Below are 53,694 nucleotides of genomic sequence, written 5' to 3'. Positions count from 1 at the left end.
CACGCAGGACGCCGCCGAGCGCCAGCAGCTGCTGGCGGAACGCCAGAACAAGATCGAGGCAGAAGGGCTGGCGGGCAAAGTCGCTTCCAACGAAGCGGTTTCCACCTGGAACGGCGACTATCGCCCGTACTCGGTGTCCAGCACGCAGAGCGGCGGCACCGCGGTCAGCCAGCTGTACGACGCGGCGGAACAGGCGCGGCTCCAGCGCTTTGACGCCGCACGCGAACGCATCCAGCAGCAGCTGGAAAGCAATCTGTCCTCCATCGAGCGCGACTACACCGCCGGTATGACACAGACCGATATCAACGCGCGCCAGTCCGTGCTGGCGGGTGAAGAGAAGCTCGCCGCGCTCGGTCTGAACATGGGCGCGCGCGGTGCGGCCGCCACTTCCGGCGCGGCCGAAACCAGCCGCATTGCGATCGACAACCAGTACCGCAGTGATCTGAACGCGCTCGGCCAGGCACGGTTGACAGCCCGCGCCGCAGCGCAAGACAGCGCATCCGCCCAGCAAGCTGCCCTGGAAAGCGACTATCTGTCCGCATCGGAGTCCGCATCCCTTCAGCAGGCGCAGGCGGCGCTGACGCAGTTCAACGCCGACCGGGATTATAGTCTGTCCGTCGCAGGACTGACCGGTTTCCTGAACGGTCTGCCGACGCTTGCCTATCGGGACTACGCCTCCGGCCTGACCAGTCAGGCGCAGGCACAAGCCTATGAGCAGGCCTTCAACCGCTGGAAGACCGCCGGTTATGTGCAGGCGGGCGACGCGGCCATCCTCGGTGTGCCTGCCGGTACGCCGACCGCGGACGTCAGCTACAAAAACGCCAGCCTCGCCTTGCAGCAATGGAAGGCCGGATACTGGTATTAACATACATCTCTTTGCATAAAAAGCCGGTCTCTGCATTGATTGCAGAGACCGGCTTTTGAAAGAAATGAAGGTATGGGCTAAGTTATTCAATACCAGAGGTTTATTTTGTCTATTTTTTCCTCTCTTGGTTATATTGACTAATTGAATAAAATAATATTATCACAGTGTAATTCCAAGGTCAATACCCTTTCCTGTCAGATACTTGAATTTTTTCTTATATGTTCCATATCCTTTACATTTTTGCACACTTTTCCGCCCACATAGCAGCCGACATCGTTCTTTTCTCCCCCTTTTTCGACAAGAAAAAGCCGTCCACCTGTGGTGGACGGCTTTTTGTCGCTTGACGCGTAATTCTTACTTGTTCTTCAGGTTGAAGAAAGCGTTCTTGCCGAGGTACTGTGCAACATCCTCGCCCAGCTCTTCCTCGATGCGGAGCAGCTGATTGTACTTCGCAACGCGGTCGGTACGGCTCGGAGCACCGGTCTTGATCTGGCCAGCGTTGAGCGCAACAGCGATGTCCGCGATGGTAGCATCCTCGGTCTCGCCGGAACGGTGAGAAACAACAGCGGTATAGCCCGCGCGGTTTGCCATCTGGATGGCATCCAGGGTCTCGGTCAGAGAACCGATCTGGTTTACCTTGATCAGGATGGAGTTTGCAACACCCAGATCAATGCCCTTCTTCAGACGGGTGGTGTTGGTAACAAACAGGTCGTCGCCAACCAGCTGGATCTTGTCGCCCAGAGCCTTGGTCAGCATCTCCCAGCCTTCCCAATCCTCTTCAGCCATGCCGTCCTCGAGGGAGATAATCGGATACTTCTCAGCGAAGTTCTTCCACATCTTAACCAGCTGCTGCTGAGTCAGCTTCTTGCCGGACTTCGGCTGGATATAGCACTTCTCTTCGTCGTTCCACCACTCGGAGGAAGCAGCGTCGATCGCGATCATGAAGTCCTCGCCCGGCTTGTAGCCAGCTTCTTCGATCGCCTTAACGATCACCTTGAGCGCGTCCTCATCCTTCTTCAGGTTCGGAGCGTAGCCGCCCTCGTCGCCAACGCCCGCAGCCGGGGTGCCGTTTTCCTTAAGGGTGGTCTTGAGCTGATGGAATACTTCTGCACAGCGGCGCAGCGCCTCACGGAAGGACGGAGCGGAAACCGGCATGATCATGAATTCCTGAATCTCAACGTTGTTGGTCGCATGTGCGCCGCCGTTGAGGATGTTCATCATGGGCATCGGCAGGGTCTTGGCATTGCAGCCGCCGATATAGTTGTACAGCGGCAGGCTCAGTGCTTCCGCAGCAGCCTTGGCAACCGCCAGGGATACGCCCAGGATCGCGTTTGCGCCGAACTTGGTCTTGTTCGGGGTGCCGTCCGCCTCGATCATCGCCTTGTCGATGGCCTGCTGGTCGAGCGCGTTCATGCCGATGATGGTCTCAGCGATCTCGCCGTTGACAGCGTCAACCGCCTTCAGAACGCCCTTGCCGTTGTAACGGGACTTGTCGCCGTCGCGCAGCTCGCAAGCCTCGAAGATACCGGTGGAAGCGCCGGACGGAACAGCCGCGCGGCCCATATAAGCGCCGGTGTCGCCCTCAACATAAACCTCAACCTCAACGGTCGGGTTGCCACGGGAGTCCATGACTTCGCGGCCGAGTACATCAACAATTTCAATGTAGCCCTTCATAATTCTTACTCCTTTTTATTTGAAAATTTGGGGATACGCAATCAGTTACTTGACGAGCAGGCTATGGCCGGTCATTTCCTCCGGCTGCGGCAGGCCCATCATTTCCAGCAGCGTCGGCGCCAGATCCGCCAGCACGCCGCCTTCCGCCAGCTTGCCCGCGTGGCCGACCATACAGAGCGGCACGGGGTTGGTGGAATGTGCGGTGAACGGCGTTACGCCGTCCGCGTCAAGCATCTGGTCCACGTTGCCGTGGTCGGCGGTGATCAGGCACTGGCCGCCCATCTTGAGGATGGCGTCCACAACCTTGCCCACGCCGTCATCGGTCGCTTCGATCGCCTTGACGGCAGCCTCGAACACACCGGTGTGGCCAACCATGTCGCAGTTGGCAAAGTTCAGCACGATCATGTCGTACTTGCCGGACAGGATGCGCTTGACGCACTCCTCGGTCACGGCAGGCTCGCTCATCTCCGGCTGGAGGTCATAGGTGGCCACCTTGGGAGACGGGATCAGCGCGCGGTCCTCGCCCGGGTATTCCTTCTCAACGCCGCCGTTGAAGAAGAAGGTGACGTGCGCGTACTTCTCGGTCTCTGCGATGCGCAGCTGGGTCAGACCCTTGTTCGAGATATACTCGCCGAAGGTGTTCTTCAGGCTCTGCGGCTTGAAGGCAACTTCAACGCCGGTGATCGTCGCATCGTACTGCGTCATGCAGACGTAGTGGATGTTACGGCGCTGACGCTTGAAGCCGTCAAACTCGTGGTCAACGAACGCACGGGTAATCTCACGCGCGCGGTCGGGACGGAAGTTTGCGAAGATGATCGCGTCGTCGTCCTTGACGGTCGCGCCCTCGGTCACGATGACCGGAACGACGAACTCATCGGTGACGCCTGCGTCATAGGACTTCTGCATCGCCTCATGCGCAGTGGCGGCATGCTCGCCGATGCCCTCGGCGATCGCCTGATATGCCTTCTCTACGCGGTCCCAGCGCTTGTCGCGGTCCATCGCGTAGTAACGGCCGGAGATCGTGGCAATGCAGCCAAGCTCCAGCGTATCGATCTTGTTCTGCAGGCGGTCGATATACTCGATACCGGACTGCGGCGGGGTGTCACGGCCGTCCATGAAGCAGTGGAAGCATACCTTGCGCAGACCGTTGCGGCGCGCCAGCTCGAGCAGCGCGAACATGTGGTCGATATGCGAGTGTACGCCGCCGTCGGACAGCAGACCGAAGATGTGCAGGGTGGAGTCAAACCACTTGCACTGGTTGATCGCGCTCATGAGCGCTTCGTTCGAGAAGAAATCACCGTCCTGAATGGACTTGGTGATGCGGGTCAGTTCCTGATACACGATGCGGCCCGCGCCGATGTTGGTGTGACCAACCTCGGAGTTGCCCATCTGGCCGTCCGGCAGGCCGACATCCAGACCGGAAGCGCCGATATAAACCAGCGGGTTTTCCTTGAAGATGCGGTCGAGGTTCGGAGTCTTGGCCGCCTTGATGGCGTTGCCCTTGACCTCGTCACGATGGCCGAAACCGTCCATGATGATCAGTGCGGTCGGCTTCTTGGGCTCGTCCGCCTTCTTGGCAGCGGTCTTGCGGGTCGTGGTCTTCTTGGCCGCCGTGGTCTTTTTGGCCGCAGTCTTGCGGGTCGTGGTCTTCTTCGCCGCGGGCTTGGCCGCAGCCTTCTCCGCCGGCTTGGTTTCCGCCTTCACCTCGGTCTTGACTGCTTCCGCCTTGGTCTCTGCCTTGGTTTCCGCCGCCTTGACCTCAGCCTTGACGGCTTCCGCCTTGACTTCCGGCTTGGCTTCCGTCTTGGAGGCCGGCTTTACCGCCGTCTTAACCTCTTCGGGTTCCGCCTTGCTCGGCACATTTTGCTTTTTCATACTATAAATTACTCCTTTTCACAAGCGGACGAAAGGGGACAACGTTCTTTCCGATGTCCCCTCCCGCACGCACGGCGCGGGGAGTAAACCCTCACCGTATTCCTTATCTTATTGATTGGCTGCTTCGACGATGGTCGCGAAGTCAGCGCTCTTCAGGGAGGCGCCGCCGATCAGGCCGCCGTCAACATCCGGCTGAGCCAGCAGCTCGGCTGCGTTCTTGGCGTTCATCGAACCACCGTACTGGATGGTGATGCCGCGGGCCGCACGCGCGCCGTACTTCTCGCGCAGGCAGTCGCGGATCGCGCCGCAGACCTCGCCCGCCTGCTCGGCGGTAGCGGTCTTGCCGGTGCCGATCGCCCAGATCGGCTCATAAGCGATAACGACCTTCTTGATATCCTCCACAGCAACACCCTGCAGGGCGATCTTGATCTGCTTGCGGATAACCTCCATGGTAACGTCCTGCTCGCGCTCGGTCAGGCTCTCGCCGACGCACAGGATCGGACGCAGGCCGTTCTCCAGCGCAACCAGAACCTTCTTGTTGCAGGCCTCATCGGTCTCGTTGAAGTACTGACGGCGCTCGGAATGGCCGATGATAACGTACTTGACGCCCAGTTCCTTGAGCATATCGGCAGAGATCTCGCCCGTGAACGCGCCGGACTTCTCAAAATGCATATTTTCCGCACCGATGGCGATCTTGGAGCCCTTGGCAGCCTTAACAGCAGCCTGAATATCGGTAAACGGCACGCAAAGAACCATCTCGCACCACTTGGTCTTGGAAAGCAGCGGCTTCATCTCTTCGATGAGGGCCTTCGCCTCGCTCGGCGTCTTGTTCATCTTCCAGTTGCCGGCGATGATGGTCTTACGGTATCTGCGATTCATTTTGGTTTTACCCCTTTCAAACATTTGAACGGCCTATCCGTCCTGATCGGTATGTATTATAGCGGGGCAGCGCGTGCCCCGGTATAAAGCACATGATTGCGCGTGACGCGCGGAATTACTTGTCCTGCAGGCAAGCGATGCCCGGCAGTTCCAGACCCTCGAGGAACTCGAGAGAAGCGCCGCCGCCGGTGGAGATGTGGGTCATCTTGTCCGCAAAGCCCAGCTTCTCAACCGCAGCTGCGGAGTCGCCGCCGCCGATGATGGAGACCGCGCCGGAAGCCGCGATCGCCTTGGCAACTTCCTTGGTGCCGACTGCGAAGGTGTCGAACTCGAACACGCCCATCGGGCCGTTCCAAACAACCGTGCCAGCGTTCTTGACCGCGTCAGAGAACAGTGCAACGGTCTTCGGGCCGATGTCCATGCCCATCATGTTGTCCGGCAGCTGACCGGCTTCGTAAACAACCGGCTCTGCGTCCGCGCCGAAGTGGTCGCCGCAAACGGTGTCAACCGGCAGCAGGAGCTTGACGCCCTTGTCCTCTGCCTTCTTGATCAGGCCGAGCGCGAGGTCGAGCTTGTCATCTTCGCACAGCGAGGTGCCGATCTTGCCGCCCTGCGCCTTGGAGAAGGTGTAAGCCATGCCTCCGCCGATAATGACGGTGTCGCACTTGTCGATCAGGTTGTTGATGACGTTGATCTTATCGGAAACCTTCGCGCCGCCCAGGATGGCAACGAACGGACGGGCCGGATCGGAAAGCGCCTTGCCCATGATGGAGATTTCCTTCTTGATCAGGAAGCCGCAGACAGCCGGCAGATAGTCGGCAATGCCGGCGGTGGAAGCATGCGCGCGGTGCGCAGTGCCGAATGCATCGTTGACATAGATCTCGGCCATATCGGCAAATGCCTTCGCCAGCGCCGGATCGTTCTTGGTCTCGCCCTTTTCAAAGCGGACGTTCTCCAGCAGGACAGCCTGACCCGGCTTGACTTCGGCAGCGAGCTTCTTGGCATCCTCGCCGACAACGTCCTTGGCCAGCTTGACTTCCTGGCCGAGCAGCTCGCTCAGGCGCTTTGCAACCGGCGCGAGCGAATACTTCATGTTCACTTCGCCCTTCGGACGGCCGAGGTGCGAGCACAGGATCACAGCCGCATTGTGATCCAGCAGATACTTGATGGTCTCGAGCGACGCGCGGATGCGCTTGTCGTCGGTGATGTTGCCGTTCTCGTCCTGCGGAACGTTGAAGTCGCAGCGGACGATGACCTTCTTGCCATTTACGTCGATGTCCTCGACGCTCTTCTTGTTATACTGCATAAAATATCCCTCTCCTTTAAGATATAAAAGTTAGCGATACGGAGCAAATTTGCGGTCTTCTGATATGAAGAATTCCGCTTCCATTACAAAATTATACTCGTTCCCACGGTGATTCGCAAGCAAAAATGTGAAAAACCTTCGCTTTCCGTTCTCTTTTAGAGGATTTTTGCGTTTTTCGAGAAATAATTGTGAAATATTAAACAATATGCCCAATTGACCTCAGGTGCGGGGCTGTCCATAGAACGCAACGGCCAGCGCCTGCGGGCCGGTATTGGTGAGCACCGACGGCCCGATCGGACTGCGCAGCACCTCCTTAAACCCGATTTCCGTGCGCAGACGCTTTTCCATCTCGTCGATGCGCTCGGCCGGCACATCGCCGTAAAGCAGGAGTGCGGTCTGCTTCTCCGGCTGCACCACGCGGCTGGATACCTTGCGGATCATGCCGCTGACCAGCGCCTTTTCGCCGCGCACTTTATCACACACCTTGACCGCACCGTCGTAAACGTGGCTGATCGGTTTGAGGCCGAGCGCCTCGCCCACGAACGCCGCGCCGCCCGAAATGCGGCCGGACTTTTTCAGATGCTTCAGGCTGTACACCCCGAGGAAGGCTTCCACGCGGTTCAGGCGGCTTTTTACCACCCCGCAGATCGCCTCAAAGCTGTCGCCCTGGTCGCGCAGCTCGGCGGCCATCACCACGATATGCCCATAAACGTAGGTATACGTTGCGGAGTCAAACAGCTCGATCTGCATCGCGTCGCCCGCCTCTTCGCAGAACATATCGCGCGCCATGCACGCCGCCTGATAAGTGCCCGAGCCGTTGGCGTTGATGAGCACGCCCAGATAATGCGTGCAGCCGCGCTCGGCCGCGCGCCGATAGGAATCCAGAAAGGTCGTCGGCGTGATCATCGCGGTCGTCGGAATCTCGCGGCTGGTTTCGAGCAGCTTGCAGTACTCCTCGGGCGTGATGTCGTAGTATTCGCGAATGGTGCGTCCCTCATGCGTCAGCGTGATGGGGATGATTTCAATGCCGTGTTTTTCGACCAGCGCCTGCGGGATATCCGCGGACGAGTCGGTCATAATATGTATTTTTTCCATTTCTCTCTCCTTATCCCTGCGGAAACGGCCCGGCCAGCTTGAGGTTTTCAAAACCGGTCTGCCGCAGCGCCTCAAACACGATCACCGCCACCGAATTGGACAGGTTCAGGCTTCTTGCGCCTTCGCGCATCGGAATGCGCACGCAGCGCTCCGGATGCTCGATCAGCAGGCTTTCGGGCAGGCCGCGGGTTTCCTTGCCGAACATCAGATAGTCGCCATCGCGGTATTCCGCCTCGTGATAGGCGTGCGGCGCCTTAGTGGTCGCGTAAAAATAGCGTCCGTTCGGATTTTTCTCGAAAAATTCGTTTAGGTTTTTGTACATGCGGACATCGAGCAGATGCCAGTAATCCAGCCCCGCGCGTTTCATCCGTTTATCGTCGATCGCAAAGCCGAGCGGCTCGACCAGATGCAGCACGCAGCCCGTCGCCGCACAGGTGCGGGCGATGTTGCCGGTATTCTGCGGGATCTCCGGCTCAACCAGAACAATATGCAGCATATGTCTCTCCTCAAAATCAAAGCTCCCTTTATTTTATGCGATAACAGCACATTTTTCAAGGTATTTACCGCTTTTTCGCAAAAATAAATCCCCCGATCAGAAAAGATCGGGGGAAAATAACGCCCTGTTATGCAATTTCCGCGTAAACGCCGTAAATATAGCCCTGCTCGTCCGCCTGCTCATCGGTGAGCACTTCGCCGGTCAGCTGCGGGCCGCTGCTGTCGTCTGGGTAAGTGACGGCCAGCTTACCCGTGTGCAGCGTGAGCGTCTGCGTCTGCTGCGTGCCGTCCGTGAAGGTGACGGTGACGGTCAGGACCGCGCCGTCAAATTCGTCGATGCGCGCCTGCCACGCATCCTGCAAATCAATGTCCTGTGCCATTTCATCCGGCTTAGGCTCGCCCCAGAAACCATAGCAAGTGTTGGACGCATACGGCTCTACAAAGCCATTTTCCACGTGCCAGCTTGCTTCCACCCACCAATCGCCATCGTCGTATCCATGCACCCGAAGATCATCGGCCCCATGCGTCGGCGGATATGTGCCCTGCAAGACAGCGTCCGCATCGGATTCCTGAATATCCATGCGCAACACGCGATACAATCCGCCCTTGTCAATCGACGCACTGACCGTCTCAATATCTTCACCCGTCACCTTGAACAGGCAACCGCTGAAAAAGCCTTCCATTGAACTTTCCATGCCGCCCGACGCGATGTCGAACACGATCTTGCTGTCCTTGGGTTCCATCGTCTCACCCGTGTCTGCGGCATAGGCCACAATGCCAAACGAGTGCGCGACGGTTTCCGCGACCGCGTCCGCCGCGGGCTGGCCGCTCGTCTGCGACTTCCACACCGCCGTGCCGCCGACCACAACGGCAAACGCACACGCCGCGGCCACGACCCGCTTGGTCATACCGAACCGGCGGCGCGGCGCAACAGGCTGCGGCATATCCTGCTGCGCCTCACGGCGCGCCTGCCGCGCTGCCGCAAGCGTTTTTTGCTTCAGTTCATCGGGCGCTTTGATATCCTTCCATCGAGCCCAGTGGTTCCGGTTGTTCATCATCATTTCCCTCCAGTTCGAGCTTCAGTTTTTTGCGTGCGCGGTGCAGCCGGGTGCGCACGGTCACCGGCCGGCAGCCTACCATCTGCGCGATCTCGTCCGTGCCGTAACCCTCCACATAGTGCAGCCAAACCGCCGTGCGCAGGTCGTCCGGCAGCGCGCGCACCGCCTGCCAGAGTTCATCATGGCCGTCGTCCATGGGCGCGGCGGCATCCGGCGCCGCTTCGAGCGGCGCGGTGCGCTTGAACCACGCCGACCGGCGCAGATCGTTGCAGCAGTTGACCGTCACGCGCAGCAGCCACGCCTTGAGGTGTTCGGCATCGCGAAACCCGGTCGTGTCGCGCAGCAGCCGGAGAAAGACCTCCTGATACACGTCCTCCGCATCCGCGCGGCTGTCCAGCCGGCACAGCGCCAGCCGGTACACGGCGTCGCCGCAGCGCTCCATCGCGTCGCAAAGGAACGCGTCCGATCGCAGGTTGCTTTCCATATGGCTCTCTCCTCCTTTCTGCAAATAACACGTTGGACCGAGGGAAATTGTTCTGGCGGAACAAAAAAGAGACCGAAGTTTTTTTCTTCGGTCTCCTTGTCCTTTATTGCTGGAAAAACTCCCGCGTCTGCCGGATGTTCTCCTCGATCGCGGCGCGCAGCGCCTCGGCCGACTCAAACCGCTTTTCCGGCCGCAGGAACTTGTGCAGCTCAACGTGGATCATCTTGCCGTACAGATCGCCCGCGAAGTCCAGCAGGTGCGGCTCGATGGTCGGTGCGCCGCCGTCCACAAAGGTCGGCTTGATGCCGATGTTGGTCGCGGCGATGTAGCTCTTGTCGCCCACCAGTACGCGCGTCGCGTACACACCGTAAGGCGGCAGCGCCATTTCGGGCGGCAGCGCGAGGTTGACGGTCGGCACCTTGAGCACGCTTGTGCCCACGCGGCGGCCATGCTCGACCACGCCGGTCACGGTGTACGGGTGACCGAGGAAGCGCGCCGCGCCCTCCATGTCGCCCTGGGAGATCAGCTGCCGGATGTAGGTCGAGGAAACCACGATGCCGTCCACCTTGACGTCCTCGATGCAGTCATAGCCGATGCCGGCCTTCTTGCATTCCTCGGCCATGCCGGCGGCATTGCCCTGTCCCTTATAGCCGAAGCGGTTGTTGCGCCCCGAAATGATCCAGCGCGCGCCGAACTGCCCGATCAGCATCTTGTGAATGAAGTCGCGCCAGTCCATGTGCTGCATGTGCTCGTCAAAATGGCCGAAGATGACCTCGTCCACCCCGCCGAGCTGCTTGATCTCATCCCGGCGATAGGCGTTGGCCGTCAGCAGCGGCACCTGCCGCCCCAAAACGACCGAATCCGGGTGCACGTCAAACGTGAACACCGCGCTCGTGCCGCCGATCTGGCGGGCGCGCTCGACTGCGCGCTCCATGAGCGCTTGATGGCCCAGATGCACGCCGTCAAAATAGCCCAGCGCAATGGCACGCGGCTTTTGATATTCCTGCATAGGGTTGCCCCCTTTCCGAAAACCTGCCCACGGGCAGGTCCTGCTCTTTTATCTGAAATTCTTGTAGACGAACAGGCCCAGCCCGCCCTTATCGAGCGTGCGCACCTGTCCGAGCATGAGAAAACGATCCTTGTGATAGACGCGGCATAACGCGCCCTCGGTCTCGGGCAGTCCCGCCGCCTGCCGCGGAAACACCACCGCGCCGCGCGCGATGCGCTCGGCACCCTCGTCGGTGAGTGCCACCGCAGGATGCTCGGCAAACAGGCCGTCCACCGGCAGCAGCAGGTTCTGCACCGTACCGTCCTGCGCCGCCCGCTCGACTTCGTCGAACGTATGGCACTGCGCGAGCGGATACGCGCCCGCGCGCGTGCGCACAAGGCTGTGCATAACCGCGAGCGTGCCGAGCGTCTCGCCCAGATCGTTCACCAGCGTGCGCACATAGGTGCCCTTGCTGACAACGAGCCGCAGCGTGCCCTTCTGCGCGTCCTCGTCGTAATCCATGAGTTCGATCTCGTGCACCACGATATCGCGCGCCGGGCGCTCAACTTCCTTGCCCTTGCGGGCGAGGTCATAGAGCTTTTGCCCGTTGACCTTGACCGCCGAATACATCGGCGGCACCTGCTGCTGCGGACCGAGAAAGCGTTTGACCGCCCGCTCAACCGCATATCGCGCGGCGTAGCGCTCGCTGATTTGCAGCGTCGTTCCGGTCACGTCCTGCGTGTCCGTACTGTAGCCCAGCGTAAAGCCCGCGACGTATTCCTTGTCCTGCGCGGCGGCAAAATCCGCCGCCTTGGTCGCCCCGCCGACGAACACCGGCAGCACGCCGGTCGCGAGCGGGTCAAGCGTGCCGCCGTGGCCGATACGCCGCGTGTGCAGGATGCCGCGCAGCTTGGCCACCACGTCGTGCGAGGTAAACCCCTGCGGCTTGTCCATCAGCAGGATGCCGCAAAGCTCACTTTGCTGCATGGTACTGCTCCTGCGCAGCCGCGAGGATGGCCGCTTTTGCCTCGTCCATGCCGCAGTCAAAGCTGGCGCCGGCCGCGCGGATGTGTCCGCCGCCGCCGCACTTCTTGCAGATGGCCGATGCGTCCATTTCCTTGGTCGTGCGCACCGAAACCTTGACGGTCTTGTCCTTATTTTCGGTCAGCGTGATGCCGATCTGCACGCCCTCGATCTGACGCGTCAGCGACGCAATCGAGTCGAGGTCGTCCATATCCGCGCCCGTGCGGTCGATGTCCGCGCGCCACAGCAGCGCGACCGCGATCGCGCCGTCCTCGTAGAACTCCATCGTCTCGAAGATGATGCGCTCCATCTGGAAGCGCGGCATGGACTTGGTCTCGAACAGCGCGCGGTTGATCTCGCCGCCGTCGATGCCCGCGGTCAGGCAGGCCGCTGCGACCGCATGGGTGTGCGCGGTCGTGTTGGAGAACTTAAAGCAGCCCGTGTCGGTCGATACGCCGATATAGATGCACTCTGCAATGTCGGTCGTAAACCGTGCACCCAGCGCCATGATGACATCATACAGCACTTCGGCGCAGCCGCCCGCGTCCGGACGGATCAGGTTCTTCTTGCCGAAGCCGGGGTTCGAGCGGTGGTGGTCGATCACCAGATCGACCTTGCCTTTGTAACCCTCAGCCGTATCCGGGAACAGCTTTTCCTCCGCGATGTCGGTGGACACCACAAACTCTGGTGTGAAACCCTCCGGCGGATAGCACGGCACGATCAGCGGCATATATCGCTTGGTGATCTCCGGGTTTTCCAAAATATAGGCCGTCTTGCCGATCTGCCGCAGCGCGCGGCACAGCGCGCCCGCGCAGCCCGCGGTGTCGCCGTCCGGGCGGCGGTGGCTCAGGATGAGAATATTGTCCGCGCCTTGCAGCGCAGCAGCGGCGCCCGCAACGTCCACGGTCATTCCTCGTCCTCCCCTCCGAGCTTGCCTTCGTTTTTCAGTTCATGCAGCATTTCCGAAATGTGCGCGCCGTGGGTGATCGAGTTGTCCAGCTCAAACACCAGCTCGGGCGCATAGCGCAGCTGCACCTTATGGCCGACCTCGCGCCGCAGCCAGCCCGCGGCGGATTTCAGCCCCTTCATGACCTCTTTCGCCTGCGTCTCGCTGCCCAGCACCGAGATATAGCACTTGGCGTAGCGCAGATCGTTCGTGACCTCGCAGTGCACAACGGAAACCAGCCCGTTCTGCACGCGCGGGTCCTTGACCGAACGCATGGCCTCAGCCAGCGCCTTCATCACTTCTTCCGAAATGCGGTCGATTCGTGTAGACATTATAATTCCTCCCTTCGGTCCGGGTCCAAGGGGGACCGATCCCCCTTAGATACGAAACAAGTTCCGGGAGAAACTTGTTTCGATAACCCCCTCGCCCTTGTAAAACAAGGGCGGTTCGGGACACGCGTCCCGAAGCAGGGGTACAAAACCGAGGCAGAGCCCCGGTTTTGTGGGGAATTGAAATTGCGGCGCTGCGGCGCCGCAATCCCAAGCCGCTATTATTGTTTTACCTCTTCCATCACGAAGCACTCGATGATATCCTGCTCCTTGATGTCGTTATAGTTCTCGATGCTCATGCCGCACTCGTAGCCGGACGCCACTTCCTTGACGTCGTCCTTGAAGCGCTTAAGGGTGTTGAGGTGGCCTTCGTGGAACACGATGCCGTCACGCACCACGCGCACCTCGGCGTTGCGCTGGATCTTGCCGTCCTGCACATAGCAGCCGGCAACCGCGCCCGCACCCGTGATCTTGAACACCTGACGCACTTCGGCGTGGCCGAGCACGACTTCCTTGAACTTGGGCGCGAGAAGGCCCTTCATAGCCTGCTCCATTTCCTCGATGCAGTCGTAAATGACGCGATACATGCGCATATCGACGCCCTGCTGCTGCGCGGAATCGGTCGCGGTGCGGTCCGGACGGACGTTGAAGCCGACGATGATCGCGCCGGAGGCCGCCGCCAGCATGACGTCGGACTCGTTGATCGCACCAACGGCGCCGTGGATGACCTTGACGCGCACCTCGTCGTTCGAGAGCTTCTCGAGCGAGGAGCGGATCGCCTCGACCGAACCCTGTACGTCGGCCTTGACGATGATGTTCAGTTCCTTCATCTCGCCTTCCTGAATGGAAGCGAACAGGTTATCCAGCGTAACCTTGTGGAACTGCTTGTTGCGTTCTTCCTTTTCCTTGTCCTTGCGCTGCTCAACCAGCTCGCGCGCCATCTTCTCGTCGTCAACCGCATCAAAGATGTCGCCCGCGCCCGGCACTTCGGCAAGGCCGATGATCTCAACCGGCACAGACGGACCGGCCTGCTGAATCTTCTTGCCGTCGTCGTTGGTCATCGCACGCACACGGCCAACCGCCGTGCCCGCAATAACGGTATCGCCGGTATGCAGCGTACCGTTCTGCACGAGCAGGGTTGCCACCGGGCCGCGGCCCTTGTCGAGCTTGGCTTCGATGACCGTACCATGCGCCTTGCGGTTCGGGTTGGCCTTGAGGTCGGCCATTTCCGCGGTCAGCAGCACCATTTCGAGCAGGTTCTCAATGCCCTGACCGAACTTCGCCGAGATCTGGCACACGATCGTGTCGCCGCCCCACTCTTCGGGGACGATCTCGTACTCGGTCAGCTGCTGAAGCACGCGATCCGGGTTTGCGCCCGGCTTGTCGATCTTGTTGACCGCCACAATGATCGGCACCTTGGCCGCCTTGGCGTGGTTGATTGCCTCAATGGTCTGCGGCATAACGCCGTCGTCCGCCGCGACAACCAGAATGGCGATATCGGTGACCTGTGCGCCGCGGGCACGCATGGACGTGAACGCCGCATGGCCCGGGGTGTCGAGGAAGGTGATCTGCTTGTCGCTCACCTTAACGCGGTATGCGCCGATGTGCTGGGTGATGCCGCCGGCCTCGCCCTCGGTCACCTTGGTCTTGCGGATGGCGTCGAGCAGGCTGGTCTTGCCGTGGTCAACGTGACCCATGACAACGACGACCGGATCGCGCGGCTGCAGTTCGTCCTCGCTGTCCTCATGCTCGTCGAACAGGCGCTCTTCGATCGTGACGTGTACTTCCTTCTCGACCTTGCAGCCCATTTCCTCGGCCACGATCGCCGCGGTATCAAAGTCGATGACCTCGGAGATCGACGCCATCACGCCCAGCTTGATCAGGCCCTTGATGACGTCCGCCGCGGTGCGCTTCATGCGGGAAGCGAGTTCGCCGACCGAAATCTCATCCGGGATCATAACCTTGACCGGGATCTTCTTGAGCGCCGCCATCTGCTGCTGGCGCTGCAGGCGCTTCATCTTCTCCTGCTCCTCCTGACGGCGCTTGTTGCCGAAGGGCTTGGAGCGCTGGTCGGACTTCTTGGTCAGTTTCTGCTTTTTCGGGCCGCGGGATTCCATGCGCTCCGCCTTGGCATCGACCAGTTTATCCACATGGTCGTCGTACTTGGCGAGGTTGACGTCGCCGGTGCCGCGGGTATCGATGCGGTGCACCTGCTTGACCTTGGTGTTGGCGGGCTGCGCGGGCTTCTCGCCTTCCGGCTTTGCATCCTTCTGCGCGTTGGGCGCTGCCTGCTCCTTGGCCGGCTTCTCCGCCTTCTCCGCCTTGGCGGACGCGTTATTCGACGCCTGACGGTTCAGCATCTGCTCCAGATCCGCGACCTGATGATGCTGCGTCATATATTCAAAAATGACGCTCAGCTCCTGATCGCCGAGCACCTGCATATGGTTTTTCGGGGTCGTGCAGTACTCGGTCAGGATCTCGGTAATCTCCTTGGTGGATGCGCCGAAATCCTTGGCGACCTCGTGCACCCGATATTTATTCTCTATTGCCATGGGCAACTCCTCCTTATCGAAATTTCGATTGAAACCTCGCTTTCAATCGAGTGAGATGCGCCGCGCATCGCGCGGATGCGTCTTGCACACAGTTTTGCGCGTCGCTGCGCGGCACACAAAGCTGCTTTCTTGTATCAAAACCGTGATACATGCTCCCGGTTTTGATGGCAAACACCGCTCTGCGGGATTTGCCTATTTTGATACGCGCCTTGCGCGTGGGTTTTCGCTCGGTTTGCGCTGCGATACAGCACGGCTGCCCGTTCTGTGCGGGCGTTTGCCGCTTACGCTGCGCGGCGATGTGGGACGGCTGTTTGCACCTGCATGCGGCGGGCGCTTGCCGTTCGGCTTGCGCGAGGGCTTTTCAGCCGATTGCGCTGCTGCGGGCTGCGTCTCGCGGTCGCGGGGTTTCTTCTTGCCCCGGCGCGACTGGATGCGTGCGTTCTTTTCGCCCAGCTGCGCGGCAACCTCAGCATATTCCGGGTGCTGCGCGGAGAGCTTGCCGATCGCGGCCGCCGCCAGCCCGATGTCGCTGACCGCGCAGACGGCGCAGCCGGCTTTGCCGATCGCGGCGCCCAGTTCGTCCTTGCCGTGCGGCAGCGAAACGAAGGGGACATTCGCGCGCGCGGCATACAGCGCGGCTTTCTTTGCGGTGCTCTCGCCCGCGTCACTTGCCACCAGCACACAGCGCGCTTTGTGGTCGGCGCACAGCTGGCGCACCAGCTCGTCGCCGTAAGCCAGCTTGCCGGCGCGCCGCGCCAGCCCCAGCATACCCAGGCAGGGATCATTCGCCATGCGCACCCTCCTGTTCCATCTGCTGCTCGAGCTGGTCATAAACCTCCTCGGGCACGGTGACCGAAAGCGCGCGATCGATCGCGCGGCTCTTGCGCGCCTTTTTCAGGCACTCCGCCTTGCCGCACAGGTACGCACCGCGTCCGGGCGCCTTGCCTTTGAAATCCAGCGTGATCGCGCCCTCGGGCGAGCGCACCACGCGGATCAGTTCCCGTTTGGGAAAATGTTCGCGGCAGCCAAGGCATTGCCGCATGGGGATTTTCTTCTGCACCATATTCTGCCGCACCCCCGGAATGTTATTCGCCCTGCGATGCCGGCGCGATATCGATCTTGCAGCCGGTCAGCTTGGCGGCAAGGCGTGCGTTCTGGCCTTCCTTGCCGATCGCAAGCGACAGCTGGTCGTCCGGCACGATCACGCGGCAGGACTTGTTGTCCGCCTGCATGGTCGCGGAAATGACGTCTGCCGGCGCGAGCGCCGCGGAAACGAACTGCGCGGTGTCCTCGTTCCACTTGATGATGTCGATTTTCTCGCCGTTCAGCTCGCCCGTGATGTTGGCCACACGCGCGCCGCGCGTGCCGACGCATGCGCCGATCGGATCGACGTTTTCGTCGTGCGAAACAACCGCGATCTTGGTGCGGTTGCCCGCCTCACGCGCAATGCTCTTGACCTCGACCACACCGGAATGGATCTCCGGCACCTCAAGCTCAAACAGGCGCTTGACCAGACCCGGATGCGTGCGGGATACAACCACCTGCGGGCCGCGCGTGCCGCGGCGCACTTCGATCAGATAGACCTTAATGCGCTGGCCCTCGGTCAGTTCTTCGCCGCGCACCTGCTCGGATGCGGACAGCACCGCTTCGCTCTTCTCACCGCCGGACACCACGTCCAGATACGCATTGCCCGAACGCGGGTCGATGCGGGCGATCACGCCGGTCAGGATCTCGTGTTCCTTGCTCTCAAACTCGGAGATCACCATGCCGCGCTCCGCCTCGCGGATGCCCTGGATGATGACCTGCTTGGCGGTCTGCGCCGCGATGCGGCCGAACGACTTGGTCGGGATATCGATGTCGATGATATCGCCCACCATGGGGTTCTTCTTGTACTCCGCGGCCTCTTCCAGCGTGATTTCCTCGTACGGCTCGTAGAGGTCCTCCGCCTTGACCACGGTCTTGCGCACATACATGCGGATGGTCTTGGCCTCACGGTCCGGCTCGACAAACACATTATCGGTCATACCGTCGTTATCGCGCTTATAGGCGGTAATGAGTGCCTGGCCGACGCGGTCGAGCATGTAATCGACCGGAATGCCCTTTTCCTTTTCCAGTTGCTCCAGCGCGTCAAAAAATTCTGCGTTCACCATTTTTTCCAATCAAACTCCTTACTCATATCTCGACCGCGAGCCGAACCGCGGCAATGTCTGTGGGTTCATACACCGTGCGCTGTCCGCCGATCTCGAGCGTGACACAGCCGTTGTCGTAAGCGACCAGCGTGCCCTCGACCTGCTTTGCGCCACCGACCGGCTTATAGAAGCCGACCTCGACCGTGTGGCCGAGGAATGCCGCGAAGTGCTCGGGCTTTTTCAGCCGCCGCGACAGACCGGCCGAGGAAACGCACAGCGTATAGGACGGCATGCTGTCAAATTCCTTTTCGTCCAGCATCGGGTCGAGCGCGCGCGAAACCTGCTCGCACTGGTCGATGTTCACGCCGTCCGGATGATCGACAGTGACGGTCAGCATATACTGGCCGCCTTCCTTTTCAAATTCCACGTCCCACAGGGAAACGCCGGCCTGCTCACACAGGGGGCGAACCAGTTCTTCCACGCGGGCGACGATCTGCTTTGCCTGCAAAGCCGTCCCTCCTTCAAAAAAATACTCCAAGCAAAGCGTAAGGAGTGGCTTTCGCCACTCCTTACGGTTACTTTCTTACTGAACGTGCATAGTATATCACGTTTTCCAGCCAAATGCAAGGCATTTTCGCATTTGATCCGGATTTTTTCTAAAATTTGTTTGCTGCAAGCGCCCTTTTCCCGTCCTGCAACAAGAAAAAAGGTTATCCAGTAAGCACGCTACTGGATAACCTTTTTGGAAAAGCAGTCTTTACTTGACCAGCTCGATGATCGCCATTTCGGCAGCGTCGCCGCGGCGGGGACCGGTCTTGATGATGCGGGTGTAGCCACCGTTGCGGTTAGCATACTCCGGCGCGATCTCAGAGAACAGCTTTGCAACAACAGCTTCCTTGGTGATGAAAGCCATCGCCTGACGGCGGGAAGCCAGCGTGTTCTTCTTGCCAAGGGTAATCATCTTTTCAGCCAGCGGGCCGACTTCCTTGGCGCGGGCAACGGTGGTCTCAACCTTGCCGTTCTCCAGCAGGTAGGTCACCATCGCACGCAGCATGGCCATACGGTGATCCGTCGGACGGCCGAGCTTGCGATTGTTAGCCATTCGTGTTTACCTCCAAAATAAAGTAAAAAGGCGGCGGCGCGGCATTTCGTGCCGCCGCGTTCTGGTTCTTGTTATGACCGGTGCGGTTTGATACAAACCGTCCGGATCATTCCTCGGACTTGGCCAGATGCAGGCCCATGGCCTCCAGCTTGCCGATAACCTCTTCGAGCGACTTGCGGCCCAGGTTACGGACCTTCATCATGTCCTCTTCGGAAGTGTTGATCAGATCCTCAACGGTGTTGATGCCTGCGCGCTTGAGGCAGTTAAACGAACGCACGGAGAAGTCCAGCTCCTCGATGGTCATTTCAAGCACCTTATCGTGCTGCGCTTCAGCCTTCTCTACAACCGTGGACTTGGAGCCGATCTCCTCGGACAGGTCGACGAACAGGTCGAGGTGGTCGCGCAGGACCTTCGCGCCGAGCGAAACCGCATCGCGCGCGGTGATCGTGCCGTCGGTCCATACCTCGAGCGTGAGTTTATCATAGTCGGTCAGGTCGCGCACACGGGTGTTTTCCACCGTGTAGTTGACCTTGTAGACCGGCGTGTAGATCGAATCCACCGGAATGACCCCGATGGAGGTCTGATGCTGCTTGTTCTTCTCAGCCGGCACATAGCCGCGGCCGGAAGTCAGCGTGATCTCCATGGACAGACGCGCATCGCTCATCAGGGTCGCGATGTGCATGTCGGGATTGAGAATCTCGACCTCGCCGTCGGCATGGATATCACCGGCCTTGACTTCGCCCTCACCGGCGGCCTCAATATAGACCGTCTTGGGGCCGTCGCAGTGCAGCTTGGCGATGATGCCCTTGATGTTCAGCACGATCTCGGTGACGTCTTCCTTCACGCCCGGGATGGTGGAGAACTCATGCTGCACGCCGGCGATCTTGATGCTCGACGCTGCCGTACCGGGCAGCGAGGAGAGCAGGATGCGGCGCAGGGAGTTACCCAGCGTGGTGCCGTATCCACGTTCCAGCGGCTCTACGACGAACTTACCGTAAGAACCGTCTTCAGCGAGCTGTTCACAGTCAATGCGCGGCTTTTCGATTTCGATCATGTGGTACCCTCCTTCACGTTGGTTGGAAACTTTAGGCGGAGCAGGCATAGCAGACGCCACGCCAGCTCCAAAAGCGAGGGTCTATTATTTCGAGTACAACTCGACGATGAGGTGCTCTGCAACATCATAATCGATGTCATCGCGGGCCGGCATCGCTACGATCTTGCCCTCGAAGGAGTCCTTGGCCTTGTCGATCCACTTCGGGCAGGCCTTCTTGCCGTTCTCCTCCAGCAGGGTCTTGAACTTGGTGGAGGTGCGGGACTTCTCACGAACAGCAACAACGTCGCCCGGCTTTACCTGGAAGGACGGGATGTTGACGCGCTTGCCGTTTACGGTGAAGTGTGCATGGTTTACCAGCTGACGCGCCTCGCGGCGGGTGTTGGCAAAGCCCATGCGGAAAACAACGTTGTCCAGACGGCGCTCGAGCTCCTGCAGCAGGATCTCACCGGTGATGCCCTGCTTGCGCTCAGCCTTCTCGTAGTAAGCATGGAACTGCTTCTCGAGCACGCCGTAGATGAATTTTACCTTCTGCTTTTCAGCCAGCTGCATGCCATACTCGGACTGCTTGCGGCGGGTCTGCTTGGGCTGACGCTTGGTGGACTTGGAGTAGCCCAGAACCGCGGGGGAGAGACCAAGCGTCTTGCAGCGCTTGAGAACGGGCTGTGTATTCTTAGCCATTTATCGGTTTCCTCCTCTATTAGACTCTTCTTCTCTTGGGCGGGCGGCAGCCATTGTGCGGGATCGGGGTTACGTCCTTGATCATGGTAACCTCGAGGCCGGCAGCCTGCAGCGCACGGATCGCAGCCTCACGGCCGGAACCGGGGCCCTTAACGTAAACTTCGACAGTCTTGAGGCCGTGCTCCATCGCAGCGGCAGCAGCGGTCTCAGCCGCGGTCTGCGCAGCGAACGGAGTGGACTTACGCGAGCCGCGGAAGCCCATTTCGCCGGAGGAAGCCCAGGAAATCGCGTTGCCGTTCAGGTCGGTGATGGTAACGATAGTGTTGTTGAAAGAGGAACGGATATGAGCCGCGCCCTTTTCAATGTTCTTGCGCTCACGGCGGCGCGTACGAGTCGCGGCGCCCTTCTTCTGTACCTTAGCCATTTATACGTTCCCCTCCTTACTTCTTCTTGTTCGCAATGGTCTTCTTCGGGCCCTTGCGGGTACGCGCGTTGGTCTTGGTGCGCTGGCCGCGGACCGGCAGGCCGCGACGGTGACGCAGGCCGCGGTAGCAGCCGATTTCAACCAGGCGCTTGATATTCAGGCCAATTTCGCGGCGCAGGTCGCCCTCGACGTTGTAGTCGCGGTCGATCACTTCACGCAGCTTGGCAGCTTCTTCTTCGGTCAGGTCCTTCACGCGGGTGTCCGGATTGATACCGGTCTTCTTCAGGATCTCGTTGGACGTCTTGCGGCCAATGCCGAAGACGTAGGTCAGGCCGATCTCCACGCGCTTCTCGCGGGGAAGGTCAACACCGGCAATACGTGCCATATTTTCTATAACCTCCGATTTGTTACACTGAGGCGTGTTGGCAAACACAGTATAGGGACCGCCTCCGCCCCTGCAGCGCCGCACTCGCCGTGCGTGCTTGTCGTGTTCACGTAAACCATCATCCCGCGCCTTGACGCGCGGCAATTTATCCGAAAACGGGCAAAACCCGGTTTTCGCATTTGTTCGGAAACGGCACAGCCGTCTCCGTAAAAAGTCCCGCTTTGCCGGACTTTTTACACCTCGACTCAGGCGCCTTGGGCGCCGTCATTCGGGTATCGAAACCAAGTTTCACAGGAAGTTGGTTTCGTATATAGGGGACTTTTGAAGTCCCCTATAGGGCCGTTAGGCTCTTAGCCCTGCTTCTGCTTGTGCTTCGGGTTCTGGCAGATAACCATAACCTTGCCCTTGCGGCGGATGATCTTGCACTTCTCGCAGATCGGCTTAACAGACGGTCTTACCTTCATGACATTTTACCTCCATCAAAATTTTTGGTGGGATGGGACACCGGAAAACCGGCGACCACTGGCGCTCGGGTCACATACGCGCCTCCGCCCGCTTTGCTCTTACTTGGAACGCCAAGTAATACGACCGCGGGTCAGGTCGTAGGGCGACATCTGAACGGTGACCTTGTCGCCGGGGAGAATGCGGATAAAGTTCATGCGGAGCTTGCCCGAGATATGCGCCAGAATCTTATGGCCATTGGGCAGTTCCACCTGGAACATCGCGTTAGGCAGCGCCTCTATGACGGTACCTTCGAGTTCGATTACATCATCTTTTGACATTTACGGGAACCCTCCTAGGTCAGTTTGCGTCTTCCGCCCCCGTCCAGAGGGCGAGCGCTTTACGGATATCGCTGTTGGTCAGTCGGCCGTTTTCCAGCAGCTTGCGTTGGGTGCGTTCATCGCACCGGCCTTGGCGGCTGACATGCCGGCGGCGCTTGCGCTTCGGGTTCTCCGCCCGACGGCCGCGCCCATTGGCCAGCAGAAGAAAATCCCCCTCTTCTGCGACAACCAGCATCAGCATGCCTTGATCCCTGCCCGTCAGCGACAGGACAATGTCGGCTGTATGAGACTCTGCCATTACAGCACCTCGCCGTCGATATTGGTCATAATCTCCGGCGCTCCATCCGTGATGGCAATGGTGTTTTCGTAGTGGGCGGACAATTTGCCGTCCCTGGTCTTGACGGTCCAGCCGTCCGGCAGGACCTTGATGTCATACACACCCACGTTGACCATGGGTTCCACCGCAATGGTCATTCCGCGCTGCAAACGGAGCCCGTGGCCCGGGCGGCCGAAGTTCGGCACCTCAGGCGATTCGTGCAGGTTTTCGCCTACGCCGTGACCGACGTATGCACGCACGACCGAAAATCCGTTTTTCTCCACATACCGCTGTACGGCGGCGGAGATATCCGAAACGCGGAAGCCCTCGCGGGCAAATTTGATACCCTCATAGAAGCTCTGCCGGGTCACCTCGATCAAGCGCTTGGCCTCATCGCTGACCTCACCGCAGGGCACGGTGCAGGCACAGTCGCCGTGGAAGCCGTTGATATAAGCACCCACGTCAACCTTCACGATGTCGCCTTCCTTCACCACGCGGGTGTCCGAAGGGATGCCGTGAATGACCTCGTCGTTGATCGATACACAGGCGCTGCCGGGAAAGCCGGCATAACCGAGGAAAGAGGGCTTGCCGCCCGCATCCTCGATCGTTTTGCGGACAATCCGGTCAATTTCGCCCGTAGTGACACCGGGATGGACGGCGTCCGCCGCCGCCTTGCGCGCAATGGCGGTCAGGCGGCAGGCGACGCGCATCTGTTCGAGCTCCTGCTCAGTTTTAATGCGAATCATGGCTTACAGACCCAACGCGGCAACGGCCAGCTTCTCGGTTTCCCGAATGCCCTGCGTGCCGTCGATGCTCTTGAGCTTGCCCTGTGCTTCGTAATAGCCCTTCAGCGGCTCGGTCTGCTCATGATAGGTTTCGTGGCGACGCTTCACAACGTCCGGCTGGTCGTCGCTGCGGATGACGAGCTTGTCACCGCAGATGTCGCACACGCCTTCCACACGCGGCGGATTGGCCTCGATGTGGTAGGTGGCGCCGCAGCGCAGGCACACGCGGCGTCCGGTCATGCGCTTTGCAATCACCTCGTAGGGTACCTCGAGGGAGAGCGCACAATCGATATCGGCAATCTTGTCCAGCGCTTCCGCCTGCGGAATGGTGCGCGGGAAACCGTCGAGGATGAAGCCGCTCTTGCAGTCACGCTGCGCGATGCGCTCCTCGAGCAGGTTGATTACCAGATCGTCCGGCACAAGCTGGCCGGCGTCCATGAAGCCCTTGGCCTTCTGGCCGAGGGGGGTATTGTTCTTGATCGCCTCACGCAGGATATTGCCAGTGGAGATGCTGGGAATGCCCATCTTCTCGATCAGATAGGATGCAAGCGTTCCCTTGCCGGCGCCCGGAGCGCCCAGTAAAATCAATTTCACTTTTCATTCGCCTCCAGCATTATTCCAAGAAGCCCTTGTGATGACGCATGAGCATCTGCGCCTCCAGCTGCTTGACCGTATCAAGCGCAACGCCGACCACGATGATGACTGAGGTGCCGCCCAGCGCCACATTGGACAGCGTGGGAGAAATCGCACCTACGATCAGCGGCAGAACCGCAACGATCGCCAGGAAGATCGCACCGACGAAGGTGACCTTTGCCAGCGCCTTGGTGATGAAGTCCGAAGTCGGCTTGCCCGGACGGAAGCCCGGAATAAAGCCGCCGTTCTTCTTCAGGTTGTTGGCGATCTCGATCGGGTTGAACTGGATGGATGCGTAGAAATACGCAAACGCAAGGATCAGCAGAGCATAAACCACGATATAGAACGGGTTTGCCTGCGAGAACAGATTCATGATGTGATAGCCGACCGTGCCCGTCTCCGGCGTCCAGAACATCGAAACGGTCTGCGGCAGGGACAGGATGGACGACGCGAAGATGATCGGCATAACGCCGGACGCGTTGACCTTGATCGGCAGGTGGGTGGACTGGCCGCCGTACATCTTACGGCCAACCACACGCTTTGCGTACTGCACCGGGATACGGCGCTCCGCATTGGACATGAACACGATGAACACCACGACAGCCAGGCCGATGATGACCATCAGCGCAGCCGACAGGATGCCCTGACCGCCCGTCTGCACGAGGTTCCACAGCGTGCGCAGCAGCGACGGGCCACGGGAAACGATACCTGCGAACAGGATGATCGAGATGCCGTTGCCGATGCCGTTCTGGGTGATGTGCTCGCCCAGCCACATGATCAGCGCGGTGCCCGCGGTGAAGGTCAGGATGATGGCAGCGCCGGCCAGAGCGCCCGTGTTGGACAGGAAGCCCTGGTTGCGCAGCAGTGCGTAGTAAGAGAAGCCCTGAAGAAGGCCCAGGATAACCGCCAGATAGCGGGTCCAGGAAGCGATCTTCTTGCGGCCTTCCTCGCCGCCGTCCTTGACCATGCGCTCGAGAGCGGGGATGGCAACGGTCAGCAGCTGCAGGATGATGGACGCGTTGATATAGGGCGTGATGGACATGGCGAAGATCGTCGCACGCGACAGACCGCCGCCGGTGAACATATCCAGATAACCGAGCATCGAACCGCCGACCGCTGCCTGATTGAAATACTCAGCCAGCAGGGTGGTGTTGATGAACGGGACGGGAATGCACGAACCAAAGCGGAAGATCAGCAGGATAAACAGCGTATACAGGATCTTCTTGCGAAGTTCGGGCATATTCCAGGCGTTTTTAAGGGTTTGAAACACCTTAAATCACCTCGGCCTTTCCGCCTGCGGCTTCGATCTTCTCCTTTGCGGACGCGGAGAACGCTGCGGCCTTGACCGTCAGCTTCTTCGTCAGCGTACCATTGCCAAGGATCTTGACGCCGTCGAGAGCATTCTTGACGATGCCGGCCTCGCGCAGGGACTCTGCGGTGACCTCGGTGCCGTCTTCAAACTTCTCCAGAGCGGAAACATTGACCGGTGCGTAGGTGGTGCCGAAAATATTGTGGAAGCCGCGCTTCGGCAGACGACGTGCCAGAGGCATCTGGCCGCCTTCAAAACCGGGACGGACGCCGCCGCCCGAACGGGCCCACTGGCCCTTGTGACCGCGGCCTGCGGTCTTGCCATTGCCGGAACCAGCGCCACGGCCCTTACGATAGGCCGGCTTGGTGGAACCCGCGGCAGGCGATAATTCGTGAAGCTTCATGGGTTACGCCTCCTCTACAACTTCGAGCAGGTAACCGATCTGCTTTACCTTGCCGCGCGTCTGCGCGTTGTCCGGCTGAACGGTTACGTCGTTAATCTTCTTAAGCCCCAAAGAATGAGCGGTCGCAATGTGCTTATCCAAGCGGCCGACCAGGCTCTTTTTCAGGGTAATCTTCATGTTAGCCATTGTGAGTTACCCCTTTCTTACAGTTCTTCTACGGCTTTGCCGCGAACAGCCGCTACCTGAGCAGCGTCGCGCAGGCTCTTGAGGCCTTCCATCGTTGCGGTAACAACGTTCTGCGGGTTGTTGGAACGCAGGCACTTGGTACGAATGTCCTTGATGCCGGCAGCCTCAACGACCGCACGAACCGCACCGCCGGCGATAACGCCGGTACCGGGAGCGGCGGGCTTGAGCAGAACGCGGCCCGCGCCGAACTCACCGATCACCTCGTGCGGGATGGTGGTGCCCTTCAGCGAAATCTTAACGAGGTTCTTCTTGGCGTCCTCGATGCCCTTACGGATCGCGTCCGGAACTTCGGAAGCCTTACCGAGACCGAAACCGACCGTGCCCTTGCCGTCGCCAACTACGACCAGCGCCGCAAACTTGAAGATGCGGCCGCCCTTAACGGTCTTGGCAACGCGGTTGAGCGCTACTACGTTCTCAGAGAACTCGTCCTCGCGCTTATCGTTTCTGTTAAACTGAGCCATGTTTTACCTCCTCCCGACTTAAAACTGCAGGCCGCCCTCACGGGCGCCTTCCGCGAGTTCCTTCACGCGGCCGTGGTACAGGTAACCGCCGCGGTCAAACACGACAGTTTCGATGCCCTTGGCCTTGCAGCGCTCGGCAACCAGCATGCCAATCTTCTTGGCTGCTTCCTTGTTGCCGCCGTACTCGGTGAAGTCCTTCTCGGCAGTCGAGGCGGAAACGAGGGTAACACCGGCGACATCGTCGATGACCTGTGCATAAATGTTCTTTGCGGAACGGTAAACGTCCAGACGCGGACGCTCGGCAGTACCGCTGATCTTCGCGCGAACGCGCTTGTGGCGCTGCAGACGCGCCTTGTTGGAATCCTTCTTCGATACCATTTAAATTCGCCTCTCCTTTCCTTACTTCTTCTTCGCGCCGGTCTTGCCTTCCTTGCGGCGGACAAACTCGTCAGCGTAGCGAATGCCCTTGCCCTTGTAGGGTTCCGGCGGACGCTTCTCGCGGACTTCCGCAGCAAACTGACCGACCTTCTGCTTGTCAGGACCGGAGATAACGATCGTGTTCGGGTTCGGAACGTCGATCGTGATGCCGTCGATCTCGCTCATGGTAACCTGATGCGAGTAACCGAGGTTCATAACCAGATCCTTGCCCTGCTTTGCAACACGGTAACCAACGCCCTGTACGCTCAGTTCCTTCTTGAAGCCGTCGGTTACACCGACAACCATGTTGTGGATGAGCGAACGGGTCAGGCCGTGCAGGGCACGGTTGTGCTTGTCATCGTTCGGACGAGTGACAAGGATTTCATTTCCCTCCACCGCAACGTTCATGTTCGGATGGATTTCGCGGGTAAGGGTTGCCTTTGCGCCCTTCACCGTTACGACATGGCCGTCAACCTTGACCTCCACACCGGCCGGGATGGCAATCGGCATTCTACCAATTCGAGACATATTTTATACCTCCCCTTACCATACAAATGCGAGGACTTCGCCGCCGACATTCAGCTCGCGGGCCTTCTTGTCGGTCATGATGCCTCTCGACGTGGAAATGATGGCAATACCAAGGCCGCGGAGCACCTTCGGAAGCTCCTGAGCGCCGGCATACACACGCAGGCCGGGCTTGGAAACGCGCTTGAGGCCGGTGATGGCCTTCTGGCGGCCGTCCACATACTTGAGCGTGATGCGGATGATGCCCTGGGTGTTGCCCTCAAGGGTCTCAAAGGACTTGATATAGCCCTCATCGAGCAGGATCTGGGCAATTGCCTTCTTCATTTTGGACGCGGGTACGTCCACGCTGGCATGACGAGCATTGCCGGCGTTGCGGATACGGGTCAGCATATCCGCGATAGGATCAGTGATCTGCATAAATGCTCTCCTTTTTTAAGAAGTTTGGGGGTAGTGCAGCAATCGGAGCGGGGCTGGGTTGGGTCCCCTCTTGATTGACCTGTTTGCCTCCCACTTTTCTTTACACTGCCTGTGGCCCTTCCACGGACAGCGGCTGGGGGTACGCTGTTTTTAAGTTACAGCCGATAAGCCCGCATGGGCGGGCTATCGACTAATTATAGCATGGATTTTTGCAAATTGGCAAGCAACAAAATGCATATTTTTATAAAATATTCTGCTTTCGTTCCCGTCAAAACGCATTAAAACCCCTCCTGCCGACAGCGTTCGGCAGAATCTGCGAAAAGCGGGCGCCAAAGCGCCCGCTCTCCCATTCAAATCGACGCGCCAAAAGCGCAGTCCCAAGCAAGTCTTACCAGGAAGCCTTGCGAACGCCCGGGATCTGGCCCTTGTAAGCCAGCTCACGGAAGCAGATACGGCAGATACCGAAATCACGCAGGTAAGCGTGCGGACGGCCGCAGATCTTGCAGCGGTTGTAAGCGCGGGTAGAGAACTTCGGCTTCGCCTGCTGCTTGAGGATCATTGCCTTCTTAGCCATGTTGTTTCTCCTCCCTTACTTCTCAAACGGAGCGCCCATCAGCGTGAGCAGTTCCTTGGCTTCTTCGTCGGTGTTCGCGGTGGTGCAGATTACGATGTCCATGCCGCGGATCTTATCGATCTGATCGTAGGAAATTTCCGGGAAGATCAGCTGTTCCTTCAGGCCCAGGGCATAGTTGCCGCGGCCGTCGAACGCATCGCCGTTGATGCCGCGGAAGTCGCGGACGCGCGGCAGCGCGACGTTGAACAGACGATCGAGGAATTCCCACATACGGTCGTGGCGCAGGGTGACCTTGACGCCGACCGGCATGCCCTCGCGGAGCTTGAAGTTAGCAACCGACTTACGGGCGTGGGTGACAACCGGCTTCTGGCCGGTGATGGCTGCGATGTCGCGGACAACGGACTCAATGACCTTGGAGTTGCCATTGGCTTCCTTGCCGCAGCCGACGTTGACAACGATCTTGTCGATGGTCGGGATCTGCATCGTGCTCTTGTACTGGAACTTCTTCATCAGAGCAGGCGCAACATCCGCAGTATACTTGGCTTTCATATTCGGAACCATTTATTGCTTGCCTCCTCTTCTTAAAGCGTTTCGCCGCAGTGCTTGCACACCGTCAGCTTTGCACCGTTCTCAGCGAACTTATGCGCGGGGCGGGTCGGCTTGTCGCACTTCGGGCAGACACGCATAACCTTGCACGCACGCAGCGCGCCCTCACGCTCAATGATGCCGCCGGTTTCACCCTGACGGCGGGGCTTGGTGTGGCACTTGATCATGTTCACACCTTCGATAACTACCATGCCCTTCTTCGGGTTTACGGACAGAACCTTGCCGCGCTTGCCCTTTTCCTTGCCGGAAAGAACGACTGCGGTGTCGCCCGTCTTAACATGCAGAGTATTCATATTCTTGGCGACCTCCTTACAGTACTTCCGGAGCAAGCGACAGGATCTTCATATAGTCCTTATCGCGCAGCTCACGAGCGACAGGCCCAAAGATACGGGTGCCGCGGGGGTTTTTATCGTCACGGATGATAACGCCGGCGTTCTCGTCAAAGCGGATGTAGCTGCCATCCGCGCGGCGCAGGCCCTTGACGGTGCGGACGATGACAGCCTTGACTACGTCGCCCTTCTTTACGCCGCCGCCCGGGGTGCACTTGCGCACCGAGCAAACAACGACGTCACCGATGTTGCCATACTTGCGTGCGGAGCCGCCGAGAACACGGATTACCTTCAGTTCCTTTGCGCCGCTGTTGTCAGCTGCACGCAGAAAAGTTTCCTGCTGAACCATGTGCTCTCCTCCTTACTTTGCCTTCTCAATGACTTCGACCAGTCTCCAGCGCTTATCCTTGGACAGCGGGCGGGTCTCCATCACCTTCACCTTGTCGCCGATGCGGCACTCGTTGTTCTCGTCGTGCGCCTTCAGCTTGTAGGTGTGCGGAATAACCTTCTTATACAGAGGATGCGCAACGCGATCCTCGATAGCGACGACAATGGTCTTGTCCATCTTATCGGAAACGACCTTGCCGACACGCGTCTTGCGTAATGCTCTTTCGCTCAATTCGTTTCCCTCCTATTACGCCTTATCCGCGAGCTGCTTCTCACGGATTACGGTGTTGACACGCGCAATGTCGCGCTTGACCTCAGTGATCTTGTTGGTGTTGTCGAGCTGGTTGGTAGCGAGCTGAAGACGGAGGTTGAAGAGGTCCTTCTTCAGGTCGCCCAGCTTTGCAGCCAGTTCCTCGGCCGTCAGTTCTCTGATCTCAGATGCCTTCATCATGCTTCACCGCCATTCTTGGTCTCACGGGCAACGAACTTGGTCTTGCACGGCAGCTTGTGGCTTGCCAGACGCAGGGCCTCGCGGGCGACTTCCTCAGAAACGCCAGCGATTTCGAACAGTACGCGGCCGGGCTTGACGACCGCTACCCAGTATTCGGGCGAGCCCTTACCGGAACCCATTCGGGTCTCGGCCGGCTTCTCGGTTACCGGCTTGTCGGGGAAAATCTTGATCCAAACCTGACCGCCACGCTTGGTATAACGGGTCATGGCGATACGGGCAGCCTCGATCTGGTTCGAGGTGATCCAGCAGGGCTCGGTAGCCTGCAGGCCGTATTCACCGTTGGAAACGAAGTTGCCGCGCAGTGCCTTGCCTTTGAGGCGGCCACGATGCACGCGACGGTATTTAACTCTCTTGGGGAGCAGCATTAGCGGTTGCCTCCTTCCTGGCGGGGTGCACGACGCTCGCCACGGTTGTAGTCGCGACGGCCGCCACGACGGTCATCACGGCCACCGCGACGCTCGCGGCGCTCGAAAGCGGGCTTCGGAGCCTCGATCGAACGGCCCAGACGCGGACCGCCGTGGAGAACCTCACCCTTGTAGATCCAAACCTTAACGCCGATGCGGCCATAGGTGGTCGCGGCCTCGGCAAAGCCATAGTCGATGTCCGCACGCAGGGTCTGCAGCGGAATGGTGCCTTCATGATAGTGCTCGGTGCGAGCGATTTCCGCGCCGCCCAGACGGCCGCCGCAGGAAACCTTGATGCCCTTGGCGCCCATGCGCATTGCACGGCCCATGGACTGCTTCATCGCACGGCGGAAACCGATGCGCTTCTCGAGCTGAGCCGCGATGTTCTCGGCTACCAGGGTAGCGTTGGTATCGGGGTTCTTGATCTCGATGATGGAGCAGCGGACCTTCTTGCCGTACTTCTTGGTCAGCTCTTCTTCGAGCTTCTTGATGTCCTCGCCGCCGCGGCCGACAACCATGCCGGGACGCGCGCACTGGATCATGATCTTGATTTCGTCGTTCTTGCGCTCGATCTCGATCGCCGGAACGCCTGCGTCGTACAGACGCTTCTTCAGTTCCTTACGGATGTTGTAGTCTTCCACGAGGAGGTCGCCGAACACATTGTCCTTCGCGAACCAACGGGAATCCCAATTCTTGATAACGCCGACACGGAGACCGTTCGGATTTACTTTCTGGCCCATTGATTACCCTCCCTTATTCTCTCTCGCCAAGAACCAGCGTGATGTGCGAGGTTCTCTTGAGGATTCTGAATGCACGGCCCTGTGCACGCGGCATAACGCGCTTCATGATCGGGCCGGGACCGACGTGTACTTCCTTGACGTACAGCTTGTCGGTGTTCATGCCGTGATTGTTCTCGGCATTGGCGACTGCGCTCTTGAGGAGCTTCTCCATCGGCTCGCAGGCCGCCTTGGGGGTATTCATGATGATGGCCATCGCTTCGCCCGCATCCTTGCCGCGGATCAGATCGCAGATCAGCTTGATCTTACGCGGAGTCATGCGCACGTTGCGTACGATTGCTCTAGCTTCCATGTTTCCTTAACTCCTCCTTACTTGCCGTTATTGGAGGTCTTGCTGCCCGCGTGACCCTTGTAGGTACGGGTGGGAGCAAACTCGCCCAGCTTGTGACCAACCATGTCCTCAGTGATATACACCGGAACATGCTTGCGGCCGTCGTGCACCGCGAAGGTGTGACCGACGAACTCCGGGAAGATCGTGGAAGCGCGGGACCAGGTCTTGAGGACCTTCTTCTCGCCCTTTTCATTCATTTCAACGACTCTTTTGATAAGCTCAGGAGCCACAAAAGGGCCCTTCTTGACACTTCTGCCCATATTACGTTAACTCCTTTCTTACTTGCCGTTGCGACGACGCACGATCTGCTTATCCGTGCGGTGATTCTTCTTGCGGGTCTTGTAACCCATAGCCGGCTTGCCCCACGGGGTAACCGGAGAGGGACGACCGATCGGGCTCTTGCCTTCGCCGCCGCCGTGCGGGTGATCGCACGGGTTCATAACAGAACCACGGACGGTCGGGCGGATACCCATGTGACGGGTACGGCCAGCCTTACCGATCTGGACGTTGGAGTGGTCGGAGTTGCCGACGACGCCGATGGTCGCCTTGCACTCCAGACGGACGTAACGCAGCTCACCGGAGGGCAGACGAACCATCGCCTTGCCGTTCTCCTTTGCCATCAGCTGAGCGCCGACGCCTGCGGAACGAACCAGCTGCGCGCCCTTGCCGGGGTACAGCTCGATGTTGTGGATCATGGTACCAACCGGGATGAACTCAACCGGCAGGCAGTTGCCCGGCTTGATGTCGGCATCCTTGGAGGATACGACCTTGTCGCCGATCTTGAGGCCTTCCGGCGCGAGGATATAAGCCTTGACGCCGTCCTCATACTGAACCAGCGCGATGTTCGCGGAGCGGTTCGGATCGTACTCGAGCGTCAGGACAGTTGCCGGCATATCCAGCTTCTGGCGCTTGAAATCGATGATACGATACTTTTTCTTGTTGCCGCCGCCAATGTGACGAACGGTGATGCGGCCGTAGCTGTTGCGGCCGGCGGTCTTCTTGACCTTTTCGAGAAGGCTCTTCTCGGGCTTCACCTTAGACAGGCCCTTGTAGGACAGCACAGTCATATTTCTGCGCGAGGGCGTCGTCGGGTTGAAAGTCTTGATAGCCATTTGGATTTTCAACTCCTTAAATTCTGTTTCTTATCGGGGTGACATCCCCATACATAGCCTTGCGGCTGATTACATCATGTTCTCAAAAAGCTCGATGCCCTTGGAATCCGGGGTCAGGGTAACGACCGCCTTCTTGATGTCGGGGCGCTTGCCGACGTGGACGCCCATGCGCTTCCACTTGCCCGGCAGCTTGATGGTGTTGACCTTGGCGACCTTTACGCCGAAGATCTCTTCCACAGCCTTCTTGATCTCGATCTTGCCGGCATCCGCGGCAACTTCGAAGGTGTACTTGTTGTTCTGGGTGCCCATCATGGAACGCTCGGTGATAACCGGCTTCTTGATAATATCGTAAGCGAACTTCATTATGCGTACACCTCCTGCAGCTTCTCAACCGCTGCCTTGTCGATGATGAACTTGTCAGCGTTGAGGATCTCGTAAACATTGAGGGTAGACGCGATCGTCGTGCGCACGCCCGGGATGTTGGCGGCAGACTTGACAACGTTCGTGCGAACCTCAGGGGTAACAACCAGGCTCTTGCCGGTGGCCTCAACAGACTTGAGGAAGCCAGCGAAGGTCTTGGTCTTGATTTCGCCCATATCCAGACCGTCGATCACGATGATCTCGCCGGCGGCTGCCTTAGCGGACAGCGCGGACAGCATCGCGAGACGCTTGGTCTTCTTGGTCAGGGAGTAATTGTAGGAACGGGGCTTCGGGCCGAGGGCAATACCGCCGTGGGTCCACTGCGGAGAACGGATCGAACCCTGGCGGGCACGGCCGGTGCCCTTCTGGCGCCACGGCTTGATGCCGCCGCCACGGACCTCAGCGCGGGTCAGCGTGGACTGGGTGCCCTGACGCTGGTTGGCCAGGTAATTCTTCACTGCGGCGTGAACCACAGCCATGTTGGGCTCGATGCCGAAAACGGCCTCGTTCAGCTCCATCTCGCCGGTCTTCTTGCCGGTCATATCAAAAACTGCTACTGTAGGCATGAGTTGCTCCTCCTTCCCTTACTTTCTTGCGGAAGCCTTCTGCGGGTTCTTGCTGACGCCAGCCTCGCCCTTGGCAACCTTGTTGTTCTTGACGGTGTTCTTCAGCACGACAATGCCGCCCTTCGGGCCCGGAACTGCGCCGCAAACGGCGATCAGGTTGAGCTCAGCGTCAACCTTAACAACGTCCAGGTTCTGAACGGTGACCTGCTCAGCGCCCATGTGGCCCGGCATCATTTTGCCCTTCATGATCTTGGAAGGATCAGAGCAAGCGCCCATGGAGCCCTGATGACGGTGCATCGGGCCGGCGCCGTGGCTCATCGGGGAGCGGCCCGCGTTGAAGCGCTTGATAACGCCCGCGTAGCCCTTGCCCTTCGAGGTGCCGGTTACGTCAACATAGTCGCCGGCGACGAACATGTCGGCCTTGACAACGTCGCCAAGCTGGAAGGTGGAGCAGTCCGCAAAGCGGAACTCCTTGAGGTACTTCTTGAGAGAATCGCCGGCCTTCTTCAGGTGGCCCTTCTCCGGCTTGTTGAGCTTGCGCTCCTTGATGTCTTCAAAACCGAACTGAACCGCGTTGTAGCCGTCCTTCTCTTCGGTCTTGAGCTGGGTGACAACGCAAGGGCCTGCCTCGATAACGGTGCAGGGGATGACCTTGCCGTCAGCGTTGAAGATCTGCGTCATGCCGACCTTCTTGCCGATGATTGCTTTCTGCAGCATACTGTTTTTCCTCCTTAAAGGTTATTGGTTGACGACATTTGGCCGCCAACATGACCTCGCCGCGCGTGTCGCGGCAGGGCTTCAAGCAGCCGGTTGGGTTAGTCCGTCTGCCTGTTGACAGAAATTAGAGCTTGACTTCGAACTCGACGCCTGCCGGCAGGTCGAGGGTGGTCAGTGCCTCGATGGTGGCCTGATTCGGGTTGATGATGTCGATCAGGCGCTTGTGGGTGCGACGCTCAAACTGCTCGCGGGAATCCTTGTACTTGTGTACTGCGCGCAGGATGGTGACGATCTGCTTCTCGGTCGGCAGCGGGATCGGGCCGGAAACCTTTGCGCCGTTGCGCTTCGCGGTCTCGATGATCTTCTCAGCAGACTGGTCGATCAGCTCGTGGTCGTACGCCTTGAGGCGAATGCGAATCTTCTGTGCGTTTGCCATGGTGGTATTTTCCTCCTCGTATGTGTGCCATACATTAAATAATGTTTTGACTCGCTACGGAGAGAAACTGCAACCCCGCCGTGTGTATCACATGCGGGCATGAAAATAACCGGGCACACTGATAGTGTAACGATCCGGTCAAAGAATGAAACGTAAGTGGTTCAGGCTATCGGCTTGGCGGCGCACGCACCGCGAGTCCCGAATTTACGCACGAACATTGCGTTTTTGCCAAAAGGCGCAGAGCCTTTGGCTGATAGCAGTTATCTCAACCGCCCGATTGTCGGACCTACTCCGCCGAAGTTACCTGCACAATGCAGCAATCTCCGGCATCATCGCGTTTTACCCGCTTTCGCAGGTGCCTTTATAGATTACTACAAGCATCCCCCAAAGTCAAGTGTTTACACAAAATTTTTGCAAAATTTTTGTGTAACCCTCCGAAATTTGCGGAACGCAGAAAAGCAGTCCGGAAAACACCGTTTCCGAACCGCTTTTTCCGTTTTGTTATGCCGCTGTCTGTACGATCAGAAGCCAGGAAGTTGCTTTGCTGTCAATCGTCAGGCCCACATCCTCGTATGCCGATACCGTGAAGCCGGCCTCTTCCATCCGTCCCAGCGTGTCCTGCAGGTTGGTCATATTATTGCTCAGCAAAAACCACGACAGGCCATCCGCGGTGGAAACCAGCTCGCCGTCGATATCCGGCACGGTTTCACCGCCATCCGCAAAGTAGCAATGCGCCACGCTCGTGCCGCGCAGCGAATCCGGCAGCGTCAGCGACGGCAATGCATCGGCCAGCGCCGCATTCGGGCGCACGCTCTGCGCATCGGTGCCGCTTTCCGTGCTGGGCTGCAATTCCGCCCAGACCCCGCCGTTCGTGTCGGACGAGCCGCCCGCCTTTGCCGCACCGCCTGTCGTGCTGCCGCCCGCAGACGAAGTGCCTGTGCTGTCGCGCGACTGAACGGCCTGCCCGCCAGTCGCGTCGGTCGCGGCGCCCGCGCTCTGCTCGGCGCCTGCACCGTCATTCTCCGCCAAACCGGCTTGTTCGGCCGCATCGGCGACCGCCTGACCGGCGCCCGTATCGTCATAGGCCGCGCCCTCTGCCGTAGCATTGGACGATGCCCCCGCGTCTCCGCCGCCGACCGTGCTGAACGCGGGCATCAGCCCACCGCCAAGCACCACCAGCACCACAACCGCGGCCGCTGCCACCATCGTGAACACCGGCATGCGACGCGCCGGTTTTTCCGGCTGCACCACCCGCAGTTTGTTCTCCTGTTCCAGCTGCTGCATGATGGATTCATGCAAGCCCTCGGGCAAATCTGCCTCTTCGGCGAACAATGCCCGCATCTGCTCCAGATCTTGTTTCAGCGCGGCGCACGAGGGGCACTCCGCCAGATGCGCTTCCAGCTTTTCGCGTTCGGAATCGGTCAGCGTGCCGTCCAGACTGTTGGAAACCAACTGCTCGAAATATTCTTCATCACTCATGCGTCCCCGCCTCCTTTCGATGGATTAGACGCGGCAGACAGAGAAAGGTTCCCTCTTTGGAGCAAAACCTTGCGCAGCGCGATCCGCGCGCGGGACAAACGGGATTTGACCGTGCCCTCGCTGATTTCCAGCACTTCCGCAATTTCGGTATAACTCAGGCCGGACACATCGCGCAGCAGCACGATCCGGCGGTGTTCTTCGCTGATCTCATCCAGCGCCGCTGCCAGCTCGCGCCCCAGCTCACTGTTTTCCAGATGCTCTTCGGGCGTCGGGCCCGGATCGGGCAGCGGACGCTCGGTTTCCTCCTCGGTCACGATCGGCTGGGTCTGCGGCTGGGTATGCTTGTGCCGCGCATGGTCCACGCACAGATTCATCGTGATGCGGAACAGCCAGGTGGAAAAGCCGCTGTCGCCGCGGAAGGACTCGATCGACCGCCAGGCGCGCAGAAAGACCTCCTGCACGATATCGGCCGCGTCCTCCGGACAGCCGGACGAGCGCAGCGCAACCGCGTACACGCGTTTTTCATACCGGCGCACCAGTTCTTCAAAGGCGTCCAGTTCGCCGTGTCTTGCCCGCGCCAGAATATGTTTTTCGTCCACTGCTTCCGTCCCCCCTTGCGATGTCGTATATGGTTCAGCAGCCGGCGGCGCGTTTGATCTCCTCCGCCAGCGGATAGAGCTGCTCGAGCCGCTCGAGCGCACAGATGCGCATTTTGAATGCTTTCAGCCCGCTCTGGCCCTTGAGATACCAGTTCACATGACGGCGCGCTTCCAGCATCGCCACGCGCTCGCCCTTTTGCGCGGCCGCCAGCTCGATCTGCCGCACCGCGGTGTCGATCCGTTCGGCAAACGGCGGCAGCGGCGGACACACGCCGGTCTCGAGCAGGGCATTTGCCCGCTCAAAGATCCAGGGGTCACCCAGCGCCCCGCGGCCGACCATGACCGCGTCCGCGCCGGTGTGTTCCAGAATGCGCACCGCATCCTCCGGCACGGCAACGTCGCCGTTGGCGATCACCGGGATGGACACCACCTGCTTGACCGCACGGATCGCATCCCAGTCGGCCGTGCCGCTGTACTGCTGCGCGCGGGTGCGTCCGTGCACCGCGATCGCCGCCGCACCGGCCTGCTCGGCCATGCAGGCAAACGCGACGCAATTGACACTTTTCTCGTCCCAGCCTTTGCGGAACTTGACCGTCACCGGCACATCGACCGCGCGGGCGACCGCCTCGATCACGCGCGCAGCAAGTGTTGGGTCGCGCATGAGCGCGGAGCCGTCGCCGTTGTTCGCGATCTTGGGCGCCGGACAGCCCATATTGATATCAATGATGTCGCAGCCGGATACCGCGCGCGCGATCTTCGCGCCCTCGGCCATGGTTTCCGGCTCATGCCCGAAAATCTGCGCCGCGGCCGGATGCTCGTCCTGCGCCAGCGCCAGCAGCCCCGGCGTTTTCTTGTCTCCATAGGTCAGCGCCTTGGCGGAAACCATTTCGGTCACGGTCAGCGCCGCGCCGTGTTCCCGGCAGATCTGCCGGAAGGCGCGGTCGGTCACGCCGGCCATCGGCGCGAGCACCATCCGCCCGGCAAGCGTTACGTTCCCGATTTGCATAAATCTCCCCCACTGCGCATAATTTAACGCAGTATATTTTAACATACAGCCCCACTGATTGCAACTTGCAAAGTGGTGACAAAATCCACGCGTGCCCAAAAGGCGCAAAAAAAGCTCCCCTACGGGAGCTTTTACAGCAGCATCGTCAAAATCTTGGCGCTGAACAGATAGCCGAACGAAATGAGCGCCGTGTTCCACACCGCAATGCCCAGCGCGGACCAGCTGACAAACCATTTGAGCGGCATGCGGATCAGCCCGGCAGGAATGGACACGATCGTGCGCAGCACCGGGATGATCCGGCACAGCGCCAGACCGCGGCCGTGCTGCGCGTCGATATACGCATGACAGCGCGCGACAAAGGAGCGGAATTTTGCGCTTTTGCCGAACACTTTTTCCATGATCGGCTCGCCGCCCCAGTAACACAGGCCGTAAATCACCAGACTGCCCAGAATGCCGAACACCACGCTCAGCGCGATCGTCAGCACAAGCGACAGCTCGCTCTGCGCGATCAGCACGCCGATCGAGGGCATAATCACGCCCGCCGGAAAGCCCGGCAGATTCATATATTCGCAGAAAATCACCGCACAGACCAGAATCAGCCCATACTGATGAAACAGATCAAAAAATACTTCGGCGGTCATACGCCAAGCCACCTCTACCGTGTTACAGGCGCATCCGGTTTGCCGCGCCCGACTGTATTTAGTATAACAATCCGGCCGCATCAAAACAAGGGACAACGCCCGTAATTTGCAATCTGTTCACAAAAAGGGGCCGCTGCATCAGCGACCCCTTTCCCCCTTTGTGATTACGCCGGCTCAAATTCGTCCTTGCCAACGCCGCACAGCGGGCAAACCCAATCCTCCGGCAGGCTCTCAAACGCCGTGCCCGGCGCTACGCCGTTATCCGCATCGCCTTCCGCCGGATCGTAAATATAACCACAAACCTTGCACACATACTTGCTCATGTTGCTATCTCCTTTTATTATTAATATTTGATATTAATATAAACAATTTATCGTTTAATGTCTACTGGAATACTAGACAATAATTTCATGGCTTTTTCGACATTTTTCATAAGAGCAGCCAAAGCGCACCCCAAACGCCGCTTGCCAGCACCGCGCCCGCGGCAAATGCCGCCATCAGCCGCAGCCATGGTGCGCGCCGCCGCGGCTTGCGCCCTGCCAGATAACCGTTCGCAATGCGGCAGGCCTCGCGCACCGCATCGCTGCGCGGCACCGTACAATCGCGCACCAGAAAGATCGCCTGCTCAAACACGCCGTGCTCATCCGGCCGCACGACCACCACGCGCCGGCTGATCCCTTTTACCATCGGAAATCCCTCCCTTTTGCAGCAAGTATTGCCCAAAAAGGAGGGATTTAATCATTCCATTTTCTCGAGGCGCAGGACCAGCGCCGTGCGGTCGTCATCGTGTCCGCGGCCGGCAGCACCCGTGACCAGATGCATCGCCAGTTCCTTGGGGCTGTCCTCCGCATGCGCCAGCAGCATTTCCCGCACCCAGTCGTCGTCCATGCCGTCCGAAATGCCGTCGGACAGCAGGATGCACAGGTCGCCGTGCCCCAGGCGCAGCGGCACCGGCTCGCCGAGCGCGTCCTCCTCGGCCAGACCGATGGGCAGCGCCTTGCCGCGCAACACGGTCCACTGCCCGCCCATGCGCAGATAGGACGGCGCGGCGCCGCACTTGAGGCTTTCCGCCCGGCCGGTGAACAAGTCAACGGTCAGCGCGTCCAGCGTAGTGAACCGCGTGCCGTCCGAGCGCAGCCGCAGCGCGGGCGAAACCGCCTTGAGTGCGTCCGCAATCGTGATGCCCGCGCGCAGAAACCGCTCGAGCGAAGTGATCAGCATGCGGCTGTCCTGCTGCGCGGCCGTGCCTGACCCCATGCCGTCCGCCAGAAGCAGGCAGGCCACCCCCGCATCGGTCAGGAAATAGCATCCGCTGTCCCCGGAGACCGCGGAGTCCTCCTTCTGCTGCCGCCCGATGCCGACAATCGCGCGAAAAGGGGCGCGCTCACGCATTTCCACATGCGGCCCCAGCTCATCCTCCACCCGTTTGGGTGCGGTCAGCGTCACGCCGAGCAGCGCGCTTAAGCCCGCGGAAAAGCCCTCGCCCTGCCGCAGCACATCCTCGATACCCTCGCCGTACAGCTCGACCGCAAGCCGTCCCTGCGCGTCGCGCACCGCGCACACGCGGTCGATCCAGCCGAACGCCGCCGCATACCGCCGGATCTGCCGCTCCATCATGGGCTGGGCGGTCACATCCTGCGTCGCCTCCGCGCCCAGCTGACGAAGAATATCCGTAATGCCCGCATATTGGCGCGCCAGCAGGCTTTGGTTTTCCTCCTGCTGCCGCCGAAGGCTTTGGCGCTCGCGCAGCGCAAACAACGCGCTGTTGATCGCACGCATCAGCTCGGGCAGATGCACGCAGCGCGAGGCAAAATGATACGGAAAGTCGGACAGTTCCGCCCACCCGCGCTTGAGCATGGGCTGGGTCACGTCGTTGAGAGCGGCAAGCGTGGTCACATAATCGCGCTGCCAGCACTGCGAGCACAGCACGCAGTTTTTGCAGACGCGGTCGCTCGCGCGGTCGAACACCGCGCGCACATTCTGGTCGCCCGCCGCCTTGCCTTCGCTCACGCCGTTCAGCATCGCCAGATACAGCTCATAAAACGCCTGCGCCGCCTCGGTCGCGCACTTGCCCGCCGCCTGCCGCACCGTGCGGTGCGCCGCCTCGCCCATGAGCGTATCGGGCAGCAGGCTGCGGCGGATCGCTTCCCACACAAACGGCGGCATGACCGCAAACGCGATCACCGCGCAGATGAGTTCGAGGATCATCGGCACAAACAGCACATGCTCCACACCCAGCATCGCCGCGCACAGGCCGGAAGCCAGCGCGCACAGCGCAAACCAGCCGCGGCCGCTGTCGCGGAACAGGCCCGCGACCAGCGCGCACAGACCGTAACAGCAGGTGAACAGTGCGCCATATCCGCAGGCGATATCCATCGCCGCACCCAGCGCCACACCGGCCGCCGCGCCGGGCGCCGATCCGCCGAGATAAGCCGAGGCCAGCACCAGCAGCAGGGCGGCCACACGCGCGGGCGAGAGCAGATCGAACAGACTCAAATCGGACAGCGACAGCAAAACGGTCGCCACCAGCACGAGCAGCGTCGCAGGCCGCCGCCAGTCGTTTTCGTCCCGCGGCGGAGATAGCGCTGCGCCGTATACCCAGCACGCGCCAAAAGTCAGCCCCTGCACGGCGGCAAACGGCAGCAGCACGGATGCGCGCAGCGCCTCTCCCACCGGCAGAAACACAAAGGTGCACGACGCACCCGCCAGTGCCGCAATCACGGGCGCAAACCACGGCGTGCGCACGATGCGCAGCCCCGCGCAGACGCTCATCACGCACAGCACCAGCAGCGCCGCCGCCACATATACCCCGCTTTTGAGCCCGTCGCCCAGCAGCATGAGTCCGCAGACCATGCCGCCGATCGCGCTCAGTCCGGCGCCGCGCGCCATCAGCGCCGCCGCCATCGCCAGCCCGAACGGTGCATACCCACCGAACACCGTGCCGCGCGCCAGCACAGCACACAGAATAAACCGCTGCACACCGGTGACCAAGATGTGTAGATGTTCCTCGTTCCACAGCCGCGCCAGCCATGCCGCCGCGCGGCCCAACACAAGCGGCGCAGCCCGCTTTGTTTTTTGCTTGTCCATTTTCGTTCTGCCTCCCTTGTTTTCCCAGTATATCCCAAACATTTTGCGGGCTTTGCCGGAAAATAAGAGGGGGAATAGAACTTTTGCATTTTTGTGCCTTACCCTTTTTCAAACGACAAAGGGCGCCGCCATCGGCGACGCCCTCTGCCGCGCGCCCGGAGGCGCAGCAGATATGTGAGAGAGAAAAAAGAGAAATGGTTTTCAGAAGGGGAAGTCCACGCCGTACTTCTCGGACAGCTCGTGGAATTCCTTAAGCACCGGCTCGGAAAGCTCGATGCCTTCCGCACGGTTTTTCTGCGTAGCTTCGTATTCGATCTCGCCCGGAATGAGCACACCGTTCGAGCCTTCCGCCGGCGGGCAAGCCTTGATGCTCTCGAACAGCGCGTCCACGCTTTGCTCGAAGTCCTCGAGCGGCAGGAACTTGCGGATGTCGATCACGCACATCACATAGCCGATGTTGGACGGCTCTTCGAGGTTTTCAAACACGCGCGGGATATGCTGGCTGTCGTTGGCGCCGGCCAAGCTGTGGCACAGCACGTCGATAATGAGCGCAAGCGCATAGCCCTTCGGGCCGCCGAACGGCAGCAGAACGCCCGTGTTCGCCGCAACCGGATCGGTCGTCTTGCGGCCCTCGGCGTCAAGCGCCCAGGTATCCGGGATCGGACGGCCTTCCTTCATCGCCAGCGCGATCTTGCCCTTGGCGACCACGCTGGTCGCCATATCGCACACCAGCATCGGGCGCTTGCCCGCGGGTACGGCAATCGACATCGGATTGGTGCCCAGCAGCGGCTTTGCGCCGCCGAAGGGCGCGACCAGCTTGGGCGAGTTGCAGGCCTCAAAGGCGATCATGCCCTGCTCAGCCGCATGCATGACGTAGTAGCCGCCAAAGCCGTGGTGCGACGCGTTCTTGATGGTCGCAAACGCCACGCCGTTTTCGCGCGCCGTCTCGATGCAGGCCTCCATCGCTTTCCATGCCACCGTAGTGCCCATGCCGTTGTTGCCGTCTACCGCAAGGGTGGACGCCGCCGTCTTGACGATGGTCGGTTCTGCCTTGATGTCGGACACGCCGTGCTCGACGCGGGACAGATAGCCGCGGAACTTGGTGATGCCGTGCGAGCGCACGTTGCGCAGGTCGGCGTTGATCATATTATCAATAAAAATCTTCGCATTTTCGGGCGTCATACCGGCCTTGACCGATACCGCCTCGCCAAATGCGCGAATGGTTTCCACAGGGAATTTCATGGGAAGATACTCCTTTTTCTTATCGTTTTCGCTGTGCCGCACCCGGAATGCCGAGGGATTCCCGGTATTTTGCCACCGTGCGGCGCGCCAGCGCCACACCCTGCTTTTGCAGCCGGTCGGACAGCGCCTGATCGCTCAGCGGACAGGCTTTGTCTTCGCGTGCGATCAGCTCTTTGAGCATTTGCAGCGCCTGCGCCTGACTGACCGTCTCGCCGGTGTCCAGCGAAGTTGTGAACAGCTCGCGCAGCGGCATAGTCGCGCGCGGCGTTTGTATATATTTGTCTTTTACGCCACGGCTGATGGTGGACTCATGCACGCCCATCTCCTCGGCCAATTGGCGAAAGGTGAGCGGACGGAGCGCCCCGCCGTGCAGCAGGTATTCCTCCTGACAGGTGACCACGCGCCGCGCGATATCCAGCAGCGTAGCACGCCGTTTTTCGATGCAGGAGAGCACAAAACGCGCTTTTGCCAACCGTTCGGCATAATATTCCCGCACCACCGGACTGTCGTCCGTGCGCAGCAGGCGATCATACATCGCAGAAATGCCGACCGAACCCATCCAGCGGTCATTGATCTGGATCTGCCATTCTCCATCGGCATGCTCGCAAATCACATCGGGCACGACGTATCCCGCTGTTTCCTCGCGAAAGGCTGCGGCCGGATGCGGGTTCAGTTCCCGGATCGCCTCCATGCACGCCCGCTGCACCAGCCGCGGGATGCCGGTTTGTTTGGTGATCTTTTGAAAATGGCCTGCCGCCAGATCCTCCAGATACCCTTGCAGCAGCCGTTCAAACGCCGCGTTGCTCTTGCCCTGACGCTGCAGCTGCAGCGCCAGGCAGTCGCCCAGATCATGCGCGCCAACCCCCGGCGGATCGAGCGAACGCAGGCGCTCAACGCACCGTATGGCGATCACGGGGTCGATCTGCAGCACGCTTGCAATTTCCTGCGCGCTTGCGTCCAGAAAACCCTGCTCGTCCAACGAATCGATCAGCAGACACATGCAGCGCCGTTCCGCTGCACTCAGGGCGCGCTCATCCAGCTGGCCGCGCAGATGGTCGCGCAGGCTGACCCGCTCGGGCGCGGGGATATCACGATACGCTGCTTCATCCTCGCCCGAGGAACGGGATAGGGAAACCCGATAGCCGCCCGTCTGCGAAACCGGCGCCGCCGTCAGATCCGGCTGCTCGAGCAGCGGATTGTCCTCTACTTCGCGCTGAACAAACCGCTCCAGCTCGTCTCCTGTCATGGCAAGCACATTGAGGGACTGCACCTGTGCCTGCGAAAGCATCTGCTTTTGCGTCAGCTCCTGCTTGGCACCCATCTTCATGCTCGTCCCTCCCCGCTTGCCTTGCTTTTTATTTTCTCGCGATCGCCTTGCGTGCCGCCTGACACAGGGCGTCCACGCCGAGACCGTACTTTTCAATCAGCTCTTCCGGTGTGCCGGACTCGCCGAAGCTGTCCCGCACGCCGATGCGCTCGACCGGAACGCATACGCTTTCCGCAATCGTCTCGCACACCGCGCCGCACAGGCCGCCGTTGATCTGGTGCTCCTCGCAGACGACCACGGCGCCCGTCTCGGATGCATGCCGGATCACGTCTTCGCGATCGAGCGGTTTGACCGTATGTACATCCACGACACGGGCAGAAATTCCTTCTTTTGCCAACTTTTCCGCCGCGCGCATCGCCTGATGCACCAGATAGCCGTTTGCCAAGTATACCACATCCGTGCCGTCCTGCACCAGTCTATTTCTTCCAAGCACAAAGGGCGTGTCGTCGTCGGTCACGACCGGCACCGCTTCGCGGCCAAACCGGATGTAGCACGGACCGGGGGTATCGTACAACGCCAGCGTCGCCTTATAGGTCTCGATCGCGTCACACGGCACGACCACGGTCATGCCGGGCAGCGTGCGCATGAGCGCCACATCCTCGAGCGCCTGATGCGTCGCGCCGTCCGGGCCGACCGAAATGCCGCCGTGCGCACCCGCGAGCTTGACGTTCAGATGGTTGTAGCAAACCGTATTGCGCACCTGATCCCACGCGCGTCCCGCAAGGAACACGCCGTAGGTCGAAACGAATGGGGTCAGCCCGGCCAGCGCCATGCCGGACGCCGTGCCGACCATATCCTGTTCGGAGATGCCGCAGTCGAGAAAGTGCGACGGGTTCTGCTGCTTGACCCACTCGGAACGGGTGGATTTGGCCACGTCCGCGTCCAGCACCATCACGTCCTCGTGCGTTTGGCTCAGCTCAAGAATGGCCTTGCCATAGCCGTCGCGCATTGGGGTATCCTTCATGCCTGCACCTCCAGTTCCGCCATCGCCTGCGCGTATTCTTCGTCATTCGGGGCGGTGCCGTGCCACTTGGCGCTGTTTTCCATATAGGAAACGCCCTTACCCTTGACGCAGCGCGCCAGAATGACGGTGGGCTTGCCCTTGCAGGTGCGTGCCGCCTGATACGCCTCGTACATCTCGCGCACGCTGTGGCCGTCCGCTTGGATCACGTTCCAGCGGAACGCCTCCCACTTTTCACGCAGCGGATAAACGTCCTTGATCTCATCAACCTTGCCGTCCAGCTGCACATTGTTGTAATCCACGATCGCACACATATTGTCCAGACCGTGCTGGGGCGCGAACATCGCCGCCTCCCAGACCTGCCCTTCCTGCAGCTCACCGTCGCCCATCAGACAATAGACACGCGCGTCCGAGCCGCGGCGGCGCAGCGCAAACGCGATGCCGTTGGCAACCGACAGGCCCTGTCCGAGCGAACCGGACGAGCAGTCCAGACCGGGCGTAGCGTCCTTTTTCGGATGGCCTTGCAGACGCGAGCCCAATTTGCGCAGCGTCAGCAGCTCCTCGGGCGGAAAAAAGCCCCGCCGCGCCAGCACGCTGTAAATAACCGGCGCAGTATGCCCCTTGGACAGGATGAAGCGGTCGCGCTCGTCCCAGTCCGGGTTGTGCGGATCACAGCGGAACTGATCGGTGAAATACAGCGCCGCGAGCGCATCGGCCGCAGAGAGCGAACCGCCCGGATGTCCCGAGCCGGCTGCATGCGTCATGGTCACGATATCCCGACGGATCTGCCGGGCAATTTCCTGTATCTTTTGTTCTTCGAACATGAAACCCTCCTCACTTGCCGATTGCCGCACGACGGCGGGTCATCTCCGCGCGCCATTCCATCACCTGATCGGCGGTGACGCGGTGGCCTTCTTCGAGCGCCTGACGGCAGGGCAGCAGCAGCGCTTCCTCCGCGTCCACCGCCTGGCGGCAGGCCGCTGCCAGACGCGGCGCGACTTCATGCGGAATGACGATCGCGCCATGGCAGTCGGCGTGGATCAGGTCGCCCGGCTGCACGGTCATGCCGCACACCTCGACCGTTCCGCCCGCTTCCACCATGTGGATGTACGCATGCGAGATCAGCACTTCTTTGGAAAACAGGTAGAATCCGACCTTTTCCACCTCGGCCACGTCGCGCACACCGCCCGAAGTGACCGTACCGATGCAGCCGAGCGCACGGTGCACGGTCGCCTGCACGTCGCCCCAGAAGGAGCCGACCGGCTGGGGATCAAGATCCTGAATGACCGCGACCTGCGGCAGGTCAAATCCCTCATATTGCCGGTAGTACGCCCGCATCACCTCATTGTGCTCCGGCTTTGCCGGGAACCGAGCGGAAATGATGCCGGTCCGGGCGTAGCCGACCATCGGCTTGTCCTCCATACCGACCCGCAGCCGCAGGCTGGGGTCGGTATAGCCGGTGGTTTTAGCACGCACACCGAAACCTTCGATGGCGTTGCAAATGGTCGGGGTGTCAAATTCACGCAGCGCTTCCAGCTGCGCTGCTGTCAGCAGTTCCATATGTAGCGATGCCTCCTCGGCTTAATATGCCTGACCGAGTGCGTCAAGCGTCTCATGCGTGCCCTTGAGGACGGCCTTACCGCCGTTGACGATGTAGTTGAAATCGAAGTTCATGCACAGCCAGTTGGCGCCGCGACCCAGCCAGTCCTTGACGAACTGTTCGCTGTACGCACCGGATACGCCGAAGGGCTTGCCGGTCTTGCGCAGGATCTCGCCGATCTTGTCGAACTCCGCCTTGGCTTCGGGAGAGGCCGCGGTGTAACGGTGCTCCTGCGTGTTCATGCTCATCGCATAGTCGTTCGGGCCGATGACGAAGCCGGAAATGCCGGGCAGTGCCGCGATCGCTTCGAGGTCCTTGACGACATCGACATGCTCGATCTGCACGATCGTCCAGATGTGCTTGTCCTCATTGGCGGTATACTCCGCCTTGTCCCACATCGAATAGTTGACCGCGCGGCGGGTGCCCATACCACGCACGCCGTTCGGCGGATAATGGGTTGCTGCCGCGGCCGTCTTGGCCTCCTCGAGCGAGCGCACCATCGGAACAATGATGCCGTCCGCGCCCATGTCGAGCACGCTCTTGATGAACACATGGTCGTTCCACGGCACGCGAACGATGCCGGCCACGCCCGCGGCGCGGCACGCGAGCAGGTGGTTCTGGATATCCTTTTTGTCGATCGCGGAATGCTCCGCGTCGATCCAGATGAAATCAAAGCCGCAGCCTGCGAGCGCTTCGGTCAGAAACGGGCTGTCAAAGCCAACATGCGAGCCGACCGGGATCTTGCCCGCGGCGATCTTATCGGTGATTTTTTGCAGGTTAAACATTCAAAGAACCCTCTTTCCAAGATTTTATTGTTAATTGTCAGGTGATAATAATTTCATCGGTCAGGGCGATCATCCGCCGACAACGGACGGCAGGAAGGTGATCAGACCCGGAATATATGCGCAAAGGATACAGATGATGATACAGCATCCAATCATAGGCGCCGCGCCCTTGGTTGCCTGTTCAAACGATACGCCCGATGTGGACGAAATAGTAAACAGGTTCAGGCCGAACGGCGGCGTGATCAGACCGCAGATCATGACGATACACATCAATACGCCCAGATGCAGTTCGCTCAGACCAAACTCCACACCGATCGGAACCAGGATCGGCGCCAGAATCAGCAGTGCCGGCGCGGTATCCATCAATGCGCCCGCAATCAGGAAGATGATGATAACAACCGCCAGATAAATGTATGCATTGCCCAACATCGGAACGACTGCCGCCGTCAGCTTGGACGGGATGCGTTCCTTGGTCAGCAGGAAGGAGAACGCGTTGGAAAGCGCGACGATCAGCATGATAACGCCGGTCGTGCTCGCCGTGCGCTTCATCACTTCCAGATAACGCTTGAGCGTGAAGCGGCCATAGGCGATCATCAGCGCGGTGGTGTATGCAATTGCAACCGCCGCCGCCTCGGTCGGTGTAAACAGACCAGAATAAATACCGCCGAGGATGATGACCGGCAACATCAAAACGCCCAAGCTGTGCCAAGTTGCCTTTAAAATATCCATCAAAGAATATTTCGTCGTGCTGCGCGGCAGCTTGTTCTTGACCGCATACCAGGTGTTGTACAGCAGGAAGGAGCCTGCCATCAGCACACCGGGGATGACGCCGCCGAGGAACATATCCGAAATGGATACACCCATCGCGGAACCGTAAATGATCATCGGAATACTGGGCGGAATGACCGGGCCAAGCACCGCGCCGGATGCGATGATACCAGCGGATGCTTCCCTGCTGTACTGCGCCTTGATCATCAGCGGATACATGATCGCACCGACTGCCGCCGTCGTAGCGGCACCGGAACCGGTCAGCGCAGCGAAAATCGCGCAGGTGATGATAGCAACCGCGCCCATGCTGCCGGGCAGACGGCCGAACACCTTGTTGACCCAGTCAACCAGACGTTCGGTGATATTGCCGGCCTCCATCAGATAACCGGCAAAAGTGAACATCGGAACCGCCAAGAAGATGAATGAGTCATTACCCGTGATCATCTTGGCCGGAATCATAGACAGGTCACAGGTGCCGGTGAAAAACGCCAGGCCACAGCACGCCAGACCAATTGCATACCCCACCGGTACGCACAGCGCAAGCAGCAGGAACAATAAACCAAACAGGATCAAAGCTGATGTCATTGATTCTTTCCTCCTTCCGCTTCCGCTTGCTGTGCGGCAACAATCTGTACTTCTTCGATTTCCGTACTGCGCTTGTCATCACCGCATACGATCAGCTGGATCACGTTGTTGATCGTGTTGCCGGTGATGAAAATGCCGCCCAGCACCGCCGAAGAATAGATGATCGGCATCGGGATACGCCAGGATGTAGAAATCAGTTTGCTGACGCCCATAGCAGCCTGATAACCGCAGACGATAAAGATGACGCCAAACAATCCGATCAATGCATAAACGATCAGATCCAGAACAAACCGGCCCTTTTTCGGCAGCGCATCGCGCAGAAGGGTCAAACCCGGATGCGCATTACTTCCTGTGCCCGCACCCGCTGCAAAAAAGGTCAGAAAAATGAACGAATATCGTGCGATTTCTTCCAAGCCGGTCAAGGTAAAGTTCGGAATAAAACGGGTCAGCACCATCATGATACAGGTGACAACCAAGATGCCAAGAAATACACAGGCAAGAACCATCAGCACCGCATTGATTTTCTGCACACCGCGGTCCAGGCGTTTCGCCCACTGCATACACATTCATCTCCTTTCATGGATTAGGGGGGACTGCCCGGTGCGGCCATCAGCACACACCGGGCAGCAATGCAATTTACTTGCTTGCGCGATAACCGTCTACCAGATCAACGCACATGTTGTAGAAATCTTCGCCGATCTCAGGCTTGAACTGCTCGCGAACGCCGGCGGTCGCTTCCTTGAACGGGGTCAGGTCGGGCTCAAAGAACTCGATACCGGCCTCTTCTTCCATCTCCGTAAAGGAAACTTCCATCTCACGCTGATGGCTGCGCTGCGCCATTGCCGCATCATAACCGGCCTGCGTCAGCCAGCCCTGCTCTTCTTCGGTCAGAGAATTCCAGACATCCATGTTGATCATCGGCCAGCACAGGATCGGGAACGGGTTGACACGCGTGCAGTAATCGGCAACTTCATAGAAACCCATGGTGGCAGCAATCGGAACGCCAACGTCCAGGCCGTCAATAACGCCCTGCTGGAACGCCGTATAGCATTCGTTCCAAGCAATAACCGAAGGAATGGTGCCAAGTGCCTTGTAAGCTGCTTCGTGCACGCGGTTGGTGGTAACACGGACCTTGAGATCCTTCATATCATCCAGGCTCTTGACAGCCTTGCCCTTGGTAAACAGCGTACGCCAGGAAGCATCAAGCACCGGTGCGAACTGATGCATGTTCCAAGTGCTTTCATAGATCGGAGTGATTTCCTTCAGGAAGTCCTCATTATCGACCAGGAACTGATACTCGTCCTCACTATCAAAGAAGTACGGCAGGTCAAGCACCTGCAGCTGCGGAATACTGCCGGAAACAATGTTGTTGGAGATGCAGACTGCATCCAGCGAGCCGTCACTGACCGCCTGGAACATCTCGGTTTCCGTACCGAACTGGCTGTCCGAGAAAATCTCAAACTGAATGGCACCATCACAGATCTCCTGCAGGTTCTTGTTGAGCTGCTCACAGAAATAGTGATACTGGTCATCCGGGTCCGCCGGGTTGGAATGACCGATGGTGAACACCTTTGCCTCGGTGTTGGTCGAAGCGTCGCTGCTGTCATCCTTGGTTTCCACCGTCGTATTCGGCGCGCAGGCTGCAACCGAAAGCAGCAGGCTCGAAGCCAGGAACAATGCACAGATCTTTCTCAGTTTCATTTTCATTCTCCTTTTCTTCTGTTAAGCAAATTTCTGATACTTATCTTCCAGCTGATCGAACAAAATCTCACCGCCGCAAACAGTCATTTTGTTCTCGATCAGCCGATCGCCGTGAACCAGGTTGCCATAGTGATCCCAGAAAGTGACCGGACGTTCCGTAATTTTCAGTACGGCCAAGTCCGCCGCTTCGCCGGGCGCGAGGAAGGGAGTGTTGCGATCCGCAATCAGTTTTGCGGGATTTTCGGTGCAGCAGCGCAGCACCTCTGGGAAGGACATGCCGAGATTGAGATACTCGGACAGCATCATGGTAAAGGGATATCGTGCGGACATCGAAATCTTTGTATAATCCGAACTGATGATATCCGGTGCAAATCCCTGATCTATGGCTTTCTTGGCACAGGACAAGGAAAAGTTATTTGTTTTACCGTGCGCTGCGTCAAACAATACGCCACGCTCCCGTGCGCGCCGAACGCTGTCCCGCACGCGGCCGTTCTCATCCAAGATACCTTCGCCGGTTTCATGATACATATGGCAGTAAATATCACCCGGACGGAACAGGTCGATAAATTCATCCACCGGAACCACAGGATCGGTTGCGTGTGCGGAAACCCGCAGAGCGGTTTGCTCCCCCAGCCGAATCGCTTCGCGCAGCGGCTCAATGCCGTACTGGGCCAGATGATCCTTGTCGATCTTGATCTTGATGCCGACAATCTCCTTGGGATACTTCTGACACAGTTCCACGATACCGTCCCGGTTGATGTGAGCCGGATTCTCATCCTCCACGCATCCCAGTCCGACCTGGCCGCCTGTGCCGACAAAAATGTACGCCTTGATATTGACTAGGCTGCGCGCGGCTACCCCGTTCCAGAATAACGGGAACCCCCCACAGCCTGCCGAACCGGCATCCACCAGCGTCGTTACCCCGTTAGGCAGTGCATAAGCTTCTGCGGAGCAGCTTGCCCAATCACCGCCATGGAATACATGACAGTGATAGTCAATCAATCCGGCGGACACATAGCACCCTTCCGCATTGACGCACATCTTGGCATCGTCTACCGAAATCGTTCCGATGGCGGCAATCTTACCGGAAACAATGGCAATATCAGCTTTTTTCTCAAAGCCGCCGATCGTATCAATCAAAGTGCCGTTTTGAATGACGATATCGTATTTCTTATTCCTGAGCTGATACATCATGTCCTCCTCTCGGAAAATGTTATCTCGGATGCTTGGGCGTGACGCACGGCCAGGTCGGCGTGCCGCCGGAGAGCACCTCATCAATTCCCTGCGCCGCATGCAGACCCATGCGGTCGGTAGTCTCATAGGTCAGGGACGCGTTGTGCGGCGTCACCGTGATGTTGGGCAGCGTAAACAGCGGGTTATCTGCCGCGGGCGGCTCCTGCGCATACACATCCAGGCCCGCGCCGGCGATCCGTCCGCTGTGCAGCGCTTCGTACAGATCGGCTTCGTTGACGATCGAGCCGCGCGCCGCATTGAGCAGATAGGCCGTGGGCTTCATCAGGCTAAGCAGATCCTTGTTGACAAAGCCTGCGTTGTCCTTGGTGGCCGGCACATGAAGGGAAACAAAATCCGCGCGGCGGAAAACCTCTTCCATCGTATCGACATACTCGATCTCGGGCAGCCGCGCTTCCGCCGGAACGAACGGGTCATATCCAACCGCCTTCATATCAAAGCCGTGCACACACTTTTTGGCGACCATGGAGCCGATCTTGCCGCAGCCGATGATGCCGACCGTCTTGCCTTCCACATCCATGCCCTTCATGGTGTTGCGGATGTTGTAATCTCCCGAACGGATCGCCAGATCAAACCGCACCAGCTTTTTCGCACAGGCCAGAAGCAGCATCATGGTGTGCTCCGCCACCGCGATGGCGTTGGACAGCGGGCCGTTGGTGACCCAGATGTTCTGCTCGGCAGCGGCCTCCAGATCGATCTTGTCCAGACCCACGCCGTGTTTGCTGATCACCTTTACCGACGGGATGTTCTCGATGATTCGCCGTGTGATCGGCTCGTTGCGCACCAGCATGGCCTCACAATCCTTTGCATCTGCAATAATGGTATCTTCATCCAGTCCGCGTCCCATTTTCACTTCATACCCGCGATCCCGCAGGTATTTCTTTCCTGCCTCCGAAATATCGGAAGGGATCAGGACTTTCCTCTTCATAAGCAACGCTCCTTCTCTTTTCAATAACGCTTTTCTTTTTTGCGCTCACCCTGTTAAAGAGCATGAACCGTGCCAACTGCATGGTTTGACAAAAAAATTTCTTCCTCGACAAAGACCAACCGCGCCCCTTGTGCAAAATGAACAGAAAAAACTTGAAAAGGAAATCTTTGTATGGTATAGTTGTTGCAAATGCATTGCAACGCATGAAACAGAAACACGCAACGCTGTTGAAACAACAGGCAAAATGGAGGAAATTCTGTGATCCGGATTGTATTTCTTGCCCCTTTTGAAGAACTCAAGGAACTGGCAGAGCAGGTGTTTGCAGAAGGCACCGAAAACGACCGCGCCAGCAAAACCAGCGGCCGCCACTATGAATTCTGCGCCATGCTCGCCCCGACGACCGTGCAGGCCCTTTCGCTCGACCTCAATGCCGACGTGATCATTGCACGCGGCGCGACCGCCTTCGACCTGAAACGCCAGGGTTTCCCCGTCCCCGTGGTGGAGCTGGTCATCTCGGGCGAGGATACGCTCAATGTGCTGTATCTATTAAAGGAACGCTATGGAGAAACACCGGCCGGTATCATCGGTTCGGTCAACATGATCCTCGGCATCGAGGATACGGCGCAGAAAATCGGTGTCAACCTGACGCCGTATTATCTGGAGGAAAACACCGATGAAGAGATCTACCGCGTGGTATCCCGTGCGGTGGAGGACGGCAAAAAAATCATTCTGGGCGGTATGCGCGGCTGCACCTATGCGCACAACCTCGGCGCCGCGCACCTGTTGCTGACCTCCGGGCGCAGCTCCATCTGGAACGCGATCAACGCCGCCAAGCAGCTGGGCGCCAGCAGCCGCGAAGTGCAGGAACACAGCCTGCTGCGCTCCGCCATGGTGGACAACGCCTTTGAA

69 protein-coding genes (2 of these 69 cut by a window edge) are annotated in these 53,694 nt (G+C 59.3%); 2 read left to right on the top strand and 67 right to left on the bottom strand.

The window, feature by feature from the left end; genetic code table 11:
• A protein-coding gene (locus EJL02_RS07310; protein ID WP_125115757.1) for a hypothetical protein crosses the window boundary here: on the top strand, positions 1-865 show its 3' portion. The gene continues 50 nt to the left of window position 1, outside the view; the window shows 865 of its 915 coding nt (coding positions 51-915); its start codon lies off the left edge, out of view; the stop codon is at positions 863-865.
• Between the two features lie 354 nt (positions 866-1,219).
• On the opposite strand, the gene eno is transcribed toward EJL02_RS07310, so the two are convergent.
• The 67 genes from eno to EJL02_RS06975 all read right to left on the bottom strand — a co-directional run bounded on the left by eno (position 1,220) and on the right by EJL02_RS06975 (position 52,785).
• Complete coding sequence (eno, locus tag EJL02_RS07305) at positions 1,220-2,539, bottom strand: phosphopyruvate hydratase (protein ID WP_125115756.1); 1,320 nt, start codon at positions 2,537-2,539, stop codon at positions 1,220-1,222.
• Between the two features lie 45 nt (positions 2,540-2,584).
• Entirely contained in the window at positions 2,585-4,414 is a 1,830-nt protein-coding gene (gene gpmI, locus EJL02_RS07300; protein WP_125115755.1) for a 2,3-bisphosphoglycerate-independent phosphoglycerate mutase, read from the bottom strand.
• Between the two features lie 108 nt (positions 4,415-4,522).
• Positions 4,523-5,293, bottom strand: coding sequence for a triose-phosphate isomerase (tpiA, locus tag EJL02_RS07295; RefSeq protein ID WP_125115754.1), 771 nt, complete (start codon positions 5,291-5,293; stop codon positions 4,523-4,525).
• A 115-nt stretch (positions 5,294-5,408) separates the two neighbouring features.
• Complete coding sequence (locus EJL02_RS07290) at positions 5,409-6,599, bottom strand: phosphoglycerate kinase (RefSeq protein WP_125115753.1); 1,191 nt, start codon at positions 6,597-6,599, stop codon at positions 5,409-5,411.
• Positions 6,600-6,818: 219 nt separating this feature from the next.
• On the bottom strand, positions 6,819-7,694 hold the full coding sequence (locus EJL02_RS07285) for a DegV family protein (protein WP_125115752.1): 876 nt from the start codon (positions 7,692-7,694) through the stop codon (positions 6,819-6,821).
• Positions 7,695-7,704: 10 nt separating this feature from the next.
• The gene (trmL, locus tag EJL02_RS07280) at positions 7,705-8,190 is read right to left on the bottom strand and encodes a tRNA (uridine(34)/cytosine(34)/5-carboxymethylaminomethyluridine(34)-2'-O)-methyltransferase TrmL (protein ID WP_125115751.1); all 486 of its coding nucleotides are present in this window, start codon (positions 8,188-8,190) and stop codon (positions 7,705-7,707) included.
• A 127-nt stretch (positions 8,191-8,317) separates the two neighbouring features.
• Positions 8,318-9,244 carry a hypothetical protein gene (locus EJL02_RS07275; protein ID WP_125115750.1) on the bottom strand — a complete coding sequence of 309 codons (927 nt, stop codon included), beginning with the start codon at positions 9,242-9,244 and terminating at the stop codon, positions 8,318-8,320.
• Entirely contained in the window at positions 9,192-9,731 is a 540-nt protein-coding gene (locus tag EJL02_RS07270; RefSeq protein ID WP_125115749.1) for an RNA polymerase sigma factor, read from the bottom strand. Before EJL02_RS07270 ends, EJL02_RS07275 begins: the two co-directional genes overlap by 53 nt.
• Before the next feature lie 103 nt (positions 9,732-9,834).
• Positions 9,835-10,740, bottom strand: a complete 906-nt coding sequence (ribF, locus tag EJL02_RS07265) for a riboflavin biosynthesis protein RibF (protein ID WP_125115748.1) — start codon at positions 10,738-10,740, stop codon at positions 9,835-9,837.
• Between the two features lie 48 nt (positions 10,741-10,788).
• Positions 10,789-11,706: a tRNA pseudouridine(55) synthase TruB gene (truB, locus tag EJL02_RS07260; protein WP_125115747.1), complete on the bottom strand. Its 918-nt coding sequence runs from the start codon at positions 11,704-11,706 to the stop codon at positions 10,789-10,791.
• Positions 11,693-12,652 (bottom strand): DHH family phosphoesterase, encoded by a 960-nt coding sequence (locus EJL02_RS07255; RefSeq protein ID WP_125115746.1) that lies wholly within the window; start codon positions 12,650-12,652, stop codon positions 11,693-11,695. The genes truB and EJL02_RS07255 overlap by 14 nt, the downstream gene beginning before the upstream one ends.
• On the bottom strand, positions 12,649-13,020 hold the full coding sequence (rbfA, locus tag EJL02_RS07250; RefSeq protein ID WP_125115745.1) for a 30S ribosome-binding factor RbfA: 372 nt from the start codon (positions 13,018-13,020) through the stop codon (positions 12,649-12,651). Before rbfA ends, EJL02_RS07255 begins: the two co-directional genes overlap by 4 nt.
• A gap of 218 nt (positions 13,021-13,238) precedes the next feature.
• Positions 13,239-15,569 carry a translation initiation factor IF-2 gene (gene infB / locus EJL02_RS07245; RefSeq protein WP_125115744.1) on the bottom strand — a complete coding sequence of 777 codons (2,331 nt, stop codon included), beginning with the start codon at positions 15,567-15,569 and terminating at the stop codon, positions 13,239-13,241.
• A 192-nt stretch (positions 15,570-15,761) separates the two neighbouring features.
• Positions 15,762-16,361, bottom strand: a complete 600-nt coding sequence (locus EJL02_RS07240) for a L7Ae/L30e/S12e/Gadd45 family ribosomal protein (protein WP_125115743.1) — start codon at positions 16,359-16,361, stop codon at positions 15,762-15,764.
• Positions 16,351-16,632: an RNase P modulator RnpM gene (rnpM, locus tag EJL02_RS07235; protein WP_125115742.1), complete on the bottom strand. Its 282-nt coding sequence runs from the start codon at positions 16,630-16,632 to the stop codon at positions 16,351-16,353. The genes EJL02_RS07240 and rnpM overlap by 11 nt, the downstream gene beginning before the upstream one ends.
• A 22-nt stretch (positions 16,633-16,654) precedes the next feature.
• Entirely contained in the window at positions 16,655-17,719 is a 1,065-nt protein-coding gene (nusA, locus tag EJL02_RS07230) for a transcription termination factor NusA (RefSeq protein WP_125115741.1), read from the bottom strand.
• A 22-nt stretch (positions 17,720-17,741) separates the two neighbouring features.
• On the bottom strand, positions 17,742-18,206 hold the full coding sequence (gene rimP / locus EJL02_RS07225; RefSeq protein WP_164510334.1) for a ribosome maturation factor RimP: 465 nt from the start codon (positions 18,204-18,206) through the stop codon (positions 17,742-17,744).
• A gap of 249 nt (positions 18,207-18,455) precedes the next feature.
• Positions 18,456-18,800, bottom strand: a complete 345-nt coding sequence (rplQ, locus tag EJL02_RS07220) for a 50S ribosomal protein L17 (protein WP_125115739.1) — start codon at positions 18,798-18,800, stop codon at positions 18,456-18,458.
• 106 nt (positions 18,801-18,906) lie between these two features.
• A complete protein-coding gene (locus tag EJL02_RS07215) occupies positions 18,907-19,854 on the bottom strand; it encodes a DNA-directed RNA polymerase subunit alpha (RefSeq protein WP_125115738.1) in 948 nt (315 codons plus the stop codon).
• Between the two features lie 84 nt (positions 19,855-19,938).
• Entirely contained in the window at positions 19,939-20,532 is a 594-nt protein-coding gene (rpsD, locus tag EJL02_RS07210) for a 30S ribosomal protein S4 (protein WP_125115737.1), read from the bottom strand.
• A 19-nt stretch (positions 20,533-20,551) separates the two neighbouring features.
• Positions 20,552-20,956: a 30S ribosomal protein S11 gene (gene rpsK, locus EJL02_RS07205; protein WP_031472201.1), complete on the bottom strand. Its 405-nt coding sequence runs from the start codon at positions 20,954-20,956 to the stop codon at positions 20,552-20,554.
• A 16-nt stretch (positions 20,957-20,972) separates the two neighbouring features.
• Entirely contained in the window at positions 20,973-21,341 is a 369-nt protein-coding gene (gene rpsM, locus EJL02_RS07200; protein ID WP_125115736.1) for a 30S ribosomal protein S13, read from the bottom strand.
• A 350-nt stretch (positions 21,342-21,691) separates the two neighbouring features.
• The gene (gene rpmJ / locus EJL02_RS07195) at positions 21,692-21,805 is read right to left on the bottom strand and encodes a 50S ribosomal protein L36 (protein WP_031472205.1); all 114 of its coding nucleotides are present in this window, start codon (positions 21,803-21,805) and stop codon (positions 21,692-21,694) included.
• Between the two features lie 99 nt (positions 21,806-21,904).
• A complete protein-coding gene (gene infA, locus EJL02_RS07190) occupies positions 21,905-22,123 on the bottom strand; it encodes a translation initiation factor IF-1 (RefSeq protein ID WP_125115735.1) in 219 nt (72 codons plus the stop codon).
• A gap of 19 nt (positions 22,124-22,142) precedes the next feature.
• Positions 22,143-22,364 carry a hypothetical protein gene (locus EJL02_RS07185; protein ID WP_125115734.1) on the bottom strand — a complete coding sequence of 74 codons (222 nt, stop codon included), beginning with the start codon at positions 22,362-22,364 and terminating at the stop codon, positions 22,143-22,145.
• A 56-nt stretch (positions 22,365-22,420) separates the two neighbouring features.
• Positions 22,421-23,185 carry a type I methionyl aminopeptidase gene (map, locus tag EJL02_RS07180; protein ID WP_125115733.1) on the bottom strand — a complete coding sequence of 255 codons (765 nt, stop codon included), beginning with the start codon at positions 23,183-23,185 and terminating at the stop codon, positions 22,421-22,423.
• 3 nt (positions 23,186-23,188) lie between these two features.
• Positions 23,189-23,818: an adenylate kinase gene (locus EJL02_RS07175; RefSeq protein WP_125115732.1), complete on the bottom strand. Its 630-nt coding sequence runs from the start codon at positions 23,816-23,818 to the stop codon at positions 23,189-23,191.
• Positions 23,819-23,837: 19 nt separating this feature from the next.
• Positions 23,838-25,127, bottom strand: coding sequence for a preprotein translocase subunit SecY (gene secY / locus EJL02_RS07170; protein ID WP_125115731.1), 1,290 nt, complete (start codon positions 25,125-25,127; stop codon positions 23,838-23,840).
• Position 25,128: 1 nt separating this feature from the next.
• The gene (gene rplO, locus EJL02_RS07165; protein ID WP_125115730.1) at positions 25,129-25,569 is read right to left on the bottom strand and encodes a 50S ribosomal protein L15; all 441 of its coding nucleotides are present in this window, start codon (positions 25,567-25,569) and stop codon (positions 25,129-25,131) included.
• Positions 25,570-25,572: 3 nt separating this feature from the next.
• A complete protein-coding gene (gene rpmD / locus EJL02_RS07160; protein ID WP_031472218.1) occupies positions 25,573-25,755 on the bottom strand; it encodes a 50S ribosomal protein L30 in 183 nt (60 codons plus the stop codon).
• 17 nt (positions 25,756-25,772) lie between these two features.
• Positions 25,773-26,276 (bottom strand): 30S ribosomal protein S5, encoded by a 504-nt coding sequence (gene rpsE, locus EJL02_RS07155; RefSeq protein ID WP_054326956.1) that lies wholly within the window; start codon positions 26,274-26,276, stop codon positions 25,773-25,775.
• Positions 26,277-26,294: 18 nt separating this feature from the next.
• On the bottom strand, positions 26,295-26,654 hold the full coding sequence (rplR, locus tag EJL02_RS07150) for a 50S ribosomal protein L18 (protein ID WP_125115729.1): 360 nt from the start codon (positions 26,652-26,654) through the stop codon (positions 26,295-26,297).
• A 21-nt stretch (positions 26,655-26,675) separates the two neighbouring features.
• Positions 26,676-27,221 carry a 50S ribosomal protein L6 gene (gene rplF, locus EJL02_RS07145; RefSeq protein WP_125115728.1) on the bottom strand — a complete coding sequence of 182 codons (546 nt, stop codon included), beginning with the start codon at positions 27,219-27,221 and terminating at the stop codon, positions 26,676-26,678.
• Positions 27,222-27,236: 15 nt separating this feature from the next.
• Positions 27,237-27,635, bottom strand: a complete 399-nt coding sequence (gene rpsH, locus EJL02_RS07140) for a 30S ribosomal protein S8 (protein ID WP_125115727.1) — start codon at positions 27,633-27,635, stop codon at positions 27,237-27,239.
• Between the two features lie 388 nt (positions 27,636-28,023).
• Entirely contained in the window at positions 28,024-28,209 is a 186-nt protein-coding gene (locus EJL02_RS07135) for a type Z 30S ribosomal protein S14 (RefSeq protein ID WP_125115726.1), read from the bottom strand.
• Positions 28,210-28,224: 15 nt separating this feature from the next.
• Positions 28,225-28,770, bottom strand: a complete 546-nt coding sequence (gene rplE, locus EJL02_RS07130) for a 50S ribosomal protein L5 (protein WP_125115725.1) — start codon at positions 28,768-28,770, stop codon at positions 28,225-28,227.
• A gap of 20 nt (positions 28,771-28,790) precedes the next feature.
• Positions 28,791-29,108 carry a 50S ribosomal protein L24 gene (gene rplX, locus EJL02_RS07125; protein WP_125115724.1) on the bottom strand — a complete coding sequence of 106 codons (318 nt, stop codon included), beginning with the start codon at positions 29,106-29,108 and terminating at the stop codon, positions 28,791-28,793.
• A gap of 16 nt (positions 29,109-29,124) precedes the next feature.
• Positions 29,125-29,493, bottom strand: coding sequence for a 50S ribosomal protein L14 (gene rplN, locus EJL02_RS07120; RefSeq protein WP_054326962.1), 369 nt, complete (start codon positions 29,491-29,493; stop codon positions 29,125-29,127).
• A gap of 12 nt (positions 29,494-29,505) precedes the next feature.
• Complete coding sequence (gene rpsQ / locus EJL02_RS07115) at positions 29,506-29,763, bottom strand: 30S ribosomal protein S17 (protein ID WP_031475647.1); 258 nt, start codon at positions 29,761-29,763, stop codon at positions 29,506-29,508.
• Positions 29,764-29,778: 15 nt separating this feature from the next.
• Positions 29,779-29,979: a 50S ribosomal protein L29 gene (gene rpmC, locus EJL02_RS07110; protein WP_031475649.1), complete on the bottom strand. Its 201-nt coding sequence runs from the start codon at positions 29,977-29,979 to the stop codon at positions 29,779-29,781.
• Positions 29,979-30,407 carry a 50S ribosomal protein L16 gene (rplP, locus tag EJL02_RS07105; protein ID WP_125115723.1) on the bottom strand — a complete coding sequence of 143 codons (429 nt, stop codon included), beginning with the start codon at positions 30,405-30,407 and terminating at the stop codon, positions 29,979-29,981. Before rplP ends, rpmC begins: the two co-directional genes overlap by 1 nt.
• The gene (gene rpsC / locus EJL02_RS07100; protein WP_125115722.1) at positions 30,407-31,186 is read right to left on the bottom strand and encodes a 30S ribosomal protein S3; all 780 of its coding nucleotides are present in this window, start codon (positions 31,184-31,186) and stop codon (positions 30,407-30,409) included. The genes rplP and rpsC overlap by 1 nt, the downstream gene beginning before the upstream one ends.
• Positions 31,187-31,199: 13 nt before the next feature.
• Positions 31,200-31,535, bottom strand: a complete 336-nt coding sequence (gene rplV / locus EJL02_RS07095) for a 50S ribosomal protein L22 (RefSeq protein WP_125115721.1) — start codon at positions 31,533-31,535, stop codon at positions 31,200-31,202.
• Positions 31,536-31,552: 17 nt separating this feature from the next.
• On the bottom strand, positions 31,553-31,834 hold the full coding sequence (gene rpsS / locus EJL02_RS07090) for a 30S ribosomal protein S19 (RefSeq protein WP_125115720.1): 282 nt from the start codon (positions 31,832-31,834) through the stop codon (positions 31,553-31,555).
• 18 nt (positions 31,835-31,852) lie between these two features.
• Complete coding sequence (gene rplB, locus EJL02_RS07085; RefSeq protein WP_125115719.1) at positions 31,853-32,686, bottom strand: 50S ribosomal protein L2; 834 nt, start codon at positions 32,684-32,686, stop codon at positions 31,853-31,855.
• Between the two features lie 69 nt (positions 32,687-32,755).
• On the bottom strand, positions 32,756-33,049 hold the full coding sequence (rplW, locus tag EJL02_RS07080) for a 50S ribosomal protein L23 (RefSeq protein WP_125115718.1): 294 nt from the start codon (positions 33,047-33,049) through the stop codon (positions 32,756-32,758).
• On the bottom strand, positions 33,049-33,672 hold the full coding sequence (gene rplD, locus EJL02_RS07075; protein WP_125115717.1) for a 50S ribosomal protein L4: 624 nt from the start codon (positions 33,670-33,672) through the stop codon (positions 33,049-33,051). Before rplD ends, rplW begins: the two co-directional genes overlap by 1 nt.
• 18 nt (positions 33,673-33,690) lie before the next feature.
• Positions 33,691-34,386, bottom strand: coding sequence for a 50S ribosomal protein L3 (gene rplC, locus EJL02_RS07070; protein WP_125115786.1), 696 nt, complete (start codon positions 34,384-34,386; stop codon positions 33,691-33,693).
• 127 nt (positions 34,387-34,513) lie between these two features.
• Positions 34,514-34,825: a 30S ribosomal protein S10 gene (rpsJ, locus tag EJL02_RS07065; protein WP_054326972.1), complete on the bottom strand. Its 312-nt coding sequence runs from the start codon at positions 34,823-34,825 to the stop codon at positions 34,514-34,516.
• Positions 34,826-35,326: 501 nt separating this feature from the next.
• A complete protein-coding gene (locus tag EJL02_RS07060) occupies positions 35,327-36,304 on the bottom strand; it encodes an anti-sigma factor family protein (protein ID WP_125115716.1) in 978 nt (325 codons plus the stop codon).
• Positions 36,301-36,903 (bottom strand): RNA polymerase sigma factor, encoded by a 603-nt coding sequence (locus EJL02_RS07055; RefSeq protein ID WP_125115715.1) that lies wholly within the window; start codon positions 36,901-36,903, stop codon positions 36,301-36,303. Before EJL02_RS07055 ends, EJL02_RS07060 begins: the two co-directional genes overlap by 4 nt.
• A gap of 34 nt (positions 36,904-36,937) precedes the next feature.
• Positions 36,938-37,909 (bottom strand): tRNA dihydrouridine synthase DusB, encoded by a 972-nt coding sequence (gene dusB / locus EJL02_RS07050; protein ID WP_125115714.1) that lies wholly within the window; start codon positions 37,907-37,909, stop codon positions 36,938-36,940.
• 131 nt (positions 37,910-38,040) lie between these two features.
• Entirely contained in the window at positions 38,041-38,550 is a 510-nt protein-coding gene (locus EJL02_RS07045; RefSeq protein WP_164510333.1) for a DedA family protein, read from the bottom strand.
• 164 nt (positions 38,551-38,714) lie between these two features.
• A complete protein-coding gene (gene rd / locus EJL02_RS07040) occupies positions 38,715-38,873 on the bottom strand; it encodes a rubredoxin (RefSeq protein ID WP_125115712.1) in 159 nt (52 codons plus the stop codon).
• Between the two features lie 106 nt (positions 38,874-38,979).
• On the bottom strand, positions 38,980-39,237 hold the full coding sequence (locus EJL02_RS07035; RefSeq protein ID WP_125115711.1) for a hypothetical protein: 258 nt from the start codon (positions 39,235-39,237) through the stop codon (positions 38,980-38,982).
• 51 nt (positions 39,238-39,288) lie between these two features.
• Entirely contained in the window at positions 39,289-41,637 is a 2,349-nt protein-coding gene (locus EJL02_RS07030; RefSeq protein ID WP_164510332.1) for a SpoIIE family protein phosphatase, read from the bottom strand.
• Positions 41,638-41,838: 201 nt separating this feature from the next.
• Positions 41,839-42,879, bottom strand: coding sequence for an Ldh family oxidoreductase (locus EJL02_RS07025; protein WP_125115709.1), 1,041 nt, complete (start codon positions 42,877-42,879; stop codon positions 41,839-41,841).
• A 19-nt stretch (positions 42,880-42,898) separates the two neighbouring features.
• Positions 42,899-44,206, bottom strand: a complete 1,308-nt coding sequence (rpoN, locus tag EJL02_RS07020; protein ID WP_125115708.1) for an RNA polymerase factor sigma-54 — start codon at positions 44,204-44,206, stop codon at positions 42,899-42,901.
• Between the two features lie 28 nt (positions 44,207-44,234).
• Positions 44,235-45,170, bottom strand: a complete 936-nt coding sequence (locus EJL02_RS07015) for a transketolase family protein (RefSeq protein ID WP_125115707.1) — start codon at positions 45,168-45,170, stop codon at positions 44,235-44,237.
• Entirely contained in the window at positions 45,167-45,991 is an 825-nt protein-coding gene (locus EJL02_RS07010) for a transketolase (RefSeq protein WP_125115706.1), read from the bottom strand. The genes EJL02_RS07015 and EJL02_RS07010 overlap by 4 nt, the downstream gene beginning before the upstream one ends.
• A gap of 10 nt (positions 45,992-46,001) precedes the next feature.
• Entirely contained in the window at positions 46,002-46,727 is a 726-nt protein-coding gene (locus EJL02_RS07005) for an RraA family protein (RefSeq protein ID WP_125115705.1), read from the bottom strand.
• A gap of 21 nt (positions 46,728-46,748) precedes the next feature.
• Positions 46,749-47,552, bottom strand: a complete 804-nt coding sequence (locus EJL02_RS07000; RefSeq protein WP_125115704.1) for an HpcH/HpaI aldolase family protein — start codon at positions 47,550-47,552, stop codon at positions 46,749-46,751.
• A gap of 69 nt (positions 47,553-47,621) precedes the next feature.
• A complete protein-coding gene (locus EJL02_RS06995; RefSeq protein WP_125115703.1) occupies positions 47,622-48,905 on the bottom strand; it encodes a TRAP transporter large permease in 1,284 nt (427 codons plus the stop codon).
• The gene (locus tag EJL02_RS06990; protein WP_164510331.1) at positions 48,902-49,465 is read right to left on the bottom strand and encodes a TRAP transporter small permease; all 564 of its coding nucleotides are present in this window, start codon (positions 49,463-49,465) and stop codon (positions 48,902-48,904) included. Before EJL02_RS06990 ends, EJL02_RS06995 begins: the two co-directional genes overlap by 4 nt.
• Before the next feature lie 76 nt (positions 49,466-49,541).
• On the bottom strand, positions 49,542-50,606 hold the full coding sequence (locus EJL02_RS06985) for a TRAP transporter substrate-binding protein (RefSeq protein WP_164510330.1): 1,065 nt from the start codon (positions 50,604-50,606) through the stop codon (positions 49,542-49,544).
• Between the two features lie 21 nt (positions 50,607-50,627).
• A complete protein-coding gene (locus EJL02_RS06980; protein ID WP_125115700.1) occupies positions 50,628-51,797 on the bottom strand; it encodes a hypothetical protein in 1,170 nt (389 codons plus the stop codon).
• Positions 51,798-51,819: 22 nt separating this feature from the next.
• A complete protein-coding gene (locus EJL02_RS06975) occupies positions 51,820-52,785 on the bottom strand; it encodes a hydroxyacid dehydrogenase (RefSeq protein WP_125115699.1) in 966 nt (321 codons plus the stop codon).
• A gap of 258 nt (positions 52,786-53,043) precedes the next feature.
• Between EJL02_RS06975 and EJL02_RS06970 the strand changes: the two genes are divergently transcribed.
• Positions 53,044-53,694: the 5' end (the start) of a sigma 54-interacting transcriptional regulator gene (locus EJL02_RS06970; RefSeq protein ID WP_125115698.1), read on the top strand. Its footprint extends 1,302 nt past the window's final position; the window shows 651 of its 1,953 coding nt (coding positions 1-651); the start codon lies at positions 53,044-53,046; its stop codon lies beyond the right edge, outside the window.

This window comes from Agathobaculum sp. Marseille-P7918, assembly GCF_900625105.1.
In the GTDB taxonomy this organism is placed as follows: Bacteria; Bacillota; Clostridia; order Oscillospirales; family Butyricicoccaceae; genus Agathobaculum.
The sequence above is the reverse complement of the archived record's forward strand: the minus strand, read 5'-3'. Positions and strand labels throughout refer to the sequence as shown.

Excerpts from the sequence above, each read along its gene's own strand:
- eno (WP_125115756.1), bottom strand. The coding sequence starts at position 2,539 with ATGAAGGGCTACATTGAAATTGTTGATGTACTCGGCCGCGAAGTCATG.
- gpmI (WP_125115755.1), bottom strand. The coding sequence starts at position 4,414 with ATGAAAAAGCAAAATGTGCCGAGCAAGGCGGAACCCGAAGAGGTTAAG.
- tpiA (WP_125115754.1), bottom strand. The coding sequence starts at position 5,293 with ATGAATCGCAGATACCGTAAGACCATCATCGCCGGCAACTGGAAGATG.
- EJL02_RS07290 (WP_125115753.1), bottom strand. The coding sequence starts at position 6,599 with ATGCAGTATAACAAGAAGAGCGTCGAGGACATCGACGTAAATGGCAAG.
- EJL02_RS07285 (WP_125115752.1), bottom strand. The coding sequence starts at position 7,694 with ATGGAAAAAATACATATTATGACCGACTCGTCCGCGGATATCCCGCAG.
- trmL (WP_125115751.1), bottom strand. The coding sequence starts at position 8,190 with ATGCTGCATATTGTTCTGGTTGAGCCGGAGATCCCGCAGAATACCGGC.
- EJL02_RS07275 (WP_125115750.1), bottom strand. The coding sequence starts at position 9,244 with ATGAACAACCGGAACCACTGGGCTCGATGGAAGGATATCAAAGCGCCC.
- EJL02_RS07270 (WP_125115749.1), bottom strand. The coding sequence starts at position 9,731 with ATGGAAAGCAACCTGCGATCGGACGCGTTCCTTTGCGACGCGATGGAG.
- ribF (WP_125115748.1), bottom strand. The coding sequence starts at position 10,740 with ATGCAGGAATATCAAAAGCCGCGTGCCATTGCGCTGGGCTATTTTGAC.
- truB (WP_125115747.1), bottom strand. The coding sequence starts at position 11,706 with ATGCAGCAAAGTGAGCTTTGCGGCATCCTGCTGATGGACAAGCCGCAG.
- EJL02_RS07255 (WP_125115746.1), bottom strand. The coding sequence starts at position 12,652 with ATGACCGTGGACGTTGCGGGCGCCGCTGCTGCGCTGCAAGGCGCGGAC.
- rbfA (WP_125115745.1), bottom strand. The coding sequence starts at position 13,020 with ATGTCTACACGAATCGACCGCATTTCGGAAGAAGTGATGAAGGCGCTG.
- infB (WP_125115744.1), bottom strand. The coding sequence starts at position 15,569 with ATGGCAATAGAGAATAAATATCGGGTGCACGAGGTCGCCAAGGATTTC.
- EJL02_RS07240 (WP_125115743.1), bottom strand. The coding sequence starts at position 16,361 with ATGGCGAATGATCCCTGCCTGGGTATGCTGGGGCTGGCGCGGCGCGCC.
- rnpM (WP_125115742.1), bottom strand. The coding sequence starts at position 16,632 with ATGGTGCAGAAGAAAATCCCCATGCGGCAATGCCTTGGCTGCCGCGAA.
- nusA (WP_125115741.1), bottom strand. The coding sequence starts at position 17,719 with ATGGTGAACGCAGAATTTTTTGACGCGCTGGAGCAACTGGAAAAGGAA.
- rplQ (WP_125115739.1), bottom strand. The coding sequence starts at position 18,800 with ATGGCTAACAATCGCAAGCTCGGCCGTCCGACGGATCACCGTATGGCC.
- EJL02_RS07215 (WP_125115738.1), bottom strand. The coding sequence starts at position 19,854 with ATGATCGAAATCGAAAAGCCGCGCATTGACTGTGAACAGCTCGCTGAA.
- rpsD (WP_125115737.1), bottom strand. The coding sequence starts at position 20,532 with ATGGCTAAGAATACACAGCCCGTTCTCAAGCGCTGCAAGACGCTTGGT.
- rpsK (WP_031472201.1), bottom strand. The coding sequence starts at position 20,956 with ATGGCTAAGGTACAGAAGAAGGGCGCCGCGACTCGTACGCGCCGCCGT.
- rpsM (WP_125115736.1), bottom strand. The coding sequence starts at position 21,341 with ATGGCACGTATTGCCGGTGTTGACCTTCCCCGCGAGAAGCGCGTGGAG.
- rpmJ (WP_031472205.1), bottom strand. The coding sequence starts at position 21,805 with ATGAAGGTAAGACCGTCTGTTAAGCCGATCTGCGAGAAGTGCAAGATC.
- infA (WP_125115735.1), bottom strand. The coding sequence starts at position 22,123 with ATGTCAAAAGATGATGTAATCGAACTCGAAGGTACCGTCATAGAGGCG.
- EJL02_RS07185 (WP_125115734.1), bottom strand. The coding sequence starts at position 22,364 with ATGCTGATGCTGGTTGTCGCAGAAGAGGGGGATTTTCTTCTGCTGGCC.
- map (WP_125115733.1), bottom strand. The coding sequence starts at position 23,185 with ATGATTCGCATTAAAACTGAGCAGGAGCTCGAACAGATGCGCGTCGCC.
- rplO (WP_125115730.1), bottom strand. The coding sequence starts at position 25,569 with ATGAAGCTTCACGAATTATCGCCTGCCGCGGGTTCCACCAAGCCGGCC.
- rpmD (WP_031472218.1), bottom strand. The coding sequence starts at position 25,755 with ATGGCTAACATGAAGATTACCCTGAAAAAGAGCCTGGTCGGCCGCTTG.
- rpsE (WP_054326956.1), bottom strand. The coding sequence starts at position 26,276 with ATGGCTCAGTTTAACAGAAACGATAAGCGCGAGGACGAGTTCTCTGAG.
- rplR (WP_125115729.1), bottom strand. The coding sequence starts at position 26,654 with ATGGTATCGAAGAAGGATTCCAACAAGGCGCGTCTGCAGCGCCACAAG.
- rplF (WP_125115728.1), bottom strand. The coding sequence starts at position 27,221 with ATGTCTCGAATTGGTAGAATGCCGATTGCCATCCCGGCCGGTGTGGAG.
- rpsH (WP_125115727.1), bottom strand. The coding sequence starts at position 27,635 with ATGCAGATCACTGATCCTATCGCGGATATGCTGACCCGTATCCGCAAC.
- EJL02_RS07135 (WP_125115726.1), bottom strand. The coding sequence starts at position 28,209 with ATGGCTAAGAAGGCAATGATCCTCAAGCAGCAGGCGAAGCCGAAGTTC.
- rplE (WP_125115725.1), bottom strand. The coding sequence starts at position 28,770 with ATGGTTCCGAATATGAAAGCCAAGTATACTGCGGATGTTGCGCCTGCT.
- rplX (WP_125115724.1), bottom strand. The coding sequence starts at position 29,108 with ATGAATACTCTGCATGTTAAGACGGGCGACACCGCAGTCGTTCTTTCC.
- rplN (WP_054326962.1), bottom strand. The coding sequence starts at position 29,493 with ATGGTTCAGCAGGAAACTTTTCTGCGTGCAGCTGACAACAGCGGCGCA.
- rpmC (WP_031475649.1), bottom strand. The coding sequence starts at position 29,979 with ATGAAGGCATCTGAGATCAGAGAACTGACGGCCGAGGAACTGGCTGCA.
- rplP (WP_125115723.1), bottom strand. The coding sequence starts at position 30,407 with ATGCTGCTCCCCAAGAGAGTTAAATACCGTCGCGTGCATCGTGGCCGC.
- rpsC (WP_125115722.1), bottom strand. The coding sequence starts at position 31,186 with ATGGGCCAGAAAGTAAATCCGAACGGTCTCCGTGTCGGCGTTATCAAG.
- rplV (WP_125115721.1), bottom strand. The coding sequence starts at position 31,535 with ATGGAAGCTAGAGCAATCGTACGCAACGTGCGCATGACTCCGCGTAAG.
- rpsS (WP_125115720.1), bottom strand. The coding sequence starts at position 31,834 with ATGGGCAGAAGTGTCAAGAAGGGCCCTTTTGTGGCTCCTGAGCTTATC.
- rplB (WP_125115719.1), bottom strand. The coding sequence starts at position 32,686 with ATGGCTATCAAGACTTTCAACCCGACGACGCCCTCGCGCAGAAATATG.
- rplW (WP_125115718.1), bottom strand. The coding sequence starts at position 33,049 with ATGAAGTTCGCTTACGATATTATCAAGAAGCCGGTTATCACCGAGCGT.
- rplD (WP_125115717.1), bottom strand. The coding sequence starts at position 33,672 with ATGCCTACAGTAGCAGTTTTTGATATGACCGGCAAGAAGACCGGCGAG.
- rpsJ (WP_054326972.1), bottom strand. The coding sequence starts at position 34,825 with ATGGCAAACGCACAGAAGATTCGCATTCGCCTCAAGGCGTACGACCAC.
- EJL02_RS07060 (WP_125115716.1), bottom strand. The coding sequence starts at position 36,304 with ATGAGTGATGAAGAATATTTCGAGCAGTTGGTTTCCAACAGTCTGGAC.
- dusB (WP_125115714.1), bottom strand. The coding sequence starts at position 37,909 with ATGCAAATCGGGAACGTAACGCTTGCCGGGCGGATGGTGCTCGCGCCG.
- EJL02_RS07045 (WP_164510333.1), bottom strand. The coding sequence starts at position 38,550 with ATGACCGCCGAAGTATTTTTTGATCTGTTTCATCAGTATGGGCTGATT.
- rd (WP_125115712.1), bottom strand. The coding sequence starts at position 38,873 with ATGAGCAAGTATGTGTGCAAGGTTTGTGGTTATATTTACGATCCGGCG.
- EJL02_RS07035 (WP_125115711.1), bottom strand. The coding sequence starts at position 39,237 with ATGGTAAAAGGGATCAGCCGGCGCGTGGTGGTCGTGCGGCCGGATGAG.
- EJL02_RS07030 (WP_164510332.1), bottom strand. The coding sequence starts at position 41,637 with ATGGACAAGCAAAAAACAAAGCGGGCTGCGCCGCTTGTGTTGGGCCGC.
- EJL02_RS07025 (WP_125115709.1), bottom strand. The coding sequence starts at position 42,879 with ATGAAATTCCCTGTGGAAACCATTCGCGCATTTGGCGAGGCGGTATCG.
- rpoN (WP_125115708.1), bottom strand. The coding sequence starts at position 44,206 with ATGAAGATGGGTGCCAAGCAGGAGCTGACGCAAAAGCAGATGCTTTCG.
- EJL02_RS07015 (WP_125115707.1), bottom strand. The coding sequence starts at position 45,170 with ATGAAGGATACCCCAATGCGCGACGGCTATGGCAAGGCCATTCTTGAG.
- EJL02_RS07010 (WP_125115706.1), bottom strand. The coding sequence starts at position 45,991 with ATGTTCGAAGAACAAAAGATACAGGAAATTGCCCGGCAGATCCGTCGG.
- EJL02_RS07005 (WP_125115705.1), bottom strand. The coding sequence starts at position 46,727 with ATGGAACTGCTGACAGCAGCGCAGCTGGAAGCGCTGCGTGAATTTGAC.
- EJL02_RS07000 (WP_125115704.1), bottom strand. The coding sequence starts at position 47,552 with ATGTTTAACCTGCAAAAAATCACCGATAAGATCGCCGCGGGCAAGATC.
- EJL02_RS06995 (WP_125115703.1), bottom strand. The coding sequence starts at position 48,905 with ATGACATCAGCTTTGATCCTGTTTGGTTTATTGTTCCTGCTGCTTGCG.
- EJL02_RS06990 (WP_164510331.1), bottom strand. The coding sequence starts at position 49,465 with ATGCAGTGGGCGAAACGCCTGGACCGCGGTGTGCAGAAAATCAATGCG.
- EJL02_RS06985 (WP_164510330.1), bottom strand. The coding sequence starts at position 50,606 with ATGAAACTGAGAAAGATCTGTGCATTGTTCCTGGCTTCGAGCCTGCTG.
- EJL02_RS06980 (WP_125115700.1), bottom strand. The coding sequence starts at position 51,797 with ATGTATCAGCTCAGGAATAAGAAATACGATATCGTCATTCAAAACGGC.
- EJL02_RS06975 (WP_125115699.1), bottom strand. The coding sequence starts at position 52,785 with ATGAAGAGGAAAGTCCTGATCCCTTCCGATATTTCGGAGGCAGGAAAG.